We start from the raw sequence: 54665 nt of genomic DNA, 5'->3' as shown, positions 1-54665 counted from the left end.
TCGACCTCGGCGGCGTCCTTGACCGGGTCCGGGGTGCCTGGAGCCATGGGGGCATCGGCACGCTCCGCAATGTGGCGGGCCGTCACCTTGTCGCCGAGATCGGCGATGGACTGCGGGGAGGGGCCAATCCAGATGAGGCCGGCGTCGAGGACGGCCTGGGCGAACTCGGCGTTCTCGGAGAGGAAGCCGTAGCCCGGGTGGATGGCGTTGGCGCCGGACTTCGCGGCGGCGTCGAGAATCTTGGCAATGTCGAGGTACGACTCGGCAGAGGTCTGACCGCCCAAGGCGAAGGCCTCGTCAGCGAGTGCGACGAACGGGGCGTCCGCGTCCGGCTCGGCGTAGACGGCGACAGAGGCAATTCCAGCGTCGCGTGCGGCACGGATGACGCGCACGGCGATCTCACCGCGGTTGGCGATGAGCACCTTGGTGATCTTCTTGGTTTCAACAGTCACGGCTTATTTAAAACCTTCCTAGTTTGTTTGTGCTCGGACTATTATCGCACACAAAAACATGAGTGATCCGTCAGGTTTCTAGAAATTTGATCGACAAAGCCCTTACCTGCACTTTTGTCGCGGTTAAAGACGGTGCGGCGTGTCGGTAAGGGCTCGTTCGGTGGTGTGAAGGGTTTAGCGCTCGATGGGCATGCGGATCATGTTGCCCCACTCGGCCCAGGAGCCGTCATAATTGCGGACCTTCTCAAATCCCAAGAGGAACTTGAGGACGAACCACGTGTGGGCTGCCTGGCTACCGAGGTGCGAATAGAGGATGGTGTCCTTCTTTGGATCGAGTTCCGCGTAGGCCTCGTCGAGCGAGGCGCGTGAGCGGAAGGCGCCGTTGGAATGCACGGCGAGTGACCACGGCAGGTTGACGGCGCCCGGGATGTGGCCGTGGCGGATGGTCGTGCCGTAGGAAGAATCGCCCTTGGGGGAGAACTCCGTGGCGATGCCTTGGTACTCCTCGGTGGGGCGAGTGTCGACGAGGGAAGCGTCGCCCAATTCGGCGACGAAGGCGCGGTGGTCCGCGTCGTCGCGTTCGGTGACGGGGTACTCGGACTCCGGGTGCTCCGGGACGGCGTAGGAGGTATCGCGTTCCTCGTTCATCCAGGCGTCACGGCCGCCGTCGAGGAGGCGGACGTCTGGGTGGCCGTAGAGTTCGAAGACCCACAGGGCGTAGGTGGCCCACCAGTTGTTCTTGTCGCCGTAGACGACGATGGTGTCGTCGCGGTGAATGCCCTTGGAGCGCATGAGTGCTGCGAAATCCTCGGGGCCGATGATGTCGCGGGTGAGCTTGTCCAGCAGATCCGTGTGGAAGTTGATGCGTGTGGCCGTGGGGATGTGGCCGATGTCGTAGAGGAGGTTGTCTTCATCGACCTCAATGACGCGCAAGCCAGGAATGCCCAAGCGGGCGGACAGCCACGGCGCGGAAACCATGCGTGAAGGAACGGCGTAGTCCTGGAACGACGGATTTGGGTCGGTCTCAATCATGGTCCTGGTGGCCTTTCTGTTGATTCAGGACGGGCTGAGGGTGAACTCCCTAGCGTAGTCTTTAGCCCTTTTACAATACCGCGATACCCAACAAGGGGTAACGTAATGTGGTCTCGGATACACGTGGGGGGCTGGTTATAACAACGATGCAGGTGGGGTGCGTGGGCCGTGGGTAGGTGGGGTTAATCACGGTTTCTTTAGCGCGCGAAAACGAGTGTACTCAGGTAGTTTTTAGGCGAGGGCCGGAGGAATTCCCTTTACGCGCCCACAACAATTTTTCCCAGGGACGAAAGGTAAATTGCTGTGCACAAGGCAATCGTGGTTTTTGAGGTTGAAGGCGGCTCCGACAAGGGACCGGACGGCCACCGCAAGGACACCATGCCCATCGTGGAGGCCATCAAGGCCAACGGATGGGACTCGGAGGTCATCTACTTCCACCCGGACAACGCGGACGAGATCTTCGAGCGCGTCTCCCAGAACTTTGACGCCTACATCTCGCGCGTCAACCCCGGCAACATCCCCGGCGGCGAGAAGGGCTACTTCGAGCTGCTCACCAAGCTGGCGGACGCCGGGCTCGTGGGCATGTCCACCCCGGCCGACATGATGGCTTACGGCGCCAAGGACGCTCTGGTTAAGCTCAATGACACCCCGCTCGTGCCGGAAGACACTGCGGCCTACTACGAGGTCTCCGACTTCCACGAGACCTTCCCTACCTCCCTGTCTTTCGGTGAGCGTGTGCTCAAGCAGAACCGCGGCTCCACGGGTGAGGGCATTTGGCGCGTTCGCCTCGCTGATGCAGATCTGGCTGCCTCCGTCGAGCCGGGCACCGCGCTGCCGCTCGACACGGCGCTCAAGTGCACCGAGGCCGTCGACAACAAGACGCATGATTACACGCTGGGCGAGTTCATGGACTTCTGCGACCAGTACATCATCGGCGACAACGGCATGCTCGTCGACATGCGCTTCATGCCGCGCATTGTCGAAGGCGAAATCCGCATTCTCCTCGTGGGCAATGAGCCGGTCTTTATCGTCCACAAGAAGCCGGCCGAGGGTGGCGACAACTTCTCCGCGACGCTCTTCTCTGGCGCGAAGTACACCTACGACAAGCCGGAAGCCTGGCCGGAGCTGCTCGCCATGTTCGAGCGCGCCCGCCCCGTCATCGCCGAGAAGCTTGGCGAGACCGGCCACGTCCCGCTCATCTGGACCGCGGACTTCATGCTCGCCGACGGCGAGAACGGCGAGGACACCTACGTCCTCGGCGAGATCAACTGCTCCTGCGTGGGCTTCACCTCGGAGCTCGACATGGGCATCCAGGAGAAGGTCGCTGCGGAAGCCATCTCCCGCGTCGAGGCGGCCGACGCGTAGCGCACGTGCCTTCACGGTCAACGCGAGAACCTAGGAATCTGGCGATGACCCGCACCTCCCATATGATCGGGAGGTGCTTTTTTAAATCGTCGTGGCAGTCATCATGCTGCTCGTGGTGAGCGTCGTCGTCGCTGTCGTCACACCGGTCCCGGAGCTCGACATCGAGCCCGACCTCATCCTCCCGCCGCTGCTCTACGCCACGGCGTTGCGGCCGGCGCCGTCATGAGCCCTTCCGATGCCGTCGCCACCTCCATCGTGAAGAAGGCCGGCGTCAACCGCCGCGTCATCTCCATCCTCGATGGCGAGGGACTCATCAACGACGTCGGCTCTGGTCACCCTGCGCACGGCGCTGCTCGCCGCGAGGGTTCTGTCATCGTCTGGTCCGGCATGCGTGGTGCCGTGAGGTTCGCCGCGGCGCAGACCATCCCCGTGGGCACGCGGCCTCCGCGAGGAAATCGGCGAGGCGGTTTCTGAATTGCTCGAGGTATCCGTCAAGCCACATGGGGCCCCGTTCTGTCGCGCGTGAAGCGCGCCTTAGTCGAGCAGCTGCGCCACGCAGTCCGGGTCCGCGTCGGAGAGCATCTGACGCAGACGGTCGTACTCGTCTGTCTCGCCGATGGCCTGGGCGGCGTGGGCGAGGGCGGCCCAGGAGCGTAGGACGCCCTGGTTAGGCACGTGGGCGAAGGGGACTGGACCCCAGCCCTTCCAGCCGTTGCCGCGCAGGCGGTCGAGGCTGCGGTGGTAGCCGGTACGGGCGAGGGCGTAGGCCGTGATGTAGGCGGTGGGCAAGGCCTCGTCCTCGCGGACGCGGGCGAGCTCCTTTTCGGCGAGCAGCGCCCACACGAGCGGGGAGCTGGGGTGTTCGACGGCGCCCTGCGTAAGGTCGGTGACGTCGTGGCCGGGGTCTTCCGGCAGCAGGATGGGATCCGGGGCAAGCATGTCTTTCATTTCCATGTTCGCCACTCTACGCAGGATGGAGGGAGTCGCGTGGCTAGTTGCGCGGCAGATTCCAGAATTCCGAGGCGTTCACCCCAAACTCGTAGAGCGCGCGGCGCACGACGGGCAGGGACAGGCCGATGACCGAGGAGGGGTCGCCCTCGATGGCGTCGATGAACCAGCCGCCGAGGGCCTCGAGCGTGAACGCGCCCGCGCATTGGAGGGGTTCGCCCGAGGCCGCGTAGGCCGCGATGTCGGTCTCGGAGGCCTGCGCGAAGTGGACGGTCGTCGTGGAAGTCTCCACGTAGCGCTTGTCGCCGAGCAGGATGCAGTGTCCGGTGAGCAGCTGCGCGGATTTGCCCGCTTGGGCGCGCCAGCGCTCGACAGTGCGCTCCTCGGTGTGCGGCTTGCCTTGGAGCTGCCCGTCGAGCAGCAGCATGGAATCGCCGCCGATGACGACGTCATCAGGGTAGTGGGGCGCGATGGCCTCGGCCTTGGCAGCGGCGAGGGCTGCGACGACGTCGCCGGGGGCGGCATCGGCAAGCTCAGCCTCGATGGCGCGCTCGTCGACGTGTGCGGGGCGTAAAACGGGTTCGACCCCGGCGCCGCGCAAGATGGCTGCGCGGGACGGGGACTGAGAAGCGAGAACGATACGCATGCTTTAGTAGTAGCGCACGTTGCGGAACGCGGACGGGTTGAACCGGTGGCCCGGCTCGGTCCACAGATCACGCGTCTGCTTCGTCTGCGCGGCCTTGGCGCGGGCGTCCGCGTCGAGCTGCGTGAGGACGGCGGTGAGAGCCGCGACCTCGTCGTCGCTGGGGTTGCCCCGCAGGACCTGAATGACGGGAGCGTTCATAGCTGCCTCCTTGGGTAGTTTCTAAAGAACGATATTGCTGTGCTTCTTGGCGGGGGTCGAGACGATCTTGCGCTCGAGGAGACGCAGGCCCTCGATGAGGTAGCCGCGGGTGGCGGCCGGCTCGATGACGGCGTCGACAAGGCCGCGCTCGGCGGCCTGGTACGGGGTGAGGAACTCTGCAGCCTCGGCCTCCTCGACGCCCAGGGTGCTGGCGAGCGTCGTGGCGTCCGCGACGGCGATCTCCGCGGTGGGCCATGCGTAGGCGAGGTCCGCGCCGAGATCCTTGGAGCCCATGACGACGTAGCCGGAGCCGTACGCGCGGTGCAGGACCACGGTGAGTTTGCCCACGGTCGCCGCGGCGTAGGCCTGGACGAGCTTGGATAGACGTGCTGGCTGCGCGGTGAGCTCCGGGGTGTCGACGAGCTCGATAATCGGCGTGTTGAACGCGTCGCACAGGCGGATAAAACGGGCGGCCTTCTCCGCTGCGGCTTCGTCGAAGCCGCCGGCCGTCGCGATAAGGCCGACGGTGCGGCCCTCGAGCCGGGCGAATGCGGTGGAGATGCCGCGCACATCGGCCTGGAGCTCGAGGACGTCATCGAAGAGGGCGTCGACGATGGCGCTCATCTCGAAGGAGCCGTTGTCCGCGATGGCCGCGTTGAGCGCGCGGTCGGACTCCGAGATATTCTCCGCGATGGAGCCTGCCTGGAGGGCGGCGTCCGTGCGCGGGGCCTCTGCGCGGTTATTGGAAGGCAGGTAGCCCAGCACGGTGCGGGCGGCGGCGATGGCCTCGTCCGCATTTGCGGCGTGAAGGTGGCCGCCCTCGCCGATCACGATATCCGCCATGACCGGGGCGAGCGTAGCCAGCGGGGCGAGCTCGCCGACCTGGATGGCGACCTGCGGGATAAGCCCCGAGGCGCGCGTGACGCGCTCGAGGATGCGCGCCTGCATGGCGAGCGTGACGATGCCCTCCTGGGCACGCGGGGCGCCGGCCTCGACGATGGAGACCATGGGCACGCCGGTCTTCAAAGCTAGGTCGTAGAGCTTGATGATCTTCTCGCCGTAGACCTCGCCCATCGTGCCATCGAAGACGGTGGCGTCCTGCGAGTAGACGCAGACCTTGCGGCCATTGATCGTGCCGTAGCCGGTGATGACGCCGTCCGTGTAAGGACGGTCGTGCTCGCGGCCGAAATCCTTGGAGCGGTGACGGGCGAGAGCGTCCGTTTCCACGAAGGATCCGTCGTCCATGAGGGCATCCAGCCGCGCGCGGGCCGCTGGGGTACCGGCATCCGCGCCGAGTGGCGAGCGGGACTCGGCAATCTTATTACCGAGGTCCTCAATCTTGCCTGCAGTGGTTTTCAGATCAGTCATAACGCCTTAGTTTACAAGCCGGAACCGGCAGGGGTCGCATCAGCGCTGCCAAGCGGTGCGCGCTGGTGTGGTCCTGCCGGTTGTTGCTCCGTGTGATTTACAGCGGGATATTTCCGTGCTTGCGGGCCGGGCGGGCGACGTTCTTGTCCGCGTAGAGGCGCAGGTTCTTCGCGATGGTGGAACGGGTCTCCGATGGCAGGATGACCGCGTCGATGAGGCCGCGCTCGGCCGCCTTGTATGGGTTGAGCATGTGGTCTTCGTACTCACGCTCGAAGGACTTGGCGAGCTCGGCGACGTCGAGACCCTTCTCGCGCGCCTGCTTGAGCTCCTTGCGGTAGATGAAGCCCACAGCGCCGGCGGCACCCATGACGGCTATCTGTGCGGTCGGCCATGCCAGGTTGACGTCAGCGCCCAGGCCCTTGGAACCCATGACACAGTACGCGCCACCGTAGGCCTTGCGCATAGTGACGGTGATCTTCGGGACGGTGGCTTCGCCGTAGGCGTAGAGCAGCTTCGCGCCGCGACGCAGGATGCCGTTGTGCTCCTGGTCCGAGCCCGGCAGGAAGCCTGGGACATCGACGAGGAGGACGATCGGGATGTTGAAGCTGTCGCACGTGCGGATGAAGCGTGCGGCCTTCTCCGAGGAGTCGATGTCGAGGCAGCCGGCGTACACCATGGGCTGGTTAGCAACGAAGCCGACGGTCTTGCCCTCGATGCGACCGAAGGCGACCACGACGTTCTCGGCGCGCGCTGCCTGGATTTCCATGTACTCGCCGTCATCTGTGAGCGCCTCGATGACGTCGCGAACGTCGTAGGGCTGGGTGGGGGAGTCCGGGATAATCTCATCGAGAACGAGGTCGTCTGCGGTGATCTCGTCGAGTTCCTCGTAGGACTCGACGGGAGCGAGCTGGCGGTTGTTCGACGGCAGGTAGCTCACGAGATCGTGGACCCAGTCGAGTGCGTCCTCGTCCGAGGATGCCGTGTAGTGCGAGTTGCCGGCCTCCTTCATGTGGACCTTGGCGCCGCCGAGCTCTTCCTGCGTGACCTTCTCGCCAGTGACGGTCGTGATGACGTCCGGGCCGGTGACGAACATCTTGGACTTCTCGTCGACCATGACGACGAAGTCGGTCAGCGCCGGGGAGTAGGCATTGCCGCCAGCGCAAGCGCCCATGATGACCGAGATCTGCGGGACGACGCCGGAGGCCTTGATGTTCTGGTAGAAGGTTGCGGCAATCCAGTCGAGGGACACCGCGCCGTCTTGGATGCGCGCGCCCGCGCCCTCGTACAGGCCGATGAGCGGGCGGCCAGTGGTCACGGCGAGTTCCTGAATCTTCACCATCTTTTCGCCGTAGACCTCGCCGAGCGCGCCGCCGAAGACGGTGCCGTCCTGGCTGAAGATGCACACCTCGCGGCCGTCGATGGTGCCCCAGCCGGTCACGATGCCGTCCGTCACGGGCTTCTTGGCGCCCATGCCGAAGTCCGTCGTGCGGTGCACGGCGAGCATGTCGGTCTCCACGAACGAGCCTTCATCAAGCAGGTAATCGAGGCGTTCGCGTGCAGTCAGGCGGCCAGCTGCGTGGACTTTCTCATGCGCCTTTTCGCCCATGGGTGCCTGGGCGGCCTCGCGGCGACGCTTGAGCTCAGCAATCTTCGCGGCGGTGGTGTCCGCGGCGGTTTCGAGTTCCGTCAAATGTGAGGAAATAGTCATGTTTGGAAATCGTACTGGCACGACCGGCGGTTTTCCACACTGCCGCGCCGGTGATTTGTAGCACGAAACTAGTTTTCGCAGCTCAAACGTGAGGAAATCCTCAAAAATTTTTCTGAAGTGGTCTGGTGGCGTGGCGCGGGGCTGGGGGGGGTGGGCCCGCTGGGCTATATAAAAAGCGACCCCGCGGGCCTTGGAAAGGTCGTGCGGGGTCGCTGAGGGGCGGGAGTTTATGCAGCCCACCCGAAGCTGGACAGAAAGCCTTCGGTCGCTGCGAGCTCCGCGGTGCGGGGAGCTCGGCCAGTGGCGGACTCGAATGTGGAAATAATCTCAGCCGAGGTGGCCGGGACTAGGTCGTGCTCGAGCAGGTGCTCGGCGACGCGGGCGGCGGTGGGGGTCTCCTGAATGAGATCGAGGCCGGTGGCCGTGGAGCCGCCGAAGGCTGAGGACAGCGTGTCCAGCAGGGTAGTGATCGTATTCATTGTCGAACCTCCTTTGTCGATCATCGGGGATGTGTGCATCCCTCTCTAGAGGAAGAACGTCCGAGCGGTATCGATCGGACGACACTTCGTTGGTAAGTACCCACTATACATGTTGACCTATGTTTGGGCAAAGTTCTTGTTAAGGCTATGTTTACCTGCTGTTCACCTAGTGGGGAATGTGCGGGTGAGGTGGTGAAAAACGGCGACACGCCGCATGCACATAAATATGCACGCGGCGTGTCGTTGAAGGGGCTAGTGAGAGCCTCCGAGGTTTCCGAAGAGCTCCCAGCCGAAGTAGTGCTCCAGTGTGCCCTTGGAGATCCACAGGATGGCCACGACGATGACGGCGGCGAGGAACGCGTAGACGGTCCAGCCGAGTACCTTCATCTGCGTGGAGGCCTCGGTGTCGCCGACGATGACACCCTGGTCGTTGCGGATAGGGTCGCCGGTCATGCAGCGCATGCCCAGGGCGAAGAGGAGGGGAATGCCGGCGCCGAAGATGAGCGCGAGCCCGGCGACGCGGAAGATGGCGATGGCGATAGATGCGGCAGTCATGAGCGAGTTACCTTCTTAACAGTGCTTACAGGTTCTTGGCCTGCGGAGCGGGGGAAGCCGGGTCGTTGATGGTGGAGGCTGCGGCTGCGGTAGCGACAGCGCCTTCGTTGGCGACGGCCGCGGGGGTCTTGGGCTCCAGGGAGGAGTCGACGGACTCGGCGTCCGCGTCCCACTCGTCGTTGACGTTGGATGCGTCGACCGGGTTCATGCGGGCGCGGATGACCATGATGACCGCCATGGCGATGAGAATGATGAAGTCGACGATGACGCCCACGGTGGTGGTCGTAGCCGCGGAGACGCCCGTTGCGACCCACCAAGAAGCGAAGCCGACGGCGGCGGCGCACGGGATGGTAATCAGCCAGGCGGATACCATGCGCATGGCCACGCCCCAGCGGACCTCGGCGCCCTTCTTGCCGATGCCGGTACCCATGATGGAACCGGTGGACACGTGCGTCGTGGACAGCGCCATACCGCCAGCGGCGGAGGTGAGGATGATGGCGGCGGAGGTGGCCTCGGCGGCCATGCCCTGCGGGGACTCAATCTCAACGAGGCCCTTGCCCAGGGTGCGGATAACGCGCCAGCCGCCGGAGAGGGTGCCGGCCGCGATGGTGACGGCACAGGCAACGATGACCCAGGTCGGGATGCGCTGGTCGGAGACGGCTTCGCCAGCAGCGACGAGGGCGAGGAAGATAACGCCCATGGTCTTCTGCGCGTCACCGGCACCGTGTGCGAGGGAGACTAGGCATGCGGTGACAATCTGGCCGTGACGGAAGTGCTCGTTCTTCGTCTTGTCCGGGATGGTGTTGGTGACCCAGTAGACGAGGGCCGTTGCGGTGGCGGACACGAGGGCTGCGATCACCGGCGAGGCGAGGGCCGGCACGATGATCTTGCCCATGATGGACGACCATGCGACGCCGCCGGTGCCCATGGCGGCGAAGGCCGCGCCGATGAGGCCGCCGAACAGAGCGTGGGAGGAGGAGGACGGCAGGCCGAGGAGCCAGGTGAACAGGTTCCAGAAGATGCCGCCGATGAGGCCGGTGAAGACGACGATGAGAAGGTTCTCGCCGTCCGTGGCGCTCGAGAGGTTGTAGGAGTCAAGGTTGACGATGCCCTTGGCGACGGTTGCCGCGACATTGACGGACAGGAATGCGCCCACGAGGTTGAGGGCGGCGGAGATGGCAACTGCCGTGAACGGCTTGAGGGCGCCGGTGGCAATCGAGGTTGCCATAGCGTTGGCCGTATCGTGGAAACCGTTGGTGAAGTCAAAAGCCAACGCGGTGATGACCACGATGGCGAGAATAAGCAGGGTCGCTGTCACGGCGGAGATTTCTTTCTTGTACGACGGGATGGCTCTGTTGCGGCTTCCCGGTTCGACGCAGGTGCGAAGCGCAGGAAATGCGCGACGAGTATGTACAGTTTGAAGCTTAGACCGCTGGCCTGTCTGCAGTTAAAAATTGGTTTGACCTGCAGTATTAGTTCTAATGTGTGCTCATTTGACCCTAGGGGAACAGGTGTTAAATCGCAGCACAACTGGAGTTAACCTCTAGTTCATTTAAGCCTGAGGGGAGCGTCACATAGTTTCGTCTTGGTGATAAAGTAGACTCGTTTTTCACCGCTCACAAGCCCGAAAACGGCCGTTCGAGGCGTTCTACGTGACCGTGAGCCACGGTGATAGTCCCCGAAAACGCGCAGACATGGCATCACATATTCATGCCGGCATGGCGCGCGAGCAGTCGCGAAGAATAGCCGACGGATGAGGGGCGCGCCAATCGAGGACGAGGATGTGACGGCTGGGCGCCTATACGGCTCCGTCCCCAATTTCTTCGATCGGCACCCACGCGTAGCCATATGGGCCCAATTCCACCGGGCCCAAGTCGACGTCCGCGTCGGTGAAGTTGTGGAGACAGAGCAGATCGCCGCGCTGGAAGCCGAACACGCCTTCGACGCCAGTCTCGACCGCTTCATAGGGCGCCGTGCCGAGTTCGGGGTGCGCCTTGCGCTGGGCGATGAGCCCTCGGACGGTCATGAGCAAGGAGGCATCGTCAAGCTGCTGCTCCGCGACGGAAGTGCCCTCGCCGCCAACGATGGGCCACCGGGTCTCGCCGGTAGAAAAGCCGGCGCCGGGGCCTGGTTCCCACTGCATGGGCGTGCGGACGGCATAGCGATCCGGAAGGGAGACGTCATCTCCCATGCCAATCTCGTCCCCGTAGTAGATAAAGGGCGCGCCCGGCAGTGTCATAAGCAGGGAGAAGAGGAGCTCGATCTTGCGGCGATCGCCTTCCATGAGCGGGGCGAGACGGCGTGCGATGCCCACGTTCGCCTTGGCGCGCGGGTCCTTGGCATAGGCGTCGTACATCCGGGTGCGCGCCGCAGGGCTTGCCATCTCGAGGGTGAGCTCGTCGTGATTGCGCAGGAACGTGCCCCACTGGCAGTCAGCCGGCAGGGGCGGTAGTTCGTCGAGGATGTCGTAGAGGGGCTCGGCGCTGCCGGTGGCGACGGCCTCGAAAATCTTCGGCATCACCGGGAAATTGAAGACCATGTGGACGCGGTTGCCGCTGCCGAAGTACTCCATGGTTTCGCGCGGCGGCTGGTTGGCCTCGGCGATCATCATCGCTTCCGGGTACTCCGCATTGACCATCGCGCGCAGCCGCTCGAGGAATGCGAAAGTCTCGGGCAGGGATTCGCCGCCTTGGCCGTCGCGCTCGAAGAGATAGGGGATGGCGTCGAGGCGGAAACCATCGAGCCCCTTGTCCATCCAAAATCGCACGATATCGAAGATTTCGGTCTGCACCGCCGGGCAGTCGTAATTGAGATCCGGCTGGTGCGTGTAGAAGCGGTGGAAGTAGTACTGCCCGCGCTCCTCGTCCCACGCCCAGTTAGAGATTTCGTAGTCGGTGAAGATAATGCGGATCTCGGGGTAGCGCGTGGGGTCGTCGCCCCACACGTAGTAGTCCCCGTAGGGGCCGGCGGGATCGCGGCGGGACTCCTGGAACCAGTAATGCTGGTCAGAGGTGTGGTTGAGTGCCAAGTCCGTGATGACGCGGATGCCGCGCGCGTGCGCCTGCTCCAGGAGCTCCTCGAAATCGGACATCGTGCCGTAGCGCGGGTTAATGGAGCGGTAGTCCGCGATGTCGTAACCATCGTCGCGCATGGGCGAGTCGAACATGGGCGGCAGCCAGAGGCAATCCACGCCCAGCCATTCCAGGTAGTCGAGCTTGTCCGTCACTCCGCGCAGGTCGCCCATGCCGTCGCCATTCGAGTCATTGAAGGCGTGGAGGAGGGCTTGGTAGAAAATGGCGTTGTGGAACCAGCTCATTGAAGATCCTTTCGCTTGGCCCGCCACAGTGCCCACTCGAGCGCCACGAGGACTCCGGCTAAGAGGCCGGGCCACAGAGCGGGGGAGGGTTGGAAGAGATTGAGGATGGCCTGCAGGAGGGCCAGGGCAGCGAAGAAGCCGACGAAGCCCAAGGCCGAGTCCCACAGAAGCGCGCGGCGCATTAGCGCACCGTCACGCTAAATGTCGTGCCGTCAGAGAGCTGTACCTCGGTGGTGCCTGCAGTGAGCCCGCCGACGCCGGCGTTGAACTGGGTGCCGTCTTGCTCGTAGGCCGGACTGAAGACGGCAACGGCAGGATCAGCGACCGTCGCGTCGAGCCCCTCTGCGCCCGTAATGACGAGGTATTCCCCGGAGGCCAGCTCGATGTCCTTGCCCCTTAGCTCCGCGGGGCTGAGGATTTGCGGGGTCGGGGCGCCCTCGGCGGTGGGCTCTGCGCCCTGCGGATTCGTCAGCGGTGCCGCGGGGGCTGGGCTTTCCGATGCCCCCTCATTCCCACCGTCAGCCGGGGCCGAGGCCTCGGCGGGGACTGATGCCGCAGCGGGGGCATCGGTAGGTAAGGCCATACTCGTTGGGGACGCGGCGCTGCTGTGCACGCTCGGCGCGGGGGAGGCGGGCGCCGACGTCTCCGCGGATTCCTCGCCGCTGCTGCACGCAGTCACGGCGAGCGCAGCGGCGACGAAGGTGCCGACGGCAAGCGCTGTGTGACTCGTTCTCATCTAGGCTTTCACTCCTCCGGCGGTAAGCCCCGCCACGATACGGTGCTGGAAAACTAACACCATAATAATGAGTGGCACCGTCACGAGGGCGCCCGCGGCCATCGTCGCCGCGTAAGGGTACTCGAAAGCAGAGGGGCCGCTGAAGCGCGCGATGGCGACCGTCACCGGCTCGGTGGCGGTGGAGGACAGTTGCTTGGCGAGCATGAACTCGTTCCACGTCGTGATAAACGCGATAATCGCGGTGGTAAAGAGTGCCGGTGCGGCGAGCGGCAAAAGGACGAGGCGGAAGGCCTGGCCCTTTGTCGCGCCGTCGACGCGGGCGGCCTCCTCGAGCTCCCACGGCAGCTGCCGGAAGAAGCTGAGCAGCGTGTAGACCGTGAGCGGCAAGGCAAAGGAGATGTTCGGGATGATCATCGCCTGGTAGGTGCCGATCCACGTGAGATCGCCGAACAGCTGGAAGAGCGGCGTGACAAGCGCGATGCCTGGGAACATGGAGGCCGCGAGGATGATGCCTGTGACAAAGCCCTTTCCGGGGAAGTCGAGACGCGCGAGCGCGTACGCAGTAAACACGCCCACGGCGACGGCGACGGCGGTCGTCGCGAGCGAAATAAGCAGGGAGTTGCCGATGGCGCCGAGGAAGTCGTTGCCCTTGTCCGTGGCGAGCGCGTCCTTGAAGTTGTCGAGCGTGACGTGCGTGGGCCACGGAGTTGTATCGAACGTGTGGGCGCTGTCGCGCAAGGCCGTGACGACCATCCAGTAGAAGGGCGCAAGACCCCAGAACATGATGAAGAGGATGCCGGCGTAGTGGCCGACGGTGCTCCACAGTTTGTTGCCGGTCATGCTGCTACCTCCTGGTTGTCCTGAGCTTTCTTCGCCGCTTTTTCTTGGCGGCGTTGCGCACGCTTCTCCGCCGTGCCGCCCACGTCAGCGCCGAGGAAGCGGATGAGGATGAAGGCGACGGCGAAGATGAGCAGGAAGATGAGCGTGGACAGTGCCGAGGCCGAATTGAAGTTGCCCTGGCGCATATCCTCGACCACGAGCTGCGACACCGTTGCGGTGGGCGAGTTCGAGGAGCTGGAAATCATGATGACGGGCAGGTCGTACATGCGCAGTGCGTCGAGGGTGCGGAAGAGGATGGCGACCATGAGGGCCGGTTTCACCAGCGGTAGTGTGATCTTGGTGAAGCGCTGCCACGCGGTGGCGCCGTCGACGCGGGCCGCCTCGTAGACGTCCCTGGGGATCATCTGCAGGCCGGCGAGGATGAGCAGCGCCATAAACGGCGCAGTCTTCCACACGTCCGCGATGATGACGGCCAAACGCGCATAGAACGGGTCCGTCGTCCACGCGACGTGCGTGCCCAGCAGGGAGTTGACGATGCCCTGCGGGGCGAACATGAACTGCCACAGCTTCGCCGTCACGGCCGTAGGAATGGCCCACGGCACGAGCACGGCCGCACGTACAAGGCCGCGGCCCTTGTACTCGCCGTTCATGATGAGTGCCATGATCATGCCGAGGATGGTCTCGAGCAGCACCGTGACGACGGCGAAGAAGATCGTGATGCGCACGGCAGGCCAGAAGTCCGTGGCGATAACCCCCGGCGGGCAGGCGCTCACCACTCCCGTGCCGGACATGCATCGGTTGTTGACCCAGTAGAGGTAGTTCTCGAGACCTGCAAACTGTCCTTCGACGAAGACGCCGGTGGAGGGGTCGAGGCGCCGGTTGCCCTGGAAGGAGAGCATGATGGCGCGCACGATGGGGTAGCCGATGACGATAGCCAGCACGATGAGCGCCGGCGCAATGAGCCCGGCGGCCTGGCCGTAGGTCTTGCGTTTTAAGGCTTGGGGCGTGGAAATTGCCACAGCGGTGGGCCTTTCTAGCTTGAGTGATGATGACGCGCTCCGTACGCCGGGGCGATGCGGCATCCTTGTGACGGACATCCTATCGCGTGAAAGTGTGACTTCAGCGAATTGCGGACCGTAGGGACGAGGAAAGCGTTTGAGAAAACGCGAAGGCCGCCCCACGACGGGGGCGGCGAGGCGTCTGTGAGGACGGTGAATTAGCCCTGCTGTGCCTGCTCGATGGCAGCCTTCATGTCGGCGGTGGCGTCGTCGACGGAGGTACCGGAGGTCAGGGCTGCGTAGGCGTTATCCTGCACGGCCTTAGAGATGGCGGTGTAGAACGGGGAGACCGGACGCGGTGCAGCGTTCTCCAGGGACTCCTTGAGTGCCGGCAGGTACGGGAACTGCTTGATCAGTTCCGCATCGTCGTAGATGGACGAGAGGGCCGGCGGGAAGGAAGCCTCAGCGAAGGACTTCTGGTTGTCCTCGTTGACGATGAACTTCATGAAGTCCAGTGCAGTCTGCTTGTGCTCGGAGTTGATGTTGATGCCGTTGTTGTAGCCACCCAACGTGGACACGCCCACGCCGTCCTTGCCCACGAGCGGGGAGACCTCAACCTTGACGCCAGCGTCGACGGCGTTGGTGTACATGTACGGCCAGTTGATGGCGAAGGCGGTCTTACCCTCGGTGAATGCGAGGTTGGTCTCTTCCTCCGTGGCGGCGGTGGAGTCCTTAGAGATGACGCCATCCTTGTAGGCGTCGACCATGGCCTGGAGACCCTCCTTGGACTCGGTGGAGTCCACGTTGACGGAGCCGTCGTCCTTGAGGACGCTGCCGCCCCAGCCTTCCATGAAGCCGGCGGTATTGACGGTGAGGCCCTCGTACTGCTTGAGCTGCGTGGTCAGGCAGTTGGTGCCTTCCTTGAGCGCCTCACACGCAGACTTGAAGTCATCGAACTTGTTGACCTCGGTCGGGGCGAGCTCCGCGTTGCGGAAGAGCAGCTGGCCGTTGGTGTTCTGCGGCAGTGCGTAGAGCATGTCGTTGTACGTCGCGGATTCGACGGTGGCCGGCAGCAGGTCTGCGGTGTCGACCTCGAGGTCGCCGGTGAGCGGTGCCAGCCACTGGTTAGCGGCAAAGTCTGCAGTCCACACGACGTCGAGTGCCATGACGTCATAATCGGAGTTGCCAGCCTGCAAGGACTGAACGAGGGTCTCGCGCTGTGCGTCGGCCTCACCAGCAAGCTCGGCGAGGGTGACCTTCTCGTCCGGGTGCTCCTTGTTCCACGCTTCGATGATGGGTTGGATCTTGTCAGTATCGTTCTTGCCCATCGCGAAGGTGATGGGGCCGCGGCCGCCTTCGCCCGTGCCCTCTTGTGCTGCTTGGGAGCTGTCATCGGACGAGTTCGAGCAGCCCGTGAGTACCAGAGCGAGTGCCGCAGTGGTCGCGAGGATAGTCTTCTTCATGGAGTTTTCACCTTTCAGAAACAACAGTTGTCTCAAAGGTAAAACACCCACAGCGCCCATGGCCGCTTTTTGTGGTTTTCCACGCTCAATGGGGGTAACGCGCATACCCCTCCTGCGCGAGAGTGGGGAGCGCCTGAACTGGCTGCGTAGGGCGGCGGGTCGACACTCGAAGTAAGGCCGTCGCGACCAGCGCATGCGACCAGAGATTCGCCCCAGCGATTCGCCGGTGGCTCGTTCTGTCCGCATGGACCGACGCGGGTAACGTGAAGTGCTATGAGCACTTATGACATGGAGCGCATTCGCACCGCACTCGCTGAAGACTATGCCGTTATCGACTACGTCGAGGAAACCGGTTCGACGAATACCGATCTGATGCAGGCCATCGACGTCACTGATGGCACTGTTCTCCTCACCGATCTGCAGACCGCCGGCAAGGGCCGCCTGGGGCGCGTGTGGACCGCGCCGAAGGGCTCGCAGGTAACCTTCTCTGTTCTCCTGCTCCCTGAGTCCCTCGATCATCTGGGCACCTTGCCTCTCGCCGCCGGTTTGGCCGTCACCGACGCGATCCCCGGCACGGTCCTCAAGTGGCCCAACGACGTGTTACTCGACGGCAAGAAGCTCTGCGGCATCCTCGCCGAAGCCGGTCCCGTGGGCAAGGCCTTCAAGTCGGGCACATTCAAGTCCGGCGAAATGAACAAAGCAGAAATTAATAAGGCCGAGGTCAATAAGGCAGAAATTAATAAGGCCGAAATCGCCCCGAAGACGGAAGCCTCCAAGCTCGAGGTGTCCAAGGTCGAGGTCGCGCCGAAGACTGAAGTCAATAAGGCAGAGATCAACAAGACTGAGGTAAATAAAGCCGAAATCAACAAGGCTGAGGTCAATAAGGCCGAAATCAATAAGGCTGAGGTGGCGCCGAAGACGCAGGGCGGCAAGGCGCCGTCCGCACGCGTCGTGCTCGGCATGGGCATTAACGTCTCCATCGCGGAAGAGGAACTGCCGGTTCCCACGGCTACCTCGCTTGTGCTCGCGGGCCGCGAGGATGACCGCACCGGGGTGGCCATCGCAATCCTCAAGGCGCTGCGCCACCGTATCGAGCAGTGGGAGAACCAGGATCCGCAGCTCATGGATGACTACCGCAAGGTCTGCTCGTCGATTGGACTCAATGTGCGCCTTGAAGCCCCGACCGGGGATGTCACCGGCATCGTGGAAGGTGTTGCGGAGGACGGCCGTATCAACGTCGGCGGCGAATACTACTCGGCCGGTGACGTCATTCACCTGCGCCCGACCGACTAATTTCGAGTCTGCGTCTTCTACGAGGGGATAGGATAAGAGAGTCTTTCTCTTCCTATCCCCTCATTTGCGCGCACTGCGCGGAAAGGTGCCTCGACGTGGCTCGACGTTCTCTTTTATCCTTCCGTCGTTCTTCGCGCATGCTGTCGGCTGCAGCGCTGATAGCCGTAGCTTTCACCGTCGGGGCGTGCAGCGAGGGCGGTTCCTCCGAGCCGCGCACGAGCACCATCACGGTGCGGCCGTCGGAACAGCCCGGCGAGGGCGCTCCTTCGGCGTCCGCCGCCGACCCCAGCGAGGGCGTGGCACAGGACGCGCAGCCCGCGCCGTCCGGTGACGATTCTCTCGCAGAGGCGTACGGGCGCATCCTTGATAATCCACGCTCGGTGAATTTCAACTACGACTACAGCCTGCGGACTTCACGAGCGAGCGGAAGCTACCAGTATGCGCTCGCTGACATCACGGGGGACAACTCGCCGGAGCTGCTCCTGTGCGATTGCAACTACGACGTCAGCCCCGTCGTTGCCATCAACGGTGCGGCCAATCCGGCGAATCCGGTGGTCTCCGAAGACGTCCTCATCAGGGGTGCTGCCGGCGCGGGCGGTGGACGCTATGGCCTCTCGGTAGGCAACGGTGGGATGTATCAAATCGAATGGCACTCGCTGCGTCCGGAATCCTATGCGACTAAGTTCGGCATGCAGGATTCCCATCTTGTGAAAACTGCTGAGAAGGTCGAGATCCAGAATCCGAGCGAGTTGGGGGTCACGGCCGTGAATTTCGTCGACGTATCGGACCGTTCGGTACTGAGCAACGCGGGTCTTGGGACGGCATCGGCAGGCCCGGCCCAGGCAGCAGCGAATACTGCTACTGCGCAGGAAAGCCAGCCCCAAGGTGAGAACGTGCTCAGCGGCACCATTAAGCAGATGACGGCGCGGGAAGTCATGAAGGGGCAGCCGACGCCGAATGGTGAGTCCCCGGACTTGACGCTCTGGGTGTTGGTTCTCGATAGCCCGCAGTCGTTGACGGGCAGGTCGACCGGTTACCGAGGAGCGTTAAGGACACGCCCTAACCAAGAGATGGTGAGCTTAGACGACCGCGGCGAGTGGTCTGGATATAAGGATCAACACGTGAACCTCACATACGACCCCACGCAGTCGTGGTGGCCCAGCGACACCAGCCTGCCGCTGGGCAAGCTGCGTGCCTACCCCGTCGATGTGTCGGTGGGGTAGCACCCCTGAAACGCAGCAACGCAGCATCCCCGCCACACTCACGATGGAGCGGTGCGGGGATGAATTCGTGAGGGGACGTTAAGCCTGCGATGACAGGCCATTGCTCGAGGCGGTGCTGTTATCGGGTCGCCGACCTATGCCGCCAGCGGGGCCACCGCCCATGCCACCCTCAGCGGCTTCGCCCGCAGTCACTGCGGTGTCGGTGCCGTTGACGGTGACGGTACCCACGGCGGCATCGGAAAGCACGAGCACGACCTGCGCGTCCTCCGCGGCGTTGACGGTGATATCGCCTGCGTCGCCGGTAATCCGGTAGACGCCGGCCTCGGTGATATCGGAGCCGGTGAGGTCCTGAACGTCATCTATGGATCACTCGTCGTCCTTGGTCACCGTGTGATCGGAGTTCTCATCGGCTGCCTCGGAAGCTGACGGTGGGCGGGCGGTGTCGTAGGAGACGGACTTGGCGGTGGGAGTGTTCTCGGCGGCCTGCGGGGAGCACGCGGCGAGCATAATCGTTGCGGTTGCGGTCGCTATGGAGGCGAGGAGGGGCTTCTTCATGACAGGGTGTCCTTAAAGTAGTTGTTGATGACGCGGTTCCATTTATTCGAGGGCAGTTCCGGGTGCATGGTGGCCATGCCCGTGCCGAACTTGGAGACGCGGGTAGGGCGGTGGCCAAGGCCCCACAGGATTTTGTCGAGCGGGGAGGGGCGGGCGCTGGACTTTGTTTCAATGAAGACGACGTCGCAGTTCTCTAGGCGCTGGTTGGAGCGCTCTGAGCGCCACGTCAGTGCCGTGTCGATGGTGGCGCGGCCGACACCGCTGGGCCGAAGCGTTGCGCGCAGATAGGTGTTGTGGACGCTGGGGCTGAGCTGGCCCACGAGCTGGGGGTTGAGCTCCGCATCAAGGAAATCCAGCGCCTCGGGGGCGAGCCTGCCGCTGTGGGCGTACGCGGGCGCGATGGGCACGCGGTGCTTGACCGTGACCCCGCGCGGGCCGCGGGTCTTTACCTCGCAGAAGCCCAGGTTGGAGTCGACGTAGGTGCGCTGGCGAACCTTAAACCGGCGGCGGCGCGTCTGCGCAGTCATGCGGTAGGAAAGCAAGTCCGGGGTGTCGAAGTAGGTGGTGGCGTAGCGCTGCTGGCGCTTGCCATTGATCTCCAGCACGCGGGTATCGGCGGGGACCTCGTCGAGGAATGCGCGCAGCTCGTCGGTGTGGATGAGGTACTTGCGGTCGACGCGGGTCATCATGCGGGCCTCGGCGTTCATTTCGTCGAGGGTTATGGAGTCGAATCTACTGAACATGAGCCAACTCCGAGTGTGCGGATTCGGCGTGCTTCGCCGTGGAGTCCTTGCGGCGTTCGAGCGGGCTGCGGCGGCCTCGGACCTGGACCCAGGTCGTGTCGTTGACGATGTCGACGCGGTGGGTGGTCACGCCGAGGATTTGGGCATCGAGCATGTCTTCCAGCTCATCCTTGAGCTCATCCTGGTCGGTGATCGCGCGGTCGAGGGTCATCTCCCGAACGAAGTAGCCACCGAAGAGCAGCTGGGAATCGACGATGACGAGGGCGAGGACGATGAGGATGATGGCGCCGATGGCGATGGGGTTGACCTCATCCGACAAGCCGGCGATAAGCCCTGTGGCGAGCGCGGCAAAGAAATACGCGACCTCGGTTTGGGAAATCTCGGAGGAGCGCAGTCGGATGATGGACAGGACGCCGAAGAGACCCAGGCCCACGCCGGCGGAGACTTCCATGTCGGCGAGCATGAGGGAGACGCCCAACACGCCGATGTTGACGCCGATGAAAGCGACAACCAGATCGGCGCGCTGGTGGCGGGGCAGGTAAACGGCAAAGACGAGGAGGACGATGGCGATGATGTCGACGCCCATCATGATTGCGATATCGGTGCTCATTGGAAGCAGACCTTTCTAACTCGGTGTCGCTCTTTACTCTGCGGCGCTGAGATGTGAGAACACTTTTGTTTCCTTCCACCTGCCTGTGGAATTACCGCAGAGTTTTCTAGGACGTTCGTTGAATGCTTCCTGTGAGCGTTGCAGGGTGCGGCTGTTGGGGCGAGGGACGTCTAGGATGAGGAGTCATGAATCTTATGAAGATGCGCCCGGGCGAGTATCCCGTCGTCGACGTGACGACGCCGTATCGCTCGCTCATCTTCCCTGTCCTCGAGCTCATCCTCATCACGGGTCTCGCCTGGATCGGCATTGGCTACCTGGACGCACATGGCTTTGAAGCAACGGTGCGCAACGCCGTGGTGGTGCTCTGGGGCATCCTCGTGCTGTGGCGCTTTGTTCTGCCGGTCTATCGCGCACGCCGCCGTCGGTTCATCCTTACGACGACGCGCATTATCGCGCGGACAGGCAAGAAGATTGACTCCATTCCGCTTTCCGATGTCGTGGGCGTGCGCCGCCGCCGCGGCGGGATTTCGCTTGCTATTCGCGGCTACGATCGGGCACTTTATTTCCCGGATCTGCCGCGCACGAAGCGTATCGAGCGCGCCGTAGCCTCCGAACTGGAGCAGTACAGCTCGCCGCTGTGGCGCTAGCCATAAAGGCCGCGAGGGCGGCTAGTAGGATGTAGGGCGTGATTAAGACAGTAAGTGTTATCGGAGACGGCCAGCTCGCGCGCATGATGCAACCGGCGGCCGTTGAATTAGGGATCAAAATCCAACTCCTCGCCGGTGCCCCAGACTCCTCGGCGGCGCAGGTCATTCCTGCCGTGACGGTGGGGGACTATCACTCCACCGCGAACTGTCTCGCCGTCGCCGAGGGCTCGGACGCCGTCACCTTCGACCACGAGCACGTGCCTTCCGATGCCCTCGCGGCCATGCTCGACGCCGGCTACAGCGTCCAGCCCGCCCCGAGCGCCCTCATTAACGCCCAGGACAAGCTGGTGCAACGCCGCCGCATGCGCGAGCTCGGCGCACCAGTGCCGCCCTTCGCCGACATCTCTTCGGCGGAGGATGCCCAAAACTTCTGGAACGAGGTCGACGGTAACGTCTGTCTCAAGGCCTGCCGCGGCGGCTATGACGGTCACGGCGTGTGGTTCCCCAAGGACCTGACTGAGCTCGAGTCCCTCGTCGCTGAGTTGCTCGAGGCTGGCACCCCGCTCATGGCGGAGAAGAAGGTGGCGCTTACCCGCGAGCTGTCTATCCTCGTCGCTCGCAATCCCTCTGGTGAGGTCAAGGTCTGGCCGATCACCATGTCCGTGCAGGAAAACGGCGTCTGCGCCGAAGCCATCGCGCCCGCTCCGGATCTCGCTCCCGAGCTCGCACAGCGTGCCACGGATCTTGGCGTGCAGATCGCCACCGAGCTCGGCGTGACGGGCGTGCTCGCTGTCGAGCTCTTCGCCTACACCAACGACGAGGGCGTAGAGGATATCGCCGTCAACGAGCTGGCCATGCGCCCCCACAACACCGGCCACTGGACCCAGGCAGGCTCCATTACCAGCCAGTTTGAGCAGCACCTGCGCGCCGTCCTCGACCTCCCGCTGGGCGATCCGTCTGCCTCCGCGCCCATTACCGTCATGGCTAACGTGCTGGGCGCCGACGAGGATCCGGCTATGCCCATGGCTGACCGTGTCGTCGAGGTCGCTCGCCGTTTCCCTAACGCCAAGATCCACCTCTACGGCAAGGGCCACCGTCCGGGCCGCAAGATTGGCCACGTCAATCTCACCGGCAATGCCGCCGATGCCGCCACCGTCGCCGCCACCCGCCGCGACGCCAAGCTCGCCGCGTACTTTCTGGTCCACGCCGAATGGGCCGACCAGGCTTAACCCCCACTACTTTCGAGGAGAAGAATATGAATGCACAGGTCGGCCTCATTATGGGCTCCGATTCCGATTGGCCCACCGTCGAACCCGCCGCCCAGGTCCTCGCGGACTTCGGCATCCCCTTCGAGGTAGGCGTGGTCTCCGCGCACCGTACCCCGGAGAAGATGCTGTCCTACGCCAAATCCGCTCACACGCGCGGCCTTAAGGCGATCATCGCGTGCGCCGGTGGTGCAGCCCACTTGCCGGGCATGGTCGCGGCCGCCACGCCGCTGCCTGTCATCGGTATTCCGCGTGCGCTTAAGGACTTGGACGGACTTGATTCCCTTCTCTCCATCGTCCAGATGCCCGGAGGCGTACCCGTCGCGACCGTCTCCATCGGCGGCGCCAAGAATGCCGGCTTGCTCGCCGTGCGTATCCTGTCCGCTGGCAACGCGGAGCTTCTGCAAAAGATGGTCGACTACCAGGCGAATATGGCTGCCGAGGTCGAGCAGAAAGACGCGAACCTCCGCGCCAAGTTAATGGGTGAGTAGCGCTTTCTTCGCGCGCATGCGCCGTACACACCGCCGGACTCACTGGCATGTGTCCATTCTTTGCCTGGTGGCGCAACGATTATGCTTATCCCCGTGGATCCTATCGTTGTTCTCGGCTCGCGCGTCAAGCGCGGGCGTCCAGGAATATTGCTCGAGGAGCGTTTGCGCGCGGCGATGGCTGCAGCGGTACCTGGGCAGACTTTCATCGTCAGCGGTAAGGGCGAGGCGCCCGCCATGCGTCGCTACCTCGAGGAGCACGGGTTTGATGGGGTGATCGAAGATAACGAGGCGACATCGACGAATGAGAATCTTGAAAATGCGTGGCGACTTGCCGGTGGGGCTGGCCGTCTCATCGTTGTAACTAACAATTTTCATGTTCTGAGGACGCGGTTGTGGGCCTGGCATTTGGGTGTTCCGGCCCGGGTCATTTCAGCTCCCACACCCTTTGATCAGCGCTTGGTTAACTATGCGCGGGAAATTGTCGCGACCCCGCATTCGGCCGGGCGGATCCTCTTTCGGAAAATAGTGCACTCCCTGTCGAGGGCGTAAATTGTGCGAAGTTACATTTTGCACTAATCGGTGTTGCACGCTACGCCCAGCGTAGTCGTCATACCACTGCCACCCATGCATGGTCCTGTTATGTGTTGACACCTTCCTAGGAGCATGCCTTGAACACTCCGGTATGGCCGCACAGTTCTTTGCGCCCGAGGCGGCCTTGCCAGGGGCATGCGCGGCCGTCATGCACAACATAACGGCGCTATCTATGCCTTCCTTGTTCGTCGTCTCGATGGGCGACGCGTGCAGGCATCGGTGCCCGCGCGGGAGCGCGGAGCGCAGCCGGTATAAAATTCCTCTGAGTGCATATCAATTCCACGGGGTGAGACTGTGGGGCGCACGTTTTCACCCCCGCATTCCGCCCCCATTTCTGTCAACCTATTGAACATGCACCTAAAAGCCCTGTTCGCGCCGATTGTTTAAGTAACTTTTTTATAACGGCGCCGCGAAGTCCTTTCGTATTACGTCAAAATGGTGCATATTTTAACTCACCCCACCATTTAATGAACCTTCGTGCAAGGGTTCATTCCATTTACTTGGCGGTGTATTGGGGCCCGCCAGGACATGCCGCCGCTCGGTTCCGTCGATGGGGAGCGCAACCTCTATCGAACGTCGAAAGCTGAGCGGCGGTGCCTTTCTTGGGGGCTGTCCTATGTCTGGGGAATTAAAGGCACCGAATCGAGACGCAGCGCCGGCATGATCTGATCGAGCGGCATGACGGCCAGATTCAGTGTCCCCTCGTAGCGGCCTTCCATCATGCCCACGGGGTGGATCACGCCGTCCTTGAGGGCGAAAACGGGGGCCAGAATCACCATGGTTACTTGTCGCTGCGAAGACGAGTCGCCCGGAACTGGTGTGGTACTGGTAGGTGCCGCGCTGAGGTATTTCCGCTGGTTGCGCTCGTTGTGGTGGGCAAATTCAACTAATAGCCAGAGAAATGCAGGGCTCGTTGTAACGCTGTGCGCCCAAACAACCACAAGGAGGGTGAAAGGCTTCCGGCAGGAAAGAATGCCAGTACGAAGCACCACCACGAGAAGAAGGAGTCCTCTCATGAAAAAGGGAATCATCGCCATCACCACCGCCACCGTCGCCGTCCTTACCGCGGGTGGGGCAGCGATTGCCACGGGCGCGAGCGATACCCCCGCCATGACTGCTGGCACGGAGGACATTCTCAAGCCTGGCATGGAGATGACGTTCACCGCGACGTGCCCCGACAACAGCACACGCGCGGACCTCACCACGAGCTTCGGTGCCCACGCCGTCCTGCGGCCGGCGGCAGATGCTGGCTACCTCATGGGCGAGATCACCGCGCCGGAGCAGATTGGCCCCGGCCCGGCTGACGGCTACCACACGTACACTGTTACCTGCGAGAACGGAGCGACGACCACCGCGCGCTTCGCCGACGCCGGCAACGGCACGGCCCAGACAGCTCGCAGCTAAACCGCACAGGCGGCCGACAGCTCACGCCGCGCCACCACCATAGGTACACCCCAAGAAAGCAGTCAGTGTCCGTCACCTATCTCCCCGCCGCGCGCCGGAAAGCCTTTAGCGAGGCTTTCCGGGCGCATTACCCTGCCGTGCGCGCGTTCTTTGCGCGCCGCGCGCCCGCCGAGCACGTCGAGGAATTCACCGCTGACGTCTTCGAGCGCGCCTGGGGCAACTTCGACCAGATTGAAGGCGACGTCCTCCCGTGGCTCTACGGCGTCGCCCGCAACGTCTTGCGCGAACACTATCGCACGCAGGAGCGCCGTCCGCGGCTCGTGGATCTCGAGCAGCCGGAGGCGGATCCCCTGGCCGAGGATTTTGCGAGCCACAGCGATCTGAACCTCGATATCAACCGTGCACTGCTCACTCTCAGTCCCGCTGAGCGTGAGATTCTCACCCTCCACGCGTGGGAGGGCCTCACGCCGGCCGAGCTCGCTGAGGTCCTAGGTCTCACTCCCACGAACGCCCGCGTGCGTCTTCACCGCGCGCGCACCAGCCTCGCCCGCGCCCTTGACAGCGCCGGCTCCCACTAAGGACAACCGTCATGAACGATCCTCTCGCCCAACTTGCTGCGGCTAACCCCGTCCCCGACGAGTCACTCACCCCCGAACAGCAGGAGCGCGCCGACGCCCTCCTGGAACGTCTCACACAACCTGCCCAGAAGAAGCGCCGTCCCTTCCTCGTCGCTGCTGCGGCCGTCGCGGTGCTGGCCCTCGGCGTCGCCGTCATTCCGGGCTTGAGCAATAACGCCACGCCCCAGGCGACGGCGGAGGAGGTGCTTGCCCGGGCCGGGGAGGCATCGGCAAGCCAGGCGGATGCCCCGACCCTCGGTCAGGAGTACATGAAGCGCACGGACAGCGACGGCCAGGCCACCGTCACCACGGAATACGAGGTCCAAGCCGGCCAGCTGCGCCAGGACACCCGCACCGAGGGCACCTCCGCCGCACTCGCGGACTTCGACCCCTCGCCCCGCATCACGCTCGCCCAGCTTGCCGATGCCCCCTCCGCCGACGCCCTGCGTGACCTCGCCGTCGCCACGTATGGCGACGCCGCGCTCGGCTCGCTCCAGCTTCTTTTGCACCCAGGGCTGACCTCCGCGCAGCAGAAGTTCGTCTATGACAACCTCGCGGCGGCCGGCGGCAACGACCTGGGCAGCGCGGACATTACGGAGGGTGAAGACTCGCTCGTCACCGTCTACCGCGACGCGGACCACGTGAGCTTCAGTGTTCTACCGTCCACCGGCCAGATCGTGGAGGTCCATGGCCTCGTCGCCCCGGACGTGACTACCCGCGTCGAGGCCACGGCTATCCTGGGCTGCGTCTCCGTGACCGGACTCGAGGGCCCCGAACTGATTTCGCTCGCTTGCGCGGACAACAACTACCTCGTCCGTGACCTCAAGTGGTCGAACTGGGGTGCCGACTCCGCCCGCGCGGAAGGCACGGCCTTTATCAACGACTGTGACCCCAACTGTGCGGACTCTGGCTTCACAGAGCTGCCCGTCACCGTCACTGTGCGCAAGCCCCAGGAGTGCGGCTACAACGCGAAGCTCTACTCGAGGCTCGACGTCGCCTACGTGGACGAGCCCGCGCGCGACGAGACCTTCGACATCGGCTGCGACCAGTCGCCCACGAACTAACTAGCGCCCCAGCTTGCCCGGCAGTTGGCGCAGGATGTTGTCGATTTCCTTCCATGCGGTCGCGCGCGACTCTTTCTCGGGGAAGTTCGAGGCACGCAGACCCAGGTACGCGATGCGGTCCGCGGCGTGGTTGAGTGGGTCGCCCGCATGCCCTAGCACGCGGCCGATGGTCGCCTTGCCTTGCTTGTTGAAGTCCCGCCACGCCTGCTGGAAGCGCGAACGTGCGCCCGAGGAGACGCCGCGCCACGTGCGCCGCGACTTTGCGCCGCGCCCGCCGGCCAGGATATTGTCCACGGCCTCGAGCGCCGCGACGGAATCTGTCTCGATGATGACGCGCTCGAAGCCGTTCTTCAGCGCGTACTTGAGCGCGAGCGTGATGGTCTCCAGCTCGAGCTCGTCCGTGCCTGCCTTCGTCATCCGCGTGCGTAGCTGGTAGTCGCCATTGGAGGCGACGAAGCACATCGCGCCCTTAGATAGCGTGTCCGAGGACGCGTCAGTCGCAATGCGCACCTGCTGGCCCCGGCCCGCACAACGCGAGCGGTTGGGGAGCCAATGCGTGGGCGGCGCCTCGATCGCCGGCGCCTGCTTGGCAGGGCGCTCGCCTTCCTTCTTCGAGCGGCGCACGGCCTGGGCCTCGTGCTGCTTGCGCAGTCCGCGTGCCCGGTTGCCCGCTTTATTCTCGTCCGCGAACGAGCCGGTGACGAGGTAGCCCGCCCGGCGGATGCGCGTGCCCAACGCCGCTTGACGGCGTCCCACCACGACCCAGATGGGCTTGGGAACGCCTTTGACCGCGCGCTCGAACTCGGCGAAGACCTGGGGGTAGGGGTCCGCGTTCATCGTCTTGCCGGTGCGCACGAAGCGGCGCTTGCCGCCCGCCTCGACCGCGATGACCCAACCGTAGAGCTTGCCGTGCGGTGCCGACTTCCAGGGGATATCCCACAGCGCGATGGCCACGTGGGTGCGCGCGGAGATCATCTCTTGGGTGACCTTGCGCGTGGCGTAGGTGCGCGAGGACTTGCCCATGAGGGTGGTGATATCGATCGCGTCCTTTTTTGCCATGCCTCTAAGTTAATCGCACCGCGCCCGCCTGTGCGATTCAGGTCCGCGTCCCCGCTGCGCACCCTGGTTCTCGACGCAGCGGGGGAGTGGCCCGCCCCACCCTATTTACAGATTGTTGAACAAACCTCTATGATGATCGACATCACACACCTCTGCGACCCTCATCACTCAAAGGAGTCCACCGTGAGCACGGAAACAACGGCAACGCCCGTCCAGAAGAATCCGCCCAAGGGCATCGGCGCCATGGCCGGTGCCATGTTCCTCATGGCCACCTCGGCCATCGGTCCGGGCTTCCTCACCCAGACCTCGGTCTTTACCGTCCAGATGGGCGCGGCCTTCGCGTTTGCCATCCTCCTGTCGATCCTCGTCGACATCGCGGTGCAGCTCAACGTCTGGCGCGTCCTCGCCGTCTCCGGCCTGCGCGCCAACGAGCTGGGCAACACCGTCCTGCCGGGCCTCGGCTGGGGCATGGCGGTCTTCGTCTTCATCGGCGGCCTCGTCTTCAACATCGGCAATATCGCCGGCGCGGGCCTGGGCGTCAACGCGATGCTCGGCATCGACGCGCGCTGGGGCGGCATCATCGCCGCAGCCATCGCCGTGTTCATCTTCCTGTCCAAGCGCGCGGGCGTGGCTCTCGACCGTCTCGTCGCCGCGCTCGGCGCCATCATGATCCTGCTCATGCTCTACGTTGCCATCGTCTCCCAGCCGCCGGTCGGCGAGGCCTTGAAGAATACGTTCCTGCCCGAGGAGATCGACTTCTTCGTCATCACCACGCTCGTGGGCGGCACTGTGGGCGGCTACATCACGTTCGCTGGCGCCCACCGCCTTATCGACTCCGGACTCACCGGACCGGAGAATATCAAGAACATCACGCAGACCTCCGTGTGGGGCATCATCATCACCGGCATCATGCGCGTCCTGCTCTTCCTCGCCATCCTCGGCGTCGTCGCCACCGGCGTGACCCTCTCCAAGGAGAACACGGCTGCGGACGCCTTCTTCCAGGCCGCCGGCCAGTTCGGCCTCCGCGCCTTCGGCGTCGTCCTCTTCGCCGCGGGCCTGTCCTCGGTCATCGGTGCGTCCTACACCTCCATCTCCTTCGTCACCACGCAGCAGGTCGCCCCGCGCACCCGCAACTTCCTAACGGTCGCCTTCATCGTCGTGTGCACCGTCGCATTCGCCATCATGAACTCCGCTCCGCAGAAGCTCCTCATCTTCGCCGGTGCCTTCAACGGCCTTATCCTTCCCATCGGCTTTGCCGTCGTCATGTGGGTCGCCTGGCGCCGCCGCGACCTACTGGGCGGTTATAAGTACCCTGCGTGGCTGCTGGGCATCGGCTTGCTGGCCTGGCTGCTCACCATCTTCATCGGCGTCAAGGCCTTCTCCGGCATCACGGCGCTGTGGGCATAATGATGATTCCCGAAGAGGTTCGCGCCGCAGCGCGCACCCAGGCGCTCACCACGACAGCGGGCCTGGCGCGCGGCTACATGCAAGCCAATCTGCTTGCCGTGCCCCAGGAATACGCCTTCGATTTTCTGCTTTTTGCGCAGCGTAACCCCAAGCCGTGCCCCATCGTGGGTGTCCTCGAGGCAGGGCAGTATTCCTCCGAGCTCCTGCCCGGCGGCGACATCCGGACCGATATCCCCGGCTACCGCGTCTTCCGTGACGGCGAGCTCATCGCCGAGCCTTCCGATGCCACCGCCTACTGGTCCCAGGACATGGTCGCGTTCCTTATCGGCTGTTCCTTTACCTTTGAGACGGCTCTCCTCGACAACGGCGTGCCCGTCGCGCACATCGAGCAGGGTCGCAACGTGCCCATGTACCGCACGACCATCCCCACGACCCCGGCGGGTGTGTTCTCCGGACCCATGGTCGTGTCCATGCGCCCCATCCCGGCCGCCCAGGTCGCCGACGCGGTGCGGATTACCTCGCGCTACCCGTCCGTTCACGGCGCGCCCGTGCACGTGGGCGACCCGGCCGCCATCGGAATTGCGGACCTCACGCAGCCAGACTTCGGCGAGGCCGTCGATATCCCAGCGGGCACCGTGCCGGTCTTTTGGGCGTGCGGCGTGACCCCGCAGGCCATCGTCATGGAATCCAAGCCGAGCCTGGCGATTACGCACCAGCCCGGCACGATGCTCGTGACCAACGCGCGGGACCTCGAATACCAGGTGCCGTAGTACAGGGCTCGTTGCCTCAACGCGCGAAAAATCGGCGCAGATGTGGCGATTTTGGCAGTGACACAGAGGGCGAGAGCTAGTCCAGTACGGCGAGGATCTTGTCGAGCGTGCCCAGCAGCGTCGCGCGGGAAAGCTCCGCGGCGTCCTCGCGCTTGCCTTCGGCAATGAGCGTGGCAAGCTCCACGTTGCCGTCGATGTGGGAGGCGTGGAGATCGGGGTAGCGGGGGATGACGCGCAGGAAGCTCAGACGCATGCGGGCGAGCAGGTTGGACATCTCGCGGTCGAGCGAGACGCTGCCCAGGCTCGCCACGAGGGCACGGTGGAAGCGCTGGTTGATATTCGACACCATTGCGTGGCCGGGCTCGTCCAGGTGCTCGCGCGCCGAGGCCGTGAGCGTGACCAGTGCGCCGGGGTCGTCGAACGTGCCCCACCGCACGCCAGCGGGTTCGAGGGCCGCGCGGGCCAGATAAAGATCGCGCACGAATTCTGCGTCCGGGACAGCGAGGAAGACGCCGCGGTTGGGCTTGCGGTGGACCAAGCCTTGTGCGCCGAGCATGGCGAAAGCTTCGCGCAGGGTATTGCGCGAGCAATCGAAGCGTTCGGCGGCGCGGATTTCGCTGAGCTGTTGGCCAGGCTCGAACTCGCCATCGGAGATAGCCTCGCGCAGGGCAGAGGTCACGGTGTCAGCAAGCATGCGTTTGACCTTACTCTACGGCGACGGAGTCCGAGCCTGGATTCACCGACTTAGGCGATGGTGGCGATGACCGTGCTGGGCGTGAGCTTGTCTCCCGGCTTCGCCTGGAGCGTGATGGTGCCGGTGTGCGGGGCCTTGATGGTGGATTCCATCTTCATGGCCTCGACGGTGGCGATGACATCGCCCTCGCTGACCTGCGCGCCGTTGGCGACGTGCCAGTCCACGAGGTTGGCCTGGAAGGGGCTGGTGACGGCGTTCTCGTCGGTGGGGGCGGCGCCGGTAGACGGTGCGGAGGAGGGGGCATCGGAAGGCGCGGTGAAGAGCTCGGCGGGGAAGCCGATGTTGACGAGCTTGCCGTCGATCTCCACGGCGACGGTGCGGCGCTGGGCGTAGATGGACTCGACCGGCGCGGACTGCACGGCGCCGCCCGGGCGGTAGTTGTGGTCAACCCAGTCGGTGTAGACGCCCGTGCCGGAGTCGAGGTTCACGAGGGCGGGCTCGTGGACCATGTCGCGGTGGAAGGGGAGCACGGTGCGCACGCCGTTGATGGTGAACTCCGTGAGTGCCTGCTGCGCGCGGCGTAGAGCGACCTCGCGCGTCGGGCCCCACACGATGAGCTTGGCGATGAGCGAGTCGTAGTACGGCGGCACGATGGAGCCGGAGCGCACGGCGGCGTCGACGCGGATGCCGGGGCCGGTGGGCGGCTCAAAGGCGACGATGGTGCCAGGGCAGGGCGCAAAGCCGTTGAGGATGTCCTCGGCGTTGATGCGGAACTCGAAGGCGTGACCGTGGGAGGCGGGATCCTCGGTGAGCGAGAGTTCCTCGCCCGCGGCGACGCGGAATTGCTCGGCGATGATGTCGACGCCGGTGACGACCTCGGTGACGGGGTGCTCGACCTGGACGCGGGTGTTGACCTCGAGGAAGGAGATGGTGCCGTCCTCAGAGACGATGTACTCGACGGTGCCGGCGCCGGTGTAGCCGACCTTCTGGCAGATGGCGCGGGCGCCCTCGATGATGCCCTCGCGCTGGGCGTCAGTGAGCCCCGGGGCCGGGGCCTCCTCGACGAGCTTCTGGAAGCGGCGCTGCGTGGAGCAGTCGCGCGTGCCGAGCACGACGACGTTGCCGTGGGTATCCGCGATGACCTGGGCCTCGACGTGGCGCGGGTGGGTGAGGAATTTCTCGACGTAGCACTCGGCGCGGCCGAAGGCCTCGCGGGCCTCGCGGCCGGCGGAGTTGAAGGCGCCCTCGATGGACTCGAGATCGTCGACGACCTTGAGGCCGCGTCCGCCGCCGCCGTAGGCCGCCTTAATCGCGATGGGGAGGCCGTGCTTCTGCGCGAACTCGCGGGCCTCCTGCCAGTCGTCGATGGGGTCCGAGGTACCCGGCGCCAGCGGGGCGCCGACCTCCTCGGCGACGCGGCGGGCCGCAATCTTGTCGCCGAGCAAGTCGATGGCGTCCGGCGAGGGGCCGACCCAGGTCAGGCCGGCGCCGGTGACGGCGCGGGCGAACTCGGAGTTCTCCGACAGGAAGCCGTAGCCCGGGTGGACGGCGTCCGCGCCAGCGCGCACCGCGATATCGAGGATGGCGGGGACGTTCATGTACGTATCCGCCGCGGTGTTGCCCGGCAGGGCGTAGGCCTCGTCCGCGACCTGCGTGTGCAGGGCACCGGCGTCGGCCTCGGAGTAGATGGCGATGGACTTCATGCCAAGGTCGCGGGCGGTGCGCGCAATACGCACGGCGATCTCGCCGCGGTTGGCGATGAGCACGGTCTGAATCTTCATGTTTTTACTTCTCCACAATCTCGAAGCGGACGCGGGCCCCCGGCGGGAGCTGGGCCGCGATATCAATGTCTTCTTCTAGTACCGTCGCCACGACGGGGTAGCCGCCGGTGACGGCGTGGTCGCGCAGGAAGACCACGGGCTTGCCGTTAGGCGGAATCTGGACAGAGCCCGCGACCATGCCCTCGGAGGGCAGCTCCTCGTAGCGGTTGCGCTCGAGGGTGACCTCGGAGTCGAGGCGCAGACCCACGCGGTTGGAATCCGGCGTGACGGTCCATTCGGTCTCCGTGAAGGCGTGCACGGCGTCGGCCGGGAACCAGTCGTCGCGCGGGCCGAGCACGCAGCGCAGACGGCCGACGGTGCGGCCGCTTTCCTCGGTGACGCGCAGCGGGTTGGCGAGCTGCGCGTCCGTCATGGCCGTCGAGCGCGGCAACACGCCGATGACGTCGCCCTTGTGGACGGGGTCTGGGCCGAGGCCGGAGAGGATGTCAGTGGCGGATGAGCCGAGCTCGGCGTCGGCGACGATGCCGCCGCGAACCGCGACGTAGGAGCGTAGGCCCAGCGTCGCATTGTCGATGGTGAGCGTCTGGCCCGCTGTGACGAGCACGGGGCGGGCGAGGTGAACCGGCATGGTGCCCAGCTTGACGCGGGCGACGGCGCCGGTGACGCACACGACGGTATCGGTGAGCGCACGCACCGTGAGCCCGCCAATGTTTTCGAGCACCGTCGCACCGCGGGGGTTGCCCACCGCGATATTGGCCGTCGCTGCGGCTGCGCGGTCCGCCGCACCCGAGGGCGTGACCCCCAGGTTGCCGCGCCCCGGGCGGCCGAGGTCCTGGTACAAGGTGAGCAGGCCAGCCTCGACGACCTCGAGGCGCGGCAGGCGCGCCGGGGCGCCGGCGTGGCGCGACGTATCCGGCAGCAGCTCCGGAAGCTGCGACACCGCGCGGTAGCGCACGCGGTCGCCGGGCTGGACGAGTGCGGGCGGCTGCGCTTGGGACTGCCACATGGGCGTCGTGGTGGTGCCGAGTAGCTGCCAGCCGCCGGGGGAGACGCGCGGGTAGACGGCCGAGAAGTCGCCCGCGATGCCCACTGCGCCCGCCGGGACGGCGGTGCGGGGCGTGGCGCGACGGGGCATCGCCAGGCTGCGGCCCGGGTCGGCCGGCGCGCAGTAGGTAAAGCCCGGCGCAAAGCCGCCGAACGCGGCGGTCCACTCGGTCGACGTGTGCCATTCGATGAGCTCGTCCGGGGTCATTCCCGCGAGTTGGGCGGCCTCCTCGAGGTCCTCGCCGTCGTACAGAACGTCGATTTCCACAGTGCGCGGCTCGGCGGCGGCGCGGCTGGCGGGCTCGAAGCTGGGGAGGAAACGCGCGGCCTCGGCGGCGGCGTTGGGGGTTTCAAAGGTGAGCAGGAGCGTGGTCGCGGCGGCGATGCAGTCGACCTGGTCGCGCAGCGGCTCGGACTCGAGTGCACCATGCCACGTCATGACCTGGTCCAAGCCGTCTAAGTCGATGAGCAGCGCGCGCGTGCCCACGGGATGGATACGCATTAGATGAAGCTCCGCACGTCGATGCCCTTATCCTTGAGCGTTGCCACGACGCTGCGCAGCATGTTCACCGCGCCCTGCGAGTCGCCGTGGGTACAGATGGACTGCGCGTCGACGTCGAGGCGCGTGCCGTCGTAGGCGGTAACCGAGCCGGTCTCTGCGACCTGGAGCACGCGCGCCGTGACCTCCTCGGGGGTTTCGAGCACCGCGTAGTCCAACGTGCGGGAGACGAGCGTGCCGTCCGGGTTGTAGTTGCGGTCCGCGAAGGCCTCGCGGATGACGGTCAGGCCATTCTTCTCTGCGATGTCGACGGCGACGCCGCCGGGCAGGAGCATGAGCGGGATATCGCCGAAGGCCTTGACGCCGTCCACAACGGCCTTGGCCTGCGCCTCGTGGTGGACGATCGCGTTGTACATCGCTCCGTGCGGCTTGACGTAAGCGACCTTCGTGCCAGCCGCGCGGGCCAGGGCGTCGAGCGCGCCAATCTGGTAGGTGACCTCGTCTGCAAGCTCCTCCGGCTGGTACTCGATAAAGCGGCGGCCAAAGCCAGCCATATCGTTGTAGCCCACGTGCGCGCCGATGACGACGTCGCGCTCGGCGGCCGCGCGGACGGTCTGCGCGATGGAGTGGGCATCGCCCGCATGGAAGCCGGTGGCGACGTTGGCCGAGGAGACCATCTCCAGCATCGCCGCGTCGTCCGCGACGGGGTTGCCTGCGGTGGTCTCTCCGAGGTCGGCGTTGAGGTCAATGCGCAGCGCGCTCATGTGGGGCCGGTCCTTTCTACTGTGACGCCCTGAGGTCCCGGGCGGGATTGTTGAACAATATGTTGTGTAGTGTAGCCCGCGTCACCCCATATTGTGAAGGCCGTTACGCTCTGCACTCCCGCATGACTACCCCCACTCGCGACATCATGATCTACGTTCAGCACATATAAGCCCCGGATCCATGGACGCAGAGGCCGCTCATATGTCCTAGAGGTAGATCGTCGCGCGGTGTCCAAAGACATCGCTGACTTCGACCTGCACGCCGGGGCCCTCCACGGGTGCGACGGGTCCCGAATAGATCTCCGTGCCATCCGCAGTACTTACCGTCCACGTGGCCGCGAGCGCCAGCGGCTCCGCTTCATGAATCTCCGCTAGTTTCCGTGCGTTCTCCTCGTCAAGGCCCAACGCCGCCGCGACCGCGGAAACGTCGCGATACGTAAAGTCGACCAGGGCCAAGCGCCCATCGAGGACGCGAACCTGCGCGTCAATGACCTGGGCTTCCGCGGCGTCGACAAGAGCGCGTATCGGTACGCCTAACCGCGCGCGCATGACGCTCACCGCCGCCGCGCCCACATCACCCGTGATAAACCGTCGGCCGGTGCGCTGCGCCACCGCGGCCGTCGTGCCCGAACCGCCAAAGAAGTCAGCGACGAGCCCACCGGGCGGGCACGCAGCCTCGATGAGCCGGGCGAGTAGCTTCTCCGGCTTTTGGGTGTCGTAACCCAAACGTTCCGCGGCATTGCCTTTGATAATCGAGATGTCGTAAAAGACGTCGTCCTGCACTTTGAACTCCGAAGTGAAGTCGAAGAGCACGTCTTCATCGACCAGTTCGCGTCCGAGTTCCTTCACTCGTTTGCGCGCGCGGCCCGCGATGAGCCGATCCGTGCTCTCCTTGACGTCGCCCCAGTAGAGCTTGTCTCCGCGCAGCCGTCGCGCGTAACGCTTCTTGTATTCGCTTTCCGCGCCCTTGACCGGCTGGAAGTAATAGCGGTGCGGGTCGCGTGCATAGAAGTAAATCGTGTCATGGTTCTGCGGAAAGCGGCGCGTAGTCCGACTCATTTTGCCGTAGCGCCACACCAGCTCATTGATGAAGCATTCGCGCCCGAATATCTCGTCGAGCAGCACGCGCACATAATGGCCCACGTGCCAGTCGAGGTGCACCATGATGGAGCCGGACTCCGCGAGGAGCTCGCGCATGAGGATAAGCCGCGGCGCAAGCATCCCCAGATAGGCCGCTGTGCTGGCATCCGTAGCGCTCAGCTTTCCGATGCCGCCGTGCCCCCACGAGTCCTTATACGCCGGCCGCGTGATGTCGACGGCGCGTCCATCGGAGAGAGGCACCGTAACCGTCGCCGCGTACTCCGCGCGGGAGTCGAAGGGCGGATCGATGTAGATGAGGCCGACCGTGCCCGCCGCACCTCCGGCGAGAAGCCCCGCGAGGGCCTGCAGATTGTCGCCGTGCAGGATGGTGCCCTCGGCGTCCGTGAGTGGCGCGGCCGCGGCCTTCGCCTGCTCAGCCTCTTCGCGTGCGGCGGTGAGGATGCCGGGCAGGGCGGCGAGCAAGGAAGTGGGCATGGCAGAAATATACCTTGTAAGTTCGGTGGAAAACTGAGGGATTAGCGAGCTGTGCTGGAAGAAGCAGCGGCAGTTAGACGCAGCCAGGCACGCTGCAGGCTGGGACAGTGCTGGCGGGCGGCGTCAATATCCCAGTGATCACGGCCAAATTCGGTGAGGTGATCAGCAAACAGCGGACCCATCCGCACCTGTGTTCCCAGCGTAGATACGAACTCTTCTTTGAGCTCACGTGGAGCATATTCGTGGACGAGAGAGAGCAGAGTGCGTTTGGCATGTACTAGCGCCTCAGGTTCCCGTGGAATGGCGCGACGCGGAATGGAGAAATACTCGCTTATACCGTCCGCATCTCCAAGAAGCCAAGCTTCGGTCATTGTGCACGCCACCCGATAGAAAAAAGAGGGCACTGTTGGGGTGGAAAGGCGTGCTCGTAGCTCAACGGGACAAGCTCCATCGCTGTCGCGCAGCACTAACCAGCCTGTTGAGGGATCGAGCTCAGCTGCACGGGCATACCCCGGTGTATGTTTATCAAGCTGCGCGTATCCACGTTTGACGAAAGAGTGTGCCGGTTGATGTCCTGTTGCTTTGAGAAGTGCTAGGACAGCGCCTTTATCGGAATTACCTTCAACGACATAGTTGATGAGCATGGTTGTCCATTTCAACTGGCGACGCTGATGAGCCCATCGAGGCCATGGGGATTGATGAGAGCGTCAACGACATCAGAGAGCGGAAGGCCAGCCGCCAGCTCGGCATGGACCGACTCGATTTCGGAGAGGAGGGTGCCTGTTGTTCCCTCGCGTCCGACACGCAGAGCGAGAACTTCTGCGGGGTCGACGCCTTCGTCATCGAGCAGATCAGGGGAGTGCGTCGACATTGCTATCTGCATTGACTTTCCGCGCTGGGCGCGCGCGAAGAGTGTGGGAAGCACACGCACGATTCCAGAGTTGAGCGACAGCTCAGGTTCCTCAAGCAAGAGCAAGCCGGACGACGAGGATTTAGAAATCACCGCCCACAGTAAACCGATGAGCCTGAGCGTTCCGTCCGAAAACTCCGTTTCTTGTTGATGCGCGGCCTCTTTGCGCCAGTGCCGGTACCCGGCTACGAGGTGCGGATTGCCGGATCTATCGACCTGTAGCTTGAGTGATTCGAATTCAGGAACGGCCGCAGTGAGCGCGGCCTGAATGCGGCCAAGCCACGCGTTTCGTGTTTGTTCCGGAACGGAATTGATCTCAGCCAAGAACCCGCGTCCAAAGGCGTCGCTGGTTGAAGCACCGTGAGCGGTCTCGCGCAAGGCTTGGGGAGAAAGATGAAAGTACTCGATTGAAGAAAAGAAGTCTGCCAGCTGTCTGAAAGACTTATTGGCGGCAATCTGTTCTAGGTGAGTCTGGGTGAGCAACTCTGGATCGTCCATGTCGTCGGAATTAGGACGAAGGAGAAGTTCGTTCTTATCTTTGTATACAGCCTCCTCAGCGACGAGTGGTCGGTGTAAACCGTTCTTTTCCTGGTGCAGGCTGAGTCGGTATATCCAGTCATGCGAGTCGTCTTGAAGGTGTAGCTCGAAGGTGACTTGGCCACGGTTGAAATTCCGTGCGTTGAGGTTGCGCACGTTTTTCATACCGCCTCGCGTGTCGAGGGCAGATGTCATGCCGCCGCCGCGGCGCGCGATTTCTCCAATAAAACGCAGCGCATCGAGAAAATTAGATTTTCCCGAGGCATTCGCGCCCACGACGAAAAGGCGGTTGTGAATGTCGACGTTGAGCTCTCGGAAATTCCGCCAATTCTTGAGGGAAACGCGTGTCAATTTCATGCTGGTAAGTCTATCGGAGACACATGGGCTGCACAGCGCAGCGAAGCAATAGGGTTCGTGCGGCTTCTGGCTTCGCAAAGGTGCAGAGTATTCCGTCATGGTGGTGTTGCCTGTGCGGACTCGACGGAGGCGCATGAGGATGGGTATTCGGCGAGCGTGTGCAGCGTGATCCTGTGCAAAGTTTGTTGCGTGACGTCTAGCTCTTCGCAGTATTAGGAACTAGCAGCTCATCCGTGGGCAAACATATGAAAATAAATTTCGCCGATCTTCTACCTATCGATCGCTAGGTAGATTATGATTCCTGTTCATACACGTTGCGCACTGCTTTCCCGCGTTTGGGGAGAGAAATGTTCATCGTGGGGTGCCGGGCGGGTCGTGCCCAGCATCGTCTCTCTCTATCGGGTTTCCGGGTACAGCCCCGGACAAGGACAAGGTGGCTTCTATGTCGAATGAAGTGAGGACTCGCTCCGAGCGAGACACATTTAATACGCGCCTGGTGTTTCTCATGGCCGCGATTGGCTCTGCCGTTGGCCTGGGGAATATCTGGCGCTTCCCCTACGTCGCGTACGAAAACGGCGGTGGCGCGTTCCTTGTTCCATATATCGTGGCGCTGCTGACCGCGGGTATCCCGATTCTGTGGTTTGACCTCGCCCTCGGCCACCGCTTCCGTGGCTCGACGCCGCTGGCTTTCCGCCGCATGTCGCCCAAGGCGGAGTGGACTGGCTGGTTCAAGGTGGGCGTGAACTTCTTTATCGCCATCTACTACGCTGCCATCGTCGCGTGGGCGGCCATCTACACGGTGAAGTCCTTCAACCAGGGCTGGGGCGATAAGCCGGACGAGTACTTTATGGGTGATTTCCTCCAGGCGGACACCTCCGTGAATTACTCGGCGCAATTCGTCTGGCCGATTCTGCTCGTCATGGTCCTCGTCTGGATTATCTGCATCGTGGCTCTTGCGACGGATATCAACAACGGCATCGGCAAGCTCACCTCCATCTTCCTGCCGGTCCTCGCCGTCATGTTCATCGTCCTCGTGGTGCGCGCACTCTTCCTCGATGGGGCCGTGGACGGTCTCAATGCCTTCTTCACACCGAACTGGTCGGTGCTCACTGATCCGTCCGTGTGGATCGCCGCATACGGTCAGATCTTCTTCTCGCTGTCCATCGGCTTCGGCATCATGATTACCTACGCGTCCTACCTCAAGCCGCGAACCAACATTACGAACACGGGCTTGGTCACGGCCTTCGCGAACTCCTCCTTCGAGGTTCTCGCCGGCATCGGCGTCTTCGCGACGTTGGGCTACATGGCCGCCCAGCAGGGCGTGGGCGTGGACGAAGTTGTCTCTTCCGGCATCGGCTTGGCGTTCATCGCGTTCCCGACGATCATCAATTCCATGCCGTTGGGCGGACTCTTTGGCTTCCTCTTCTTTGGGTCTTTGTTCCTGGCCGGCGTGACCTCGATGATCTCCATCATGGAGGTCGTCTTCGCTGGCGTCGCTGATAAGTTCAGCATCCCGCGAAAGAAGGCTGCTCTCTACGCCGGCACTGTCATGGCCATCGTCTCGTGTCTGCTCTTTTCCACGCAGTCTGGCCTCGTCACCCTCGACGTCATGGATAAGTTCACCAATAACCTGGGCATCGTCTTTGGCTGCGTCTGCGCGCTCATCATGGTGGGCTGGGTGCTCGGTCGCCGCACCGAGATTGCGCAGCACATCAACGCCGTGTCCGCGCTGCGCGTCGGGCTGGTGTGGGAGTTCCTCACCTTCGTGGCTACTCCGCTGCTGCTCGTCTACTTCCTTGTCACTGAGATTATGAGCCTCATCAAGGAGCCGTACGGCGATTATATGCAGTCCCAGATTGGTCTCTACGGCTGGGCGGTTATGGCGACCATCTTCGCGATCGCCATCGTGGGTCCGCTGCTCACGTTCCGCGGTTCCCAGCACCTCGACGGTTTCGAGACCTCGGATTACGGCGTTCCTGCCAAGGGTCGACCGAAGGGCACTCCCAATCCGCTGGCCAACCCGACCACCCAGAACTAATAGAAAGGACGCACCATCATGAACACGAGCGCCATCATCTTGATGATTCTCTTCATCGTCGTCATCTGGGGCGGGTTGCTGCTCTCTATCGTGTGGCTTAACCGCACGAAGGACGAGGAGACTGGCGAACTCGGCACTGCGCCGGGCACTGATGACGAGACGCTGTCGCACCGCACGCACGAGATTGCGGCTTAAACGCCGTCTCGCAGAGTGACAAGGGGGAAGTCCTGTGTGGGCTTCCCCTCCTTGAGCGTTTTAGCGATGCGTCTGCATGAGCAGATAGTCCTGGAAGTAGGGGAGCGCAAAACGGAGCGCGCCATAGCGAGCGGGAGTGATGAGTTCTTTGTCAATGAGCCCGCGACGCACCATGGAGAGCGCCTTCGTGGTCTTTCCCAGTCGCTGAGCGATGGCGGCGATGGGGATTGCTCCGAGTTGGTCAGTGTCGCACTGGGCCATCGCGGAGAGGAACTCGTGCTCGCGGTCGGTAGTGGTTTTCAGCGCAATGGCGTGGACCTGATTGCCCATGTGCTGGACGATTTCAGGAGCGAGCTCGGTGACATGCTTGTCAGTCATGACCGTGGTGCCGGCGATGGATGCCTTGGTCCACGCTAGGGCGCCGACGAGCTGGATGAGGTAAGGGTACCCATGTACGAGCTCAACGGCGCGGGAAAGCGCTGATTCGGTGAAGCGCCTGCCTCCTGATTCTGCTGTTTCGGTGAGGACACGGGCGACTACCTCGTCGGTCAGTGGGGCCAGCTCGAGACGATGTGCGCGGCGCATGAACGTCGTGCCGGGGTGTTTCAATAAAGCATCGATACCAAAGGTGAGTCCAGCAGAGGCAAAGGCGATATCGGCATCATCGCGGACAAGATCCTGGACTGCCGTTGCGAGCTCGCTGAGCTGGTTAACATCGACAGCCTGAATCTCGTCGAGAGTCAGGAGGATACCGGCCTCATGCGCGTGTGCCGCACGTGCCAGGGCACGAAGGCGTGAGATGAGCGTGGGGAGCGGGGTATCCGCAGGCGGAGGTGCATCGACCTTGATGGAGCCGATGCCAGCGACCGAGACGCCGGAGATACGGCGACCGTCGCGCGGCGCGTAATCGAGTGCCGCGAGCGCTTCGGGGATAGCGGAGTCGCGGAGGTGCTCCACCATGTGGGCATCGGGATAGGCACGGAGGACTATCCATCCCATGGAACGGGCTGTGTCTTCGAACTCGTTGAGCAGAACAGTTTTCCCAATGCCGCGCGCGCCGCTGATGAGGACAACACGTTGCATGCTGCCTACGCCGCCATAGAGTCCATAGAGGAAGGAATTAACTTCGAAATCACGACCACCGAGCTTGAGGGGTGACGCCCCAAAGCTCGGTCGGAAGGGGTTGTTATCGGGGATCATCGCGGCGTGTTCTTTCTCGGTGGTAGAGGACGAGGTTCTTCATAGATTTTAGAACTTTTAGAAATTGGTCGCGCCTTTAGAATTTTTAGAACTCGCGATTCTCTTTAGAACTCACTGATCCTGTAGAGACAACTGTGATCCGGGGTGGCAGCTAGCAGCCGTCCGGGCCGCAGGCCGCTCCGGAGTCGATGCCGCCGATGACGTTGAGCGCCGCGGGCTGCTTGTGGGTTTCGTCCCAGACCTGGTTGAGGGCCTGGACGAAGAGCTCGACCGGCTGGGCACCGTTGACTGCCCACTTGTTTTCAATAAGGAAGAAAGGCACGCCGGTGATGCTCAGCTGGTGGGCGTGGTCCTCGTCGGCGCGCACGGCGTCGGCGTAGGCGTCGGAGTCGAGGACCTCAGTGACGCGTTGCGCGGGCAGGCCGAGTTCCGTGGCGATGGCGTGGAGCACCTCCGGGTCGGAGATATCCAATCCGTCCGTGAAGTAGGCGGTGATGAAGGCCTCTTCGACGGCGGCGGGCGAGGGGGCGGGGGCATCGGCAGGCTGGGCAGCGAAGTAGTCCCACGCGGCGTGCATGAGGCGGTGTGCGGCGAAGGTATTGCCGGGCTTGGCGACCTCCCAGTTGAAGGTGAGGCCGACGGCCTCGGCGCGGCGAGCGATGTCGAGCTGGGCGGCCTCGGCCTGCTCGCGGGTGGAGCCGTATTTACTCGCCACCATGTCCACGACGTTGCAGCCGGAATATGGGGCGGCGTTCGGATCGAGCTCGAAGCTATGCCAATGGATGTCGACCTCGTCCGCGTGTTCAAAGCGCTCGAGTGCTAGCTCAAGGTGGCGCTTGCCAATGATGCAAAACGGGCAGATGATGTCGGACCAGATGTCGATGCGCATGAAGTTACTCTTTAATTTCGGTATTAAATGACACCTAGTCAGACGCCCCGGGCCCCGCGAGTATTCCCGCAGCAGGTTAGCTCACAGCGACGGGCAGCTGCGAGGTGTAATCCGCCTCGGTCGCTGCGGCGACGTCGGCCTCAGTGACGCCGGGGGCGAGCTCCGTGAGCACGAGGCCATCTGGAGTCACCTCGAAGACGCAGAGGTTGGTGACAATCTTGGTGAGCACGCCCTTGGCAGTGAGCGGCAGTTCGCAGACCTTGCGGATGCGGGACTCGCCGCCGGGCGCGGTGTGGTCCATAATCGCGATGACCTGCTGGGCGCCCTTGACCAAGTCCATGGCGCCGCCCATGCCCTTCATCTTCTTGCCTGGGATGCCCCAGTTTGCGATGTCGCCGGTCTGGGAGACCTCGAAGGCGCCGAGGACTGCGGTGTTTACATGGCCGCCGCGAATCATGGCGAAGCTGGTCGAGGAGTCGAAGACGGAGCCGCCCGGCAGGATGGTGACGCACTCCTTGCCGGCGTTGATGAGGTCCGCGTCAATGTCTTCTTCATACGGGTACGGACCAGTGTTGAGGATGCCGTTCTCGGACTGGAGAGTGACCTTGACGCCCTCCGGAATGTAATTGGAGACCGCCGTGGGCATGCCAATACCAAGGTTGACGTACTCACCATCGCTAAGCTCCTGCGCCGCGCGCTCCGCGATCTGGAGACGGGACCAGCCCTTCTCCGGCGCGTGCGGGTCCTCGGGGCGGCCGCCGCCCTCGCCACGCGTGCGGAAAGTCGGGCGCTCGATGTATTTGTCCTCGGCCTGCTGCGGGGTGAGTTCTAGAATGCGGTCGACGAAGATGCCGGGCACGTCGATCTCGTTGGGGTCGAGCTCGCCCGCCTCGACGAGGTTTTCCACCTCGACGACGGTGACGCGGCCGCACATCGCGGCGTCCGCATTGAAGTTGCCCGCCGTCTTACGAAAGACGAGGTTGCCCTCTGTGTCCGCCTTCCACGCGCGCAGGAGCGAGAAATCCGTGACGAGGGATTCCTCGAGCACGTAGGTCTTCGTGACGCCATTGCGGGTGAACTCGCGCGTTTCCATGGGCTCCGATTCCTTCATGAGCGTGCCGTCCGGCGCGTAGCGCACCGGCAGGCCGCCGTCCGCACGCGCCGTGTCGACACCCGTCGCGGTGTAAAACGCCGGAATTCCCGCGCCGCCCGCGCGCATCTTCTCCGCGAGGGTCCCCTGGGGGATGAGGTCGACCTCGAGCTCGCCAGCGAAGAACTGACGCTCGAATTCCTTGTTGAAGCCGATGAAGGAGCCACCAAACTTAGCTACCTGTTTGGCGTTAAAGAGCAGCGCCAGGCCCAGGTGCTTGTCGTCGATCTGCGTACCCGGGTTATTGGAGTAGACCTCGAGGTCGGTGACGCCGGTGTCGACGATGCCCTCCAAGAGGACAAGGGGGTTGCCGCAGATGCCGAAGCCTCCCACGGCCATGCTCATGCCGGATTCCAGGCCGTCGAGTGCCGAAGAGAGGTCGGATACAACTTTGTTGGTGGACATGGGGGATGCTCCTTGTGCTCTGAATTCAACCGCGAAATGCGAATGACTATTCGCGTGTTGCATGCCAAGGGTAGTGGTAGTCCGGTGTGGCGTCAAGCACAATTTTTCAGAAAATGTGACCTGAATCTAGGGGGTTTCCAGCTGGCGCAGGGCAAACTGGGCGTACATCTCGCCCAGCTGCTCTGGTGAATACGCGCCTTCTGGCGAGTACCAATTGGCTACGCCGAGACCCATGTCGATGAGCGCCCAGCAAGCAATTTTTACGTCGGGTGCGCTGAAGATTCCCTCCGTCACGCCCTCGTTGACCACGGTCATCCAGCGCGCGACATAATCGCGCCGGGCTTGGAGAACGATGGAATGGCTCGGTTCTTCGAGGGATGAAATGTGCGCAGTGAGCACGCGCACGCGCATGGCCTGCGTGGTGTGATAAACGATGTGCGTGCGCATGGTTTCCGCGAGTCGCTCGCGCGGCCCCGTGATGCCGGCGAGGGCTGCGGCGTTGGCGCGCAGCATGTCCTCCATTGCGGTGATTGAGATGTCCGCGAGGACTTCCTGTTTGGAGTGGAAGTGGTTATACAGGCTCGAGGCGCGCATGCCCACCGCCTTCGCGATGTCTTCCATGCCGGTGGCGTGGTAGCCGCGCTCATCGAAGAGGGCGAGAGCTGCGGCGGAGATCTGGTCGCGGCGTTTCTGATTGGCCATGGCGCGGGCTGCCTTTCTGGATGGGGAAATGGGTCGAGTGCTTGACAGGACGTGTTATGCTCGTCACAATAGCAAACTAATAATCATTCGTACGCGAGCGTGCCGGGAGGCGTCATGTCACACAACCTGTTTGAGTCTACAACCGATTTCCTGGGCGTCTTCGACGGCATCACTGCTGCCGATGCCGCCACATGGTCCCGCGCCGCCTCCTTCCGCGACGCCTGCCTCCCCGTCATCAACGAGCACTGGCAGAAGGCGGAGTACCCGCTCGACCTCGTGCGCCTGCTGGGTGAGAAGGACGTCATGACGGACGGTCTCGAGGTCGACGGTCATGCGCATATGTCCTCGTTAGGAGCAGGTTTGGCGCTTATGGAAGTCACGCGCATCGACGCGTCGATGGGCACTGTCATCGCCGTCCAGGCGGGCCTGGCCATGCGCTCGATTGCGATGCTCGGCTCTGACGAGCAGAAGAAAAAGTACCTATCTGACATGGCTGACTGCTCGCTGCTCGGCTCCTTTGCGCTCACAGAACCGAATCACGGCTCGGATTCCATCGCCTTGGAGACGACCGCCGTACGCGACGGTGATGAGTTCATCCTCAACGGCGAGAAGAAGTGGATCGGCAACGGCGCCTCCGGCGGCATCACCATCGTCTACGCTCGCCTCGAGTCCGGCGACGTCTCCGGCTTCATCGTTCCGCAGGACACCCCGGGTTATTCCGCGACCGTCATCGAGAACAAGCTCTCGCTGCGCGCCATCCACCAGGCGCACATCACGCTCACGGACTGCCGCGTGCCGGCGGCGAATCAGCTGCCCAACGCAAAGAGCTTCAAAGACACCGCACGCGTGCTCATGGCGACGCGCATTGGCGTGGCATGGATGGCTCTGGGGTCGGCCGTCGCCTGCTACGAAATTGCACGCGAGTACGTTCTCGAGCGCCAGCAATTCGGCCGCGAGCTCGCCAAGGCACAGATTATCCAGCAGCGCCTGGCGAACATGGCGCTTGATCTCAGCCAGATGATGCTCATGTGCCGCGAGGCCTCCACTCGCGAGGAGGAGGGCACGCTCGCGCCGGAGCAGGCGTCCATGGCCAAGCTCCACAACACCCGCGCCGCGCGCCGCATTGCTGCCGATGCCCGCGACATGCTCGGCGGCGTGGGCATCCTGCTCGATAATCACATTGCTCGCCACTTCGCCGATATCGAGGCGATGCACACCTATGAGGGCACGGACACCGTCCAGTCGCTCATCATGGGCAAGAAGATCACGGGCTTCTCGGCGTACAAGTAGTTAGTCTTCTTCCAACTCGGGGTCTTCGGCGCGAGCCTGCTCGAAGACCTCATTCGCTGCGCGCAGGTTGATGACGCCGATGACAAGTCCCACCACGATGTCCGGCCACGCGCTGAACCAGAACATCGTGACGACGCCGGCGGCCAGAATGAGCAGGTTGGCCGCCACGTCATTGCGTGCGGCGAGCCACGCGCCGCGGGTGAGCGCGTTGCCCGCGTTACGCAGCTGCGCGAGCAGCAGCGCGCAGACAAGATTGATGATCATGGCGCCCACGGCCGTCGCCGACAGGGTGAGGGCTTCCGGCGGCTCGTGCGTCACCATCTTCCAGATGGCCATGCCGATCGCCGAGCATGCCGGAATAAGAATGAGTCCGGCCAGCACGTAGCTGGCCTTGCGGCGGCTCGCGAGCGACCATCCCAGCGCCGTGACGACGAGAATATTGATGAGGAAATCCTCGAGGAAGTCCGCCGCGTCCGCGAACAGCGAGGCCGAGCCAATGGCCGCGGCGATGCCCGCCTCGACGAGACAGCCCGCGAGGTTGAGCAGCGCGACTACGAGCACGATGGTGCGGGCGCGCGACGAGAGCGTCGAGGCAGAGATTTCGGGAGAGTCAGACACGCCGATAGTCTAACGAGTCGGCCCCACCGAAAATAGCCACAACGTCCGAATAAGACCGTGGATCTCAAAATTTTGAGGCCTTATTCGGGCGTTGTGGCTATCGGTGCCGCCGAGCAGGCGGACCCCGCCGCTTAGTTGCGCAGCGGTGTGCGCGTGCGCGCCATGTGCGCGGAGCGTTCCACGTTGGCGGGCCAGAGCAGGACGGGGACATCGAGCTCGACCTCACGGTCGCTGAATTCTGAGTAGGAGAGCGCGGCCGCGCCGTTCGCGTCGCCGGCGGCCTCCTGCTCGTCGAGCGAGCCCGCGGTGTAGACCTTCGCGAGCTGGGCCACGATGGCGTGGTCATTGTCCGTCGTGTCCTCGAGTGGCCAGGCGGCGTCGAGCGGCGGCTGGCCGGAGTAGAGCGGTAGCGAGACGTCCGTGCGGGGCGTGTACCCCTCAGCCAATGCGGCGGCTTCCTCGATGGCGCGGGCAAGAACGTGGTCAGGGGACATGAGGATGACGTCGCTCTCGCGCACGGCGTCCACGTCACGGGCGAAATAGGCGTTCGGCGCGGGAGTCGCGGAGGCAATGAAGTCGAAGGCGCGCTGGTGCGCATCGGCGTGGCCAGCCTCCAGGTTGTGCTCGAGCATGGCGATGGAGCCGCCCCAGCCGGGGTAGAGACCCACGTTGCGTTCCGGGAAGCCAACCTTGGTATCGGCATGAATGACGAGGCGGTCGCAGGCCAGCGCCAGCTCGCAGCCGCCGCCCAAGGCCACGCCACGCACCGCGCCCACGATGGGCACGGGCGCGAAACGCAGGGCGCGCATGGTCTCGGAGCCGTCGCGGATGAGACCTCGTACGCGTTCGGCATCCCCGGATGCCGCGGCCTCGGCGATGGTAGGCAGATCAGCGCCGGCGCTGAACGCACGCGCCTCGTCGTTGCCGATCACGAGTGCGTCGATATCCTCTGCCTCGGCCGCGTGCTCCACGCAGGCGCGGAGGAATGCAAGCCCTGCCGTGGGCAGGGAGTTGAGTGGCGTGTGGAGGTCGATGATGCCGATCCCGCGTCCCTCGGCATTGACGTGGTGCAAGGTCCCGGCCTCGTGCTCGAGCACTGCCGTGGCGCCTGCCGCGCGGAGCCCCGCGAGCGTCACCACGCCGGGGCGCTCCGGCAGCTCGACGGGATTGCCCGTCGAGGAGAGCACCTGGCCTGCAGCTGGGTAGAAGCCTTCCGATGCCGCCTCCACCAGCGCGGGCACTCCGCCTTCCGACGCGGCGAGAGCCGCGACGAGCCACTCGTGACCGACGGCATCGGCCAGTTCGAAGATGCCCTTCTTCCAACCGAAGCCGAGCTTGAGGCCGTCGTCGATAAGCCCCACGTGGTCCGCGATATCCGGGGCAACCTCGCAGCAGTAGCGCAGCGTCGCGAGGAAGAGATCGCGCGCGAACCGGCCGCCGGGGGAGTCGGTGTCCATGACCTCGCGCGGGTCTTTGAGACCCACGACAGGATCGTCCGGCTGCAGGCGCGGGCCATATGAGTAGTCTTCGCGCACCGACTCGTCGCGACCGCGGTAGAAACCGCCCTCGCCGGTGCGTCCGGTGAGCCCGCGCTCGACGAGGCCTGCGATGAATTCGTCGCGGCCCAGCGGCACGTCGAAGATGCGGTCGCCCTGGGGGAGCGCAGCTTCGAGGCTGCCCCAGATGGGAGCGACGAGCTGGAGGCCGATGTAGTCGAGCAAGCCAAAGACTCCGGTGCGGGGGATGCCGAACGCGCGGCCAAAGGCGGCATCGGCAAGCTCGTAGCTCACGCCGTGCTCGTGGGCAGTGAACACGCCGGCGGCCAGCCAGTAGCAGCCCACGCGGTTGGCGATAAAGCCCGGGGTGTCGCGGCAGTCGAGGGCAACCTTGCCCAGCTGCTGCTCGATGGCCAGGCGCAGCGTCGCGGCCGTGTCGTCGTTATTGGCGACGAGCTCGACCAGCCGCATGATCTTGGGCGGATTAAAAAAGTGCGTGATCGCGAACGTGTTTTTCCGCGTGATGCCTTCGAGAAGTCGTGCCAGCGGCAGCGTCGAGGTATTTGACGTGAGCAGGGCGCCGTCTTTGAGGTGCGGCTCGACCTGCGCGTAGAGGTCGTGCTTGGCGTCTAAGTCTTCAAAGATGGCCTCGATGACCCAGTCCCGGTCCTCGAGGAGCTGGAGGTCCTCGCCCGTGACGGCTGGGCGAATATTCTCCACGTGCGACGGGTGATAAAAGCCCTTGCGTTTTACCTGGATGTCAATGCCCTTCTGTGCGCCCTCGCGCGTGATGTCGAAGAGTAGGACGTCGATTCCGGCGGAGGCCAACAGTGCGGCAATGCCTGCACCCATGGAGCCTGCGCCAAAGACGGCGGCTTTCTGGATAGTCATTTAGTTGACCTCCTTATTCTCGATGATGATGGCGATGCCCTGGCCGCCGCCGATGCACATGGTGACCAGGCCGTAGCGCTTGCCCTCGCGGCGCAGCGCGTAGAGCATCTTCGTGGTGAGGATGGCGCCCGTGGCGCCGACGGGGTGGCCGTGGGCGATGGCGCCGCCGTAGATATTCGTTTTGGCGGGGTCAAAACCCAGCTGGTCTTGGACCGCGAGCGCCTGGGCGGCAAAGGCCTCGTTGGACTCGATGAGATCAATGTCGTCGAGGCTGAGCCCTGCCTTCTCCAGGGCCTTCGGCACGGCCGCGACAGGGCCCAGCCCCATGCGCGTGGGATCGACGCCGCCGATGCCCCAGCTTACGAGCTTGCCCAAGGAGGTCAGGCCGCGCTTCTCGAGCTCCTCGCCCGTGGTGAGCACGACCGCGGCGGCGCCGTCGTTGATGCCCGAGGCGTTGCCGGCGGTGACGGTGCCGTCCTTTTGGAAGGCGGGTTTGAGCCCAGCGAGCGCCTCCGGGGTGGTCTCACGGATGTGCTCGTCGTGGTCGAAGGTGCCTTTCTTTGTCTCGATGGGCACGATTTCCTCGGTATGAAGTCCCGCGTCGCGCGCGGCGGCCGCACGGCGCTGCGACTCGGCCGCGAACTCGTCCTGGCGCTCGCGGGTGACGCCATGGTCAGAGGCGACGTTTTCGGCCGTGACGCCCATGTGTCCGGTGCCGAACGGGCAGCTGAGTGCTCCCGTGAGCCAGTCATAGAGCTTGCCTTCGCCCATGCGTTTGCCAAAGCGGGCGCCCTCGACGGAGTAGGGCGCGTTCGACATGGACTCGACGCCGCCCGCGAGTGCGACCGTGGCGTCCCCGTCGCGCAGCTGCTGCGCCGCGGAGATGATGGCTTGGACGCCGGAACCGCAGAGTCGATTGACGTTCATCGCAATCGAGGAGTCCTCCATGCCCGCGCCGAGCGCAATCTTGCGGGAGATGTACAAGTCGCTGGGGATGATGGGCAGGACGTTGGCGATGACGGAGGAATCGATTTCTGTGGCGGCAATCCCCGAACGCTCAATCGCAGCCTTTGCTGCCGTCACGCCGAGCTCTTCCAAGCTGAAACGCGCCAGCGAGCCGCCGAATTTGCCAATGGGTAAGCGTGCGGCGGAGACGAAATGGATGTCGGTCATGGTGGTCAATCCTCCCGTTTAGCGAATGACTATTAGTTTTGTGGGGTAGCCTACGTCACAATGCGTGCGTGTGCAATGATTCGGCGGTGTGGGGCTGAAAATCCCGTTGGCTCCAACAGAAAAGCCCGTCCGGAGCCGGGCTGCGTGCTGTTGCGAGGAGATTATCCGACGAAGCCAACGAGGAGCATGGTGGCCGCGAGTGGGATACCTGCGGCGATGAGTGTGGCTGTGGTGTATCCGAGAATGTCGCGGATCTTCAGGCCGGCGACCGCAAGGATGGGCAGCGCCCAGAACGGTTGGATCATATTTGTCCATTGGTCGCCGTATGCGATGGCCATGATGACGACGGCGGGGTCGGCGCCCATGGACTGGGCGGCGTCGAGGAGGATGGGGCCTTGGACGGCGAGTTGGCCACCACCTGAGGGGACGAAGAAGTTGACAATGCCAGCGGAGAGGAAGCCGAGAACACCGATGGTCTCTGGATTTGCGACGGCGACAATGGAATCGGACAGCAGCGTGGCCAGGCCGGTGCCGGTCATAATGCCCATGATGCCGGCGTAGAGCGGAAACTGGATGAGGATTTCGCCAACATTCGAGGCGGCGTCAGCGGTGAGTTCTATGAGCTCGTGGACATTGCGCACGAATAGGAAGATGAGCGCCAGGAAGAGCCAGTTGACGATGTCGAGCGTTGTGCTGCCGCCGTGAGCGAAATGTACGACGAGGTATGCGACGAGGGCGAGTCCGGTGAGGAGGGTGGGGATGCGGCTGCTGTCGATGCGGTCCGCGAAGGTACGCCCGGGTGCTGCATGTCGATCGGCTTCGGCGAGGGCTTCGACGTGCGATTCATCAATGACGTGGGAAGGATCGATGCGGCGGGGCGCAATGATGAAGAGCATGGTAGCGACGCAGGCGACCGTTAATGCAATGCCGAGAAGATTCCACCATGAAAAGAGGGTCTCGCCGAGGGAGATCGTATGGTCGAGTTGCTGAGCGATGAAGGAGTCCTCCGTAGCGGCGGTAAGTTGCGCGGAGCCGGAGTAGCCCATATGCCAAATGACCATCGCCGAGTACGCGGAGGCGATGAGCATGGGGAAGCTGATGGCTGTTCCACGTCGATGAAATTCAACAGCAATGCGCTTGGCGAGGAGGGCTCCGAGGATGAGGCCCAGACCCCAGGAAAAGAGCATGGCGGCGACGCCAATAAAGAATACGAAGAGATACGCCTGCAGCGCGGTTTTGGGCACGGATGCGAGGCGTTTGAGTACTCGGCTCACGGCGTGTGTGCCTGCGAGAATTGACCCGAGGAGAAGGACGAGCGCCATTTGGGTCATGAAGGAGAGCAGCCCTGAGAGACCGTCGCCCCATGACTGGACGACGGTGGTCGGCCCAGAATCGGTGAAGATGAGAGCGAGGAGCGCGACGACGCCGGTGAGAATGATGGCAAACGTCAGGGACGACGGCGTGAATTCTTCAACGACGCGATTGATGGGTTTCATTGCCCGAGCGAAAGGGGCCTCTCGCTTCTCTGCTGCGTCGGGAGCTGTGATGGTAGCCATGGTCGTGACCTTTCATGCGAAGGGATAGTTAAGCGAATCGCAATTAGTTTGGCACGTAGTCTAGGTCACAATTGGGGATATGGCTAAGGAAGGGGAAACAAAAGTCTTTCGTGTGAAGTGTGTCAATGGCCGGCGCGGCACGAAGGAAGCGGCATCAGCGCGGTGTTGTGCGTGGATGAGCGGCGGGGCAGGCCTGCCGATGCAAAAGTTGTGAAAATTAGGCGGAGGGTGCGGGAATGGCGGCGGCGATGGTCTCGGCGACGGCGAGGTCTTCCCACGGCATGCCGGTGAACTTAAAAACGATGGGGGAGTCGCGGTGGAGCTCGACGTCGCCGCGGACGACCTCGGCGAAGGTATGGAACGCGGATGCGTCGGCGGCACCGTCTGCGATGGCGAGGATGACGTCGCCGCCCTCGCGCAGCGTGGCCTCGTGGTCTTCGACGATGACCTGTGCAGCGGCGATGAGTTCGCTGGGCAGCTCGCGGGCGTCCGGGGTATGAGAGCCGACGGCGACGATGAGGGCATCGGTGCGGACGTCGGCGGCATCGAGGATGGGCTCGGACGCGGTGGTCGTCGTGATGATGAGTTCAGCGCCGGCGGTGGCGGACTGGGCCTCGGCGGACCCGGCAGCGTGCCAGGTGCGTCCGTCACCGGGATCGGTGCGGCTGATAAAAGTCGTGCGGACGGGACGTACGCCCGCGAGGGTGTCACGCAGCGTGGCCGCATGAGCGTCGGCCTGCACGCCGGCGCCGAAAATGACGGCGTCAAGAGGCTGCGAGGAGGCGGTGAGCAGATCAAGAATGCAGGCGACAGACACGGCGGGCGTGCGCAAATTGGTGAGCGTAATCCCGTCGATGAACGCGGAGGGGCTCAACGTCTCGCCGTCGAAGAGCGCGTACGTGCCCTGAATGCGTGGCAGGTCGGGGTTGTAGCCTGCGGGGGCGACGGAAATGAGCTTGATGCCGAATGCCGTGGACGAGGTAGACGGCATGAGGAGAAACTCGCCGTTGGCCGTGGGCAACGCTGAGCGCGCGTGGTCGTTGGCCGGGTCGAATCCCTCGCGCAGGACACGGCGCAGCGTGTCGACGGCGTCGCGTGGGCGGACGTGGGCCGCGATGGTCTCGGCGTCGATGATGCGCGGCGTGGTTGGGGGCGTTGTCTGGGGAGTCACGGTCTCTCCTCTGATTGTGATGGGCGGTCGCGGAAATGTGGCCGCCACTGTACCTAAGGGCGCGTGTGTAGGAGGTGCGGTGGAGGGCGAGACTGGTGTGGGATTAGACGTGGGGCAGCTCCGCGTCGCGGTCCGGGTAGGAGGGCTGCGCGCCGTGCGTGAGCGTGGCCTGGGCGCCGACGCGGGAGGCATGGCGGGCGGCATCGGCAAGCTCGGCTCCGGTGAGGAGCTGGGCGCAGAGCGCGCCGGCGAAGGCATCGCCCGCGCCGGTCGTGTCGACGGGCGTAACGTGCGGCGTCGCGATGTCCGTGAGGCCCTCGGCGTCGGCGACGAGGGCGCCGCGGGCACCGAGAGTGAGCACGACGGAAGCAAAGCCAGCGTCGAGGAGAGCCTGCGCGAGGTCGTGGGGATCGTCGCTGGTGGCGGGGCTGCCGAGTTGCTCGAGGATAAGTCCTGCCTCGTGTTCGTTGGCGATGATGGGGTCGGCTTTGAGCAGCGCGTCGCGGTCGACCTCGACGACGGGGGCGAGGTTGACGATGACGCGGGCGTTGCTGACGGCGTCAATGGCGGCCTGGAAGCCGTCTGCGGGGATTTCGCCTTGAAGCAGCACGATATCGGCCTCGGTGATGGCCGCGGTGTGCTCGGCGACGTAAGTGGCGTCGACGTGAGCATTCGCGCCGGGAATGACGATGATGGTGTTTTCGCCGTCATCGGAGACGGTGCACACCGCTAGGCCGGTCGTCGTGTCCTTGAGCCGAACGACGTGGGTGAGATCGACGCCTGCGGATTCGAGGTAGCGCAGCGCGGGCTGCGTGTAGGCGTCGTCGCCTACCGCGCCGACGAACGTGACGTGCGCACCCTGGAGCGCAGCCGCGACGGCCTGATTGGCACCCTTGCCGCCGGCGAGAACCTCGCCGCCGGAGCCCAGGAGTGTCTCGCCCGGGTGCGGGTGGCGCGCGGTGTGGACGAAAAGATCGGCGTTGATAGAACCGACGACGGTGAGCGAACCTGTGCGGTGAGAAGCGGGGCTGGTCTGGGATATCATGACGCCGATTATGCCGGACAACTCGGCGCGCGACGGGCGGGTAGGATGGGCGGCCATGAAACTGCTGCACACTCTGTTGGAACGCGATCCATCTTCGCCGCGTCTTACGGTCTACAACGAGGCCACAGGCGCACGCATGGACTTCTCGGCCCAGACCCTCGACAACTGGGCGTGCAAGATCGCCAACATGCTCGAAGAGGAGCTCGAGCTGGCGCCCGGAGACACGATTGTCATCGATGTGCCGGTGAGCTGGCAGGCAGCCGTCATTGCGTTGGGAGCGGTTGCGGCGCGCGTGAACTACGAATTTACAGATGACACGGAGCTCAGCCCGGAGGTCACGTTTGCGTCGCTGGAGCGTGCGTCGGAGCATAGCGGTGACGTGGTAGTGGTCAACGATGATCCCTTTGGCCGTGGCGTCACGGAGACTGGCGGGGAGCTGCCCGCCGGCGCGCTCGACTTTGGGCCGACGGTGCGTTTCTACGGGGACCAGTACATGGGCGACGCCCCGGCGTTGGAAGAGGTCGTGCCGATCCCGCAGGAGCATCGTCTGCTGTCCACGGGGTGGGTGGATAACGCGACGTTTAGCGACGCTGTCCTCGCGCCGTTGGCAGGCGGCGGATCTGCCGTTGTCGTGGCGGGGCTGACCGAGGCCGAGCGGCTCGATGTCATTGCGGACAATGAGAAGGTGACCTCACGCCTGTAATGGGGGTGTAGCGCTCGGTGTGCGTGCTGTGCGAAGCGTGCGAAATCCCAGCTCAGCGTACCAATGTCGCACTTTTGTGAGTGGTACGTTATTCTGTGTGTGCAAGGCAGTGCGGCGCCGGGCATTCACCCCCCCCCCC

Annotated in this window: 57 protein-coding genes (1 of these 57 running past the window's edge); 18 read left to right on the top strand and 39 right to left on the bottom strand. The window is 63.8% G+C overall.

The features are described from left to right. Both HMPREF2559_RS07670 and HMPREF2559_RS07665 read right to left on the bottom strand, forming a co-directional pair. A protein-coding gene (locus HMPREF2559_RS07670) for an acetyl/propionyl/methylcrotonyl-CoA carboxylase subunit alpha (RefSeq protein WP_066485091.1) crosses the window boundary here: on the bottom strand, positions 1 to 452 show its 5' portion. It extends 1327 nt beyond the left edge of the window; 452 of the gene's 1779 nt are visible here — the first part of the coding sequence; the start codon lies at positions 450 to 452; the stop codon falls past the left edge of the window. Positions 453 to 626: 174 nt separating this feature from the next. Next, the gene (locus HMPREF2559_RS07665; protein ID WP_066485097.1) at positions 627 to 1484 is read right to left on the bottom strand and encodes a sulfurtransferase; all 858 of its coding nucleotides are present in this window, start codon (positions 1482 to 1484) and stop codon (positions 627 to 629) included. 303 nt (positions 1485 to 1787) lie between these two features. Here HMPREF2559_RS07665 and HMPREF2559_RS07660 point away from each other — a divergent pair, with 303 nt between their 5' ends. From HMPREF2559_RS07660 to HMPREF2559_RS07655, 3 genes are all read left to right on the top strand, one after another. Further along, positions 1788 to 2849, top strand: coding sequence for a Cj0069 family protein (locus HMPREF2559_RS07660; RefSeq protein WP_066485099.1), 1062 nt, complete (start codon positions 1788 to 1790; stop codon positions 2847 to 2849). A 91-nt stretch (positions 2850 to 2940) separates the two neighbouring features. Beyond that, positions 2941 to 3075, top strand: coding sequence for a hypothetical protein (locus HMPREF2559_RS13405; RefSeq protein ID WP_255356834.1), 135 nt, complete (start codon positions 2941 to 2943; stop codon positions 3073 to 3075). Further along, the gene (locus HMPREF2559_RS07655) at positions 3072 to 3323 is read left to right on the top strand and encodes a hypothetical protein (RefSeq protein ID WP_066485101.1); all 252 of its coding nucleotides are present in this window, start codon (positions 3072 to 3074) and stop codon (positions 3321 to 3323) included. The genes HMPREF2559_RS13405 and HMPREF2559_RS07655 overlap by 4 nt, the downstream gene beginning before the upstream one ends. A gap of 60 nt (positions 3324 to 3383) precedes the next feature. Here the strand turns inward: HMPREF2559_RS07655 and HMPREF2559_RS07650 are convergent, their stop codons facing one another. The 14 genes from HMPREF2559_RS07650 to HMPREF2559_RS07585 all read right to left on the bottom strand — a co-directional run bounded on the left by HMPREF2559_RS07650 (position 3384) and on the right by HMPREF2559_RS07585 (position 16104). Then, positions 3384 to 3803 (bottom strand): DUF3151 domain-containing protein, encoded by a 420-nt coding sequence (locus tag HMPREF2559_RS07650; RefSeq protein ID WP_066485111.1) that lies wholly within the window; start codon positions 3801 to 3803, stop codon positions 3384 to 3386. Between the two features lie 37 nt (positions 3804 to 3840). Then, on the bottom strand, positions 3841 to 4443 hold the full coding sequence (locus tag HMPREF2559_RS07645; RefSeq protein ID WP_066485113.1) for a Maf family protein: 603 nt from the start codon (positions 4441 to 4443) through the stop codon (positions 3841 to 3843). A gap of 3 nt (positions 4444 to 4446) precedes the next feature. After that, the gene (locus HMPREF2559_RS07640) at positions 4447 to 4641 is read right to left on the bottom strand and encodes an acyl-CoA carboxylase subunit epsilon (protein ID WP_066485115.1); all 195 of its coding nucleotides are present in this window, start codon (positions 4639 to 4641) and stop codon (positions 4447 to 4449) included. A 21-nt stretch (positions 4642 to 4662) separates the two neighbouring features. After that, the gene (locus tag HMPREF2559_RS07635; RefSeq protein WP_066485123.1) at positions 4663 to 6009 is read right to left on the bottom strand and encodes an acyl-CoA carboxylase subunit beta; all 1347 of its coding nucleotides are present in this window, start codon (positions 6007 to 6009) and stop codon (positions 4663 to 4665) included. Between the two features lie 97 nt (positions 6010 to 6106). Continuing rightward, complete coding sequence (locus HMPREF2559_RS07630; RefSeq protein WP_066485126.1) at positions 6107 to 7717, bottom strand: acyl-CoA carboxylase subunit beta; 1611 nt, start codon at positions 7715 to 7717, stop codon at positions 6107 to 6109. A gap of 227 nt (positions 7718 to 7944) precedes the next feature. After that, positions 7945 to 8196, bottom strand: a complete 252-nt coding sequence (locus HMPREF2559_RS07625; RefSeq protein ID WP_066510899.1) for an adenine nucleotide alpha hydrolase family protein — start codon at positions 8194 to 8196, stop codon at positions 7945 to 7947. Between the two features lie 252 nt (positions 8197 to 8448). Next, positions 8449 to 8751, bottom strand: a complete 303-nt coding sequence (locus HMPREF2559_RS07620) for a hypothetical protein (RefSeq protein ID WP_066485134.1) — start codon at positions 8749 to 8751, stop codon at positions 8449 to 8451. 25 nt (positions 8752 to 8776) lie between these two features. Then, positions 8777 to 10069, bottom strand: a complete 1293-nt coding sequence (locus HMPREF2559_RS07615) for an inorganic phosphate transporter (RefSeq protein ID WP_066485141.1) — start codon at positions 10067 to 10069, stop codon at positions 8777 to 8779. Positions 10070 to 10549: 480 nt separating this feature from the next. Continuing rightward, a complete protein-coding gene (treS, locus tag HMPREF2559_RS07610) occupies positions 10550 to 12067 on the bottom strand; it encodes a maltose alpha-D-glucosyltransferase (RefSeq protein WP_066510901.1) in 1518 nt (505 codons plus the stop codon). Continuing rightward, positions 12064 to 12249: a hypothetical protein gene (locus tag HMPREF2559_RS07605; RefSeq protein ID WP_066485149.1), complete on the bottom strand. Its 186-nt coding sequence runs from the start codon at positions 12247 to 12249 to the stop codon at positions 12064 to 12066. The genes treS and HMPREF2559_RS07605 overlap by 4 nt, the downstream gene beginning before the upstream one ends. Continuing rightward, positions 12249 to 12803 carry a hypothetical protein gene (locus HMPREF2559_RS07600; protein ID WP_066485152.1) on the bottom strand — a complete coding sequence of 185 codons (555 nt, stop codon included), beginning with the start codon at positions 12801 to 12803 and terminating at the stop codon, positions 12249 to 12251. Before HMPREF2559_RS07600 ends, HMPREF2559_RS07605 begins: the two co-directional genes overlap by 1 nt. After that, on the bottom strand, positions 12804 to 13643 hold the full coding sequence (locus tag HMPREF2559_RS07595; protein ID WP_066485159.1) for a carbohydrate ABC transporter permease: 840 nt from the start codon (positions 13641 to 13643) through the stop codon (positions 12804 to 12806). Next, the gene (locus HMPREF2559_RS07590; protein ID WP_066485166.1) at positions 13640 to 14662 is read right to left on the bottom strand and encodes a carbohydrate ABC transporter permease; all 1023 of its coding nucleotides are present in this window, start codon (positions 14660 to 14662) and stop codon (positions 13640 to 13642) included. The genes HMPREF2559_RS07595 and HMPREF2559_RS07590 overlap by 4 nt, the downstream gene beginning before the upstream one ends. Before the next feature lie 197 nt (positions 14663 to 14859). Further along, entirely contained in the window at positions 14860 to 16104 is a 1245-nt protein-coding gene (locus HMPREF2559_RS07585) for an ABC transporter substrate-binding protein (protein ID WP_070540174.1), read from the bottom strand. Positions 16105 to 16377: 273 nt separating this feature from the next. Here HMPREF2559_RS07585 and HMPREF2559_RS07580 point away from each other — a divergent pair, with 273 nt between their 5' ends. Together HMPREF2559_RS07580 and HMPREF2559_RS07575 are read left to right on the top strand one after the other, a co-directional pair. Further along, positions 16378 to 17397, top strand: a complete 1020-nt coding sequence (locus HMPREF2559_RS07580; protein WP_070540171.1) for a biotin--[acetyl-CoA-carboxylase] ligase — start codon at positions 16378 to 16380, stop codon at positions 17395 to 17397. A gap of 95 nt (positions 17398 to 17492) precedes the next feature. Then, complete coding sequence (locus tag HMPREF2559_RS07575; RefSeq protein WP_148138795.1) at positions 17493 to 18620, top strand: hypothetical protein; 1128 nt, start codon at positions 17493 to 17495, stop codon at positions 18618 to 18620. A gap of 78 nt (positions 18621 to 18698) precedes the next feature. Here the strand turns inward: HMPREF2559_RS07575 and HMPREF2559_RS13005 are convergent, their stop codons facing one another. The 4 genes from HMPREF2559_RS13005 to HMPREF2559_RS07560 all read right to left on the bottom strand — a co-directional run bounded on the left by HMPREF2559_RS13005 (position 18699) and on the right by HMPREF2559_RS07560 (position 20528). Then, positions 18699 to 18872, bottom strand: coding sequence for a hypothetical protein (locus HMPREF2559_RS13005; protein WP_156435889.1), 174 nt, complete (start codon positions 18870 to 18872; stop codon positions 18699 to 18701). Between the two features lie 114 nt (positions 18873 to 18986). After that, on the bottom strand, positions 18987 to 19175 hold the full coding sequence (locus HMPREF2559_RS07570; protein ID WP_070540165.1) for a hypothetical protein: 189 nt from the start codon (positions 19173 to 19175) through the stop codon (positions 18987 to 18989). After that, positions 19172 to 19918: a polyphosphate polymerase domain-containing protein gene (locus tag HMPREF2559_RS07565; protein ID WP_070540162.1), complete on the bottom strand. Its 747-nt coding sequence runs from the start codon at positions 19916 to 19918 to the stop codon at positions 19172 to 19174. The genes HMPREF2559_RS07570 and HMPREF2559_RS07565 overlap by 4 nt, the downstream gene beginning before the upstream one ends. Continuing rightward, positions 19908 to 20528: a DUF4956 domain-containing protein gene (locus HMPREF2559_RS07560; RefSeq protein WP_070540159.1), complete on the bottom strand. Its 621-nt coding sequence runs from the start codon at positions 20526 to 20528 to the stop codon at positions 19908 to 19910. Before HMPREF2559_RS07560 ends, HMPREF2559_RS07565 begins: the two co-directional genes overlap by 11 nt. A 185-nt stretch (positions 20529 to 20713) precedes the next feature. Between HMPREF2559_RS07560 and HMPREF2559_RS07555 the strand changes: the two genes are divergently transcribed. From HMPREF2559_RS07555 to HMPREF2559_RS07540, 4 genes are all read left to right on the top strand, one after another. Continuing rightward, positions 20714 to 21175, top strand: a complete 462-nt coding sequence (locus tag HMPREF2559_RS07555) for a hypothetical protein (RefSeq protein ID WP_070540155.1) — start codon at positions 20714 to 20716, stop codon at positions 21173 to 21175. Between the two features lie 41 nt (positions 21176 to 21216). Beyond that, the gene (locus tag HMPREF2559_RS07550) at positions 21217 to 22404 is read left to right on the top strand and encodes a 5-(carboxyamino)imidazole ribonucleotide synthase (protein ID WP_141759158.1); all 1188 of its coding nucleotides are present in this window, start codon (positions 21217 to 21219) and stop codon (positions 22402 to 22404) included. Positions 22405 to 22430: 26 nt separating this feature from the next. Next, positions 22431 to 22931 carry a 5-(carboxyamino)imidazole ribonucleotide mutase gene (gene purE / locus HMPREF2559_RS07545; RefSeq protein WP_068801577.1) on the top strand — a complete coding sequence of 167 codons (501 nt, stop codon included), beginning with the start codon at positions 22431 to 22433 and terminating at the stop codon, positions 22929 to 22931. Between the two features lie 93 nt (positions 22932 to 23024). Beyond that, positions 23025 to 23480, top strand: coding sequence for a YdcF family protein (locus tag HMPREF2559_RS07540; protein WP_231724979.1), 456 nt, complete (start codon positions 23025 to 23027; stop codon positions 23478 to 23480). A 656-nt stretch (positions 23481 to 24136) separates the two neighbouring features. On the opposite strand, the gene HMPREF2559_RS12760 is transcribed toward HMPREF2559_RS07540, so the two are convergent. After that, positions 24137 to 24553, bottom strand: a complete 417-nt coding sequence (locus tag HMPREF2559_RS12760; RefSeq protein WP_148138794.1) for a hypothetical protein — start codon at positions 24551 to 24553, stop codon at positions 24137 to 24139. Between HMPREF2559_RS12760 and HMPREF2559_RS07535 the strand changes: the two genes are divergently transcribed. The 3 genes from HMPREF2559_RS07535 to HMPREF2559_RS07525 all read left to right on the top strand — a co-directional run bounded on the left by HMPREF2559_RS07535 (position 24537) and on the right by HMPREF2559_RS07525 (position 26607). Next, entirely contained in the window at positions 24537 to 24926 is a 390-nt protein-coding gene (locus tag HMPREF2559_RS07535; RefSeq protein WP_068801576.1) for a hypothetical protein, read from the top strand. The two genes, HMPREF2559_RS12760 and HMPREF2559_RS07535, sit on opposite strands and share 17 nt — an antisense overlap. A 65-nt stretch (positions 24927 to 24991) precedes the next feature. Then, on the top strand, positions 24992 to 25504 hold the full coding sequence (locus HMPREF2559_RS07530) for an RNA polymerase sigma factor (protein WP_066485228.1): 513 nt from the start codon (positions 24992 to 24994) through the stop codon (positions 25502 to 25504). 11 nt (positions 25505 to 25515) lie between these two features. After that, entirely contained in the window at positions 25516 to 26607 is a 1092-nt protein-coding gene (locus HMPREF2559_RS07525; RefSeq protein WP_066485238.1) for a hypothetical protein, read from the top strand. Here the strand turns inward: HMPREF2559_RS07525 and HMPREF2559_RS07520 are convergent, their stop codons facing one another. After that, positions 26608 to 27666: a ribonuclease HI gene (locus HMPREF2559_RS07520; RefSeq protein ID WP_066485246.1), complete on the bottom strand. Its 1059-nt coding sequence runs from the start codon at positions 27664 to 27666 to the stop codon at positions 26608 to 26610. A 243-nt stretch (positions 27667 to 27909) separates the two neighbouring features. Here HMPREF2559_RS07520 and HMPREF2559_RS07515 point away from each other — a divergent pair, with 243 nt between their 5' ends. Then, positions 27910 to 29073, top strand: coding sequence for an NRAMP family divalent metal transporter (locus HMPREF2559_RS07515; protein WP_196131523.1), 1164 nt, complete (start codon positions 27910 to 27912; stop codon positions 29071 to 29073). Continuing rightward, positions 29073 to 29843, top strand: a complete 771-nt coding sequence (locus HMPREF2559_RS07510; RefSeq protein ID WP_066485252.1) for a putative hydro-lyase — start codon at positions 29073 to 29075, stop codon at positions 29841 to 29843. The genes HMPREF2559_RS07515 and HMPREF2559_RS07510 overlap by 1 nt, the downstream gene beginning before the upstream one ends. 76 nt (positions 29844 to 29919) lie before the next feature. Here the strand turns inward: HMPREF2559_RS07510 and HMPREF2559_RS07505 are convergent, their stop codons facing one another. The 7 genes from HMPREF2559_RS07505 to HMPREF2559_RS07480 form a co-directional block, all read right to left on the bottom strand. Beyond that, complete coding sequence (locus HMPREF2559_RS07505; protein WP_066485258.1) at positions 29920 to 30537, bottom strand: GntR family transcriptional regulator; 618 nt, start codon at positions 30535 to 30537, stop codon at positions 29920 to 29922. Positions 30538 to 30587: 50 nt separating this feature from the next. Further along, complete coding sequence (locus HMPREF2559_RS07500; RefSeq protein ID WP_066485264.1) at positions 30588 to 32318, bottom strand: acetyl/propionyl/methylcrotonyl-CoA carboxylase subunit alpha; 1731 nt, start codon at positions 32316 to 32318, stop codon at positions 30588 to 30590. Between the two features lie 4 nt (positions 32319 to 32322). Continuing rightward, a complete protein-coding gene (locus HMPREF2559_RS07495; protein WP_066510948.1) occupies positions 32323 to 33864 on the bottom strand; it encodes a 5-oxoprolinase subunit B/C family protein in 1542 nt (513 codons plus the stop codon). Further along, a complete protein-coding gene (locus HMPREF2559_RS07490; RefSeq protein WP_066510956.1) occupies positions 33864 to 34625 on the bottom strand; it encodes a LamB/YcsF family protein in 762 nt (253 codons plus the stop codon). The genes HMPREF2559_RS07495 and HMPREF2559_RS07490 overlap by 1 nt, the downstream gene beginning before the upstream one ends. Before the next feature lie 207 nt (positions 34626 to 34832). After that, positions 34833 to 36200, bottom strand: coding sequence for a DNA methyltransferase (locus HMPREF2559_RS07485; protein ID WP_070540152.1), 1368 nt, complete (start codon positions 36198 to 36200; stop codon positions 34833 to 34835). A 41-nt stretch (positions 36201 to 36241) separates the two neighbouring features. Continuing rightward, positions 36242 to 36844, bottom strand: a complete 603-nt coding sequence (locus HMPREF2559_RS12755; protein ID WP_141628620.1) for a hypothetical protein — start codon at positions 36842 to 36844, stop codon at positions 36242 to 36244. An 11-nt stretch (positions 36845 to 36855) separates the two neighbouring features. Beyond that, a complete protein-coding gene (locus HMPREF2559_RS07480) occupies positions 36856 to 38004 on the bottom strand; it encodes an AAA family ATPase (protein ID WP_066485273.1) in 1149 nt (382 codons plus the stop codon). A 442-nt stretch (positions 38005 to 38446) separates the two neighbouring features. On the opposite strand from HMPREF2559_RS07480, the gene HMPREF2559_RS07475 reads away from it, so the two are divergent. Further along, positions 38447 to 40042, top strand: a complete 1596-nt coding sequence (locus tag HMPREF2559_RS07475) for a sodium-dependent transporter (protein WP_210386309.1) — start codon at positions 38447 to 38449, stop codon at positions 40040 to 40042. A gap of 18 nt (positions 40043 to 40060) precedes the next feature. Further along, positions 40061 to 40237 carry a methionine/alanine import NSS transporter subunit MetS gene (gene metS, locus HMPREF2559_RS07470; protein WP_068801485.1) on the top strand — a complete coding sequence of 59 codons (177 nt, stop codon included), beginning with the start codon at positions 40061 to 40063 and terminating at the stop codon, positions 40235 to 40237. Positions 40238 to 40297: 60 nt separating this feature from the next. Here metS and HMPREF2559_RS07465 read toward each other — a convergent pair whose 3' ends face one another. From HMPREF2559_RS07465 to HMPREF2559_RS07450, 4 genes are all read right to left on the bottom strand, one after another. Beyond that, positions 40298 to 41437, bottom strand: a complete 1140-nt coding sequence (locus HMPREF2559_RS07465; protein WP_070540148.1) for an ATP-binding protein — start codon at positions 41435 to 41437, stop codon at positions 40298 to 40300. Between the two features lie 151 nt (positions 41438 to 41588). Beyond that, positions 41589 to 42326 carry a DsbA family oxidoreductase gene (locus tag HMPREF2559_RS07460; protein WP_066485288.1) on the bottom strand — a complete coding sequence of 246 codons (738 nt, stop codon included), beginning with the start codon at positions 42324 to 42326 and terminating at the stop codon, positions 41589 to 41591. Between the two features lie 76 nt (positions 42327 to 42402). Then, the gene (locus HMPREF2559_RS07455) at positions 42403 to 43881 is read right to left on the bottom strand and encodes a 3-oxoacid CoA-transferase (RefSeq protein WP_070540146.1); all 1479 of its coding nucleotides are present in this window, start codon (positions 43879 to 43881) and stop codon (positions 42403 to 42405) included. Between the two features lie 126 nt (positions 43882 to 44007). Next, the gene (locus HMPREF2559_RS07450) at positions 44008 to 44583 is read right to left on the bottom strand and encodes a TetR/AcrR family transcriptional regulator (protein WP_066485294.1); all 576 of its coding nucleotides are present in this window, start codon (positions 44581 to 44583) and stop codon (positions 44008 to 44010) included. Between the two features lie 114 nt (positions 44584 to 44697). On the opposite strand from HMPREF2559_RS07450, the gene HMPREF2559_RS07445 reads away from it, so the two are divergent. After that, positions 44698 to 45873 (top strand): acyl-CoA dehydrogenase family protein, encoded by a 1176-nt coding sequence (locus tag HMPREF2559_RS07445; RefSeq protein ID WP_066485299.1) that lies wholly within the window; start codon positions 44698 to 44700, stop codon positions 45871 to 45873. On the opposite strand, the gene HMPREF2559_RS07440 is transcribed toward HMPREF2559_RS07445, so the two are convergent. The 6 genes from HMPREF2559_RS07440 to HMPREF2559_RS07415 form a co-directional block, all read right to left on the bottom strand. Next, positions 45874 to 46491: a cation efflux transmembrane domain-containing protein gene (locus HMPREF2559_RS07440; RefSeq protein WP_070540143.1), complete on the bottom strand. Its 618-nt coding sequence runs from the start codon at positions 46489 to 46491 to the stop codon at positions 45874 to 45876. It lies immediately after the preceding gene. Positions 46492 to 46622: 131 nt separating this feature from the next. Then, the gene (locus HMPREF2559_RS07435; protein ID WP_070540140.1) at positions 46623 to 48878 is read right to left on the bottom strand and encodes a 3-hydroxyacyl-CoA dehydrogenase/enoyl-CoA hydratase family protein; all 2256 of its coding nucleotides are present in this window, start codon (positions 48876 to 48878) and stop codon (positions 46623 to 46625) included. Continuing rightward, a complete protein-coding gene (locus HMPREF2559_RS07430) occupies positions 48879 to 50051 on the bottom strand; it encodes an acetyl-CoA C-acyltransferase (RefSeq protein ID WP_068801489.1) in 1173 nt (390 codons plus the stop codon). 161 nt (positions 50052 to 50212) lie between these two features. Continuing rightward, complete coding sequence (locus HMPREF2559_RS07425; RefSeq protein ID WP_197418360.1) at positions 50213 to 51547, bottom strand: short-chain fatty acid transporter; 1335 nt, start codon at positions 51545 to 51547, stop codon at positions 50213 to 50215. Between the two features lie 277 nt (positions 51548 to 51824). Continuing rightward, on the bottom strand, positions 51825 to 52778 hold the full coding sequence (locus HMPREF2559_RS07420; protein ID WP_066485319.1) for an ornithine cyclodeaminase family protein: 954 nt from the start codon (positions 52776 to 52778) through the stop codon (positions 51825 to 51827). Between the two features lie 103 nt (positions 52779 to 52881). After that, the gene (locus HMPREF2559_RS07415; RefSeq protein ID WP_066511715.1) at positions 52882 to 53823 is read right to left on the bottom strand and encodes a ribokinase; all 942 of its coding nucleotides are present in this window, start codon (positions 53821 to 53823) and stop codon (positions 52882 to 52884) included. 55 nt (positions 53824 to 53878) lie between these two features. Here HMPREF2559_RS07415 and HMPREF2559_RS07410 point away from each other — a divergent pair, with 55 nt between their 5' ends. Then, positions 53879 to 54526: a TIGR03089 family protein gene (locus tag HMPREF2559_RS07410; protein WP_066485322.1), complete on the top strand. Its 648-nt coding sequence runs from the start codon at positions 53879 to 53881 to the stop codon at positions 54524 to 54526. Positions 54527 to 54665 lie beyond the last annotated feature (139 nt).

This window comes from Corynebacterium sp. HMSC072G08 (assembly GCF_001809185.1).
GTDB classification, from domain to species: domain Bacteria; phylum Actinomycetota; class Actinomycetes; order Mycobacteriales; family Mycobacteriaceae; genus Corynebacterium; species Corynebacterium phoceense.
Note: the sequence above shows the minus strand (reverse complement) of the source record. Positions and strands in the feature narration are given on the sequence as shown.

Excerpts from the sequence above, each read along its gene's own strand:
- HMPREF2559_RS07505 (WP_066485258.1), bottom strand. The coding sequence starts at position 30,537 with ATGCTTGCTGACACCGTGACCTCTGCCCTGCGCGAGGCTATCTCCGAT.
- HMPREF2559_RS07430 (WP_068801489.1), bottom strand. The coding sequence starts at position 50,051 with ATGACCGACATCCATTTCGTCTCCGCCGCACGCTTACCCATTGGCAAA.
- HMPREF2559_RS07435 (WP_070540140.1), bottom strand. The coding sequence starts at position 48,878 with ATGACTATCCAGAAAGCCGCCGTCTTTGGCGCAGGCTCCATGGGTGCA.
- HMPREF2559_RS07460 (WP_066485288.1), bottom strand. The coding sequence starts at position 42,326 with ATGCGCATCGACATCTGGTCCGACATCATCTGCCCGTTTTGCATCATT.
- HMPREF2559_RS07535 (WP_068801576.1), top strand. The coding sequence starts at position 24,537 with ATGAAAAAGGGAATCATCGCCATCACCACCGCCACCGTCGCCGTCCTT.
- HMPREF2559_RS07520 (WP_066485246.1), bottom strand. The coding sequence starts at position 27,666 with ATGGCAAAAAAGGACGCGATCGATATCACCACCCTCATGGGCAAGTCC.
- HMPREF2559_RS07490 (WP_066510956.1), bottom strand. The coding sequence starts at position 34,625 with ATGAGCGCGCTGCGCATTGACCTCAACGCCGACCTCGGAGAGACCACC.
- HMPREF2559_RS07410 (WP_066485322.1), top strand. The coding sequence starts at position 53,879 with ATGAAACTGCTGCACACTCTGTTGGAACGCGATCCATCTTCGCCGCGT.
- HMPREF2559_RS07560 (WP_070540159.1), bottom strand. The coding sequence starts at position 20,528 with ATGAGCACCGATATCGCAATCATGATGGGCGTCGACATCATCGCCATC.
- HMPREF2559_RS07635 (WP_066485123.1), bottom strand. The coding sequence starts at position 6,009 with ATGACTGATCTGAAAACCACTGCAGGCAAGATTGAGGACCTCGGTAAT.
- HMPREF2559_RS07580 (WP_070540171.1), top strand. The coding sequence starts at position 16,378 with ATGAGCACTTATGACATGGAGCGCATTCGCACCGCACTCGCTGAAGAC.
- HMPREF2559_RS07570 (WP_070540165.1), bottom strand. The coding sequence starts at position 19,175 with ATGAAGAAGCCCCTCCTCGCCTCCATAGCGACCGCAACCGCAACGATT.
- HMPREF2559_RS07455 (WP_070540146.1), bottom strand. The coding sequence starts at position 43,881 with ATGTCCACCAACAAAGTTGTATCCGACCTCTCTTCGGCACTCGACGGC.
- HMPREF2559_RS07450 (WP_066485294.1), bottom strand. The coding sequence starts at position 44,583 with ATGGCCAATCAGAAACGCCGCGACCAGATCTCCGCCGCAGCTCTCGCC.
- HMPREF2559_RS07525 (WP_066485238.1), top strand. The coding sequence starts at position 25,516 with ATGAACGATCCTCTCGCCCAACTTGCTGCGGCTAACCCCGTCCCCGAC.
- HMPREF2559_RS07645 (WP_066485113.1), bottom strand. The coding sequence starts at position 4,443 with ATGCGTATCGTTCTCGCTTCTCAGTCCCCGTCCCGCGCAGCCATCTTG.
- HMPREF2559_RS07605 (WP_066485149.1), bottom strand. The coding sequence starts at position 12,249 with ATGCGCCGCGCGCTTCTGTGGGACTCGGCCTTGGGCTTCGTCGGCTTC.
- HMPREF2559_RS07640 (WP_066485115.1), bottom strand. The coding sequence starts at position 4,641 with ATGAACGCTCCCGTCATTCAGGTCCTGCGGGGCAACCCCAGCGACGAC.
- treS (WP_066510901.1), bottom strand. The coding sequence starts at position 12,067 with ATGAGCTGGTTCCACAACGCCATTTTCTACCAAGCCCTCCTCCACGCC.
- HMPREF2559_RS07485 (WP_070540152.1), bottom strand. The coding sequence starts at position 36,200 with ATGCCCACTTCCTTGCTCGCCGCCCTGCCCGGCATCCTCACCGCCGCA.
- HMPREF2559_RS07665 (WP_066485097.1), bottom strand. The coding sequence starts at position 1,484 with ATGATTGAGACCGACCCAAATCCGTCGTTCCAGGACTACGCCGTTCCT.
- purE (WP_068801577.1), top strand. The coding sequence starts at position 22,431 with ATGAATGCACAGGTCGGCCTCATTATGGGCTCCGATTCCGATTGGCCC.
- HMPREF2559_RS07655 (WP_066485101.1), top strand. The coding sequence starts at position 3,072 with ATGAGCCCTTCCGATGCCGTCGCCACCTCCATCGTGAAGAAGGCCGGC.
- HMPREF2559_RS07415 (WP_066511715.1), bottom strand. The coding sequence starts at position 53,823 with ATGATATCCCAGACCAGCCCCGCTTCTCACCGCACAGGTTCGCTCACC.
- HMPREF2559_RS07510 (WP_066485252.1), top strand. The coding sequence starts at position 29,073 with ATGATGATTCCCGAAGAGGTTCGCGCCGCAGCGCGCACCCAGGCGCTC.
- HMPREF2559_RS07585 (WP_070540174.1), bottom strand. The coding sequence starts at position 16,104 with ATGAAGAAGACTATCCTCGCGACCACTGCGGCACTCGCTCTGGTACTC.
- HMPREF2559_RS07620 (WP_066485134.1), bottom strand. The coding sequence starts at position 8,751 with ATGACTGCCGCATCTATCGCCATCGCCATCTTCCGCGTCGCCGGGCTC.
- HMPREF2559_RS12760 (WP_148138794.1), bottom strand. The coding sequence starts at position 24,553 with ATGATTCCCTTTTTCATGAGAGGACTCCTTCTTCTCGTGGTGGTGCTT.
- HMPREF2559_RS07500 (WP_066485264.1), bottom strand. The coding sequence starts at position 32,318 with ATGAAGATTCAGACCGTGCTCATCGCCAACCGCGGCGAGATCGCCGTG.
- HMPREF2559_RS07515 (WP_196131523.1), top strand. The coding sequence starts at position 27,910 with ATGGCCGGTGCCATGTTCCTCATGGCCACCTCGGCCATCGGTCCGGGC.
- HMPREF2559_RS07650 (WP_066485111.1), bottom strand. The coding sequence starts at position 3,803 with ATGGAAATGAAAGACATGCTTGCCCCGGATCCCATCCTGCTGCCGGAA.
- metS (WP_068801485.1), top strand. The coding sequence starts at position 40,061 with ATGAACACGAGCGCCATCATCTTGATGATTCTCTTCATCGTCGTCATC.
- HMPREF2559_RS07445 (WP_066485299.1), top strand. The coding sequence starts at position 44,698 with ATGTCACACAACCTGTTTGAGTCTACAACCGATTTCCTGGGCGTCTTC.
- HMPREF2559_RS07495 (WP_066510948.1), bottom strand. The coding sequence starts at position 33,864 with ATGCGTATCCATCCCGTGGGCACGCGCGCGCTGCTCATCGACTTAGAC.
- HMPREF2559_RS07480 (WP_066485273.1), bottom strand. The coding sequence starts at position 38,004 with ATGAAATTGACACGCGTTTCCCTCAAGAATTGGCGGAATTTCCGAGAG.
- HMPREF2559_RS07565 (WP_070540162.1), bottom strand. The coding sequence starts at position 19,918 with ATGTTCAGTAGATTCGACTCCATAACCCTCGACGAAATGAACGCCGAG.
- HMPREF2559_RS07465 (WP_070540148.1), bottom strand. The coding sequence starts at position 41,437 with ATGATCCCCGATAACAACCCCTTCCGACCGAGCTTTGGGGCGTCACCC.
- HMPREF2559_RS07600 (WP_066485152.1), bottom strand. The coding sequence starts at position 12,803 with ATGAGAACGAGTCACACAGCGCTTGCCGTCGGCACCTTCGTCGCCGCT.
- HMPREF2559_RS07630 (WP_066485126.1), bottom strand. The coding sequence starts at position 7,717 with ATGACTATTTCCTCACATTTGACGGAACTCGAAACCGCCGCGGACACC.
- HMPREF2559_RS07625 (WP_066510899.1), bottom strand. The coding sequence starts at position 8,196 with ATGAATACGATCACTACCCTGCTGGACACGCTGTCCTCAGCCTTCGGC.
- HMPREF2559_RS07475 (WP_210386309.1), top strand. The coding sequence starts at position 38,447 with ATGTCGAATGAAGTGAGGACTCGCTCCGAGCGAGACACATTTAATACG.
- HMPREF2559_RS07425 (WP_197418360.1), bottom strand. The coding sequence starts at position 51,547 with ATGAAACCCATCAATCGCGTCGTTGAAGAATTCACGCCGTCGTCCCTG.
- HMPREF2559_RS07555 (WP_070540155.1), top strand. The coding sequence starts at position 20,714 with ATGAATCTTATGAAGATGCGCCCGGGCGAGTATCCCGTCGTCGACGTG.
- HMPREF2559_RS12755 (WP_141628620.1), bottom strand. The coding sequence starts at position 36,844 with ATGCTCATCAACTATGTCGTTGAAGGTAATTCCGATAAAGGCGCTGTC.
- HMPREF2559_RS07595 (WP_066485159.1), bottom strand. The coding sequence starts at position 13,643 with ATGACCGGCAACAAACTGTGGAGCACCGTCGGCCACTACGCCGGCATC.